Source organism: Caldisphaera sp. (genome assembly GCF_023256325.1).
Classification (GTDB): Archaea; Thermoproteota; Thermoprotei_A; order Sulfolobales; family Acidilobaceae; genus Caldisphaera.
Window position 1 is genome coordinate 1 of the sequence record NZ_JAGDXI010000023.1, and the last position, 43659, is coordinate 43659.

Sequence of the window (43659 nt, forward strand, 5' to 3'; positions counted from 1 at the left end):
CGCCTTGTAAAGGCGAGGCTTGTCATTCTTTTTGTCAAACATATATTAGAATTTTTGATATAATAGCAACATTGTAATCAAGCATAATTTTATAACTTTAGGGGCAGAATATATATTCTGGGGCAGAATTTGCTATTTGATGAAAGACCAAAGACAGAAAAGAAAGATTTATTTGATAGAGAAAAAGAACTGAATGAAACCATTTCAAATTTACATAGACCGCTAGTCCTTCTTACTGGAGTTAGAAGAATTGGAAAAACTTCCCTTCTCCTTGTTACTTTAAATGAAACTAGAGTTCCTTTCATATTAATTGATGCTAGAAAACTAAAGCAAAATTATGGATTGAAAGATCTGTATATGCTTATTTCAGAATCTCTTTCATCTTCCATTGATAAATTAGGAGATATATTAAAAAAAATTAGAGGTGTTGAGATTTTTGGAATTTCTGTTGAGCTTTCATGGAAAGGAAGAAAATACGTCTCTTTATCGGATCTTTTCGATCATCTAAATGAAAAAAGGGTTATAATAGCAATAGATGAAGCCCAAAAACTAAGGGGGCCTCTATCAAAAGAAATTAAAGAATCAATAGCACACGCCTATGATTATGATAGACGCTTGACTTTTGTTTTAACTGGATCTGAAATTGGCTTACTTTATGATTTCATTGGAAGAGAAAATGAAAAATCTCCTTTATATGGCAGATATTATCACGAAATAAAAGTAAATAGATTTTCAAAAAATGAGAGCATAGATTTCTTAAAAAAGGGTTTTAATGAATATAATAGGAAAATTAATGATAATATAATTGAAGAAGTTGTTGATTTCTTTGATGGGATTCCTGGTTGGTTAACTTTAGCTGGAAACTATTTGGTATCAGGTAAAAGCTTTGAAGAAGTTAAAGAAATTAGCATTAAAATAGCTTTAAATGAAATCATTAATTTAATTGAAAACAAAAAGAAAGTTTCAGAAATAGCTGCTAAAAGATATAGACATGTTTTGAAATGCATATCGGAAGGAGCAAATAATTGGAGTAGTCTTTATGAATGTCTTATAAGAAAAGATGGATCAACAGTTTCATCAAGCGTTTTACATAATATTTTATACCAACTTGAAAACATGAGCATAATTTCAGAATATAAATTCTTGGATTCAATTTATGAAAAGGCGGCAGCAAAATTATAAACAATAAATGATAACAAACGTTGTTTTTATGTAAATGCTTAAAACAAAATAAATTCTTGTGTTATATTCATTAATAGGTTAAAAAAGACAAACTAAAAATTGAACCCTTGAGTTAAATAAATAATATTTCAATTTATATAACTTTTCTTGTTATGTAACAAAATACTTTTTTAATCTTTTATATTAGCTTACAATTTTTTTATATATTCATAGTCATCATCTGTTAGACTAAAACCAATTGATCCCATTATTTCCTCAATATGATTTTTATTTGCAGATTTGGGTATAGGAATAGAATTTCTAATTAAATAGTTTAATGCGATCTGTACACTAGTTTTTCCATATTTCTTCCCTATTTCTTTTAGTTTCTCATCATAATACACTCTTCCTTTACCTAAAGGAGAGTATGCAATTATTTTAACACCGTTTTTATTTGCAAAAGGTATTAAATCTTTTTCGGCCCATTTATTATAAACATTATACTCTATTTCATTGGCAACAATTTCATATTTTTTAGTTGAATTTATAGCATCGTTTAAAAGATCAACATCAAAATTACTGACACCCATGCACCTTATAATTCCTTTATCTATAAGATACTCCATAGCTTTTATCGACTCTTCTATTTTTACATTTTTATTTGGCCAATGAATTAAATAAAGATCTATGCTCCTTATCTTTAGCCTTTCCCTGCTCTTTATTGCAGACTTAATTAAGCTATCATAATATAAATGGTTTGGCCATACTTTAGAAATGATAAACACTTTTTCTTGGTAGTCTTTTAATGCTCTTCCAATTAGTTCTTCTGCGTGTCCATTTCCATACATTTCAGCGGTATCAAATAAATTAATACCTTTCTCATATGCAAATAACAATATATCTATATATTTATTATCCTCAGAATAATCTTCACTCCAATATCCTCCACCGAAACCCCAAGTACCTAAACCTACTAAGCTAACTTCCTTATCACAAATCTTCATTTTATTCCCCATATTAATATTATGATCAAAAAATTTATGGTTTGTTATAATTTGAGCTATTGCAAACCTTAGATTTTAAACGAAAAAGAAAGATTTATAAATCGAGTAAATTTACAAGATTTTGGTGAGATTATTGACAAGCGAGGGTATATGAGATGCCTTTCTTGTGGGGCATCCTTTAATATAGACCAAAAATTAATTGTCTGTCCCATTTGTGGTGGATTGCTTGAAATAATTAATGAATTTCAAGATATTAATAAAAATAGTTTAAAAGGGAGAGGAGTATGGAGATATAAAGAATTAATACCAGGAAATTACAAAAAAATAGTTTCATTAAATGAAGGAAACACCCCTCTAATAAATTCAAAGAATTATGAAAACTTATACTTAAAGTTTGAAGGGCTTAATCCTACTGGCAGTTTTAAAGATAGAGGAATGACTGTAGCAATTAGTTCTGCGTATTCATTAGGATATAAAATTGTTGTAGCAGCATCAACTGGAAATACTGCTGCATCTGCATCAGCATACTCAGCAAGGGCAGGCATAAAGACTCTATTATTTTTACCGAAAGGTAAGGTAGCTAAAGGAAAGATGTTTCAATCAATATTACATGGGGCAGTAATAGTTGAGGTCGACGGTAGTTTCGATAACGCTATGAGCAGGGTAAGAAAAGTATTTAACGAAGACAAGGATATCTATCCTGTTAACTCATTTAACCCATGGAGATTAGAGGGACAGAAAACAATAGCATATGAAATATATGAAGACATAGGAAGCCCAGATTTTGTTATAGTTCCAACAGGTAATGCTGGTAATATTTATGCTATATGGAAAGGGTTTAAAGAGTTAGAAAATTTGGGTATTATAGATAAAATGCCTAAAATGATAGCTGTCCAAGCAGAAGGTGCTTCCCCAATAGCAGATTTTATAAATAAAAATCAGAATGAAATGAAATTTGTTGAAAATCCAGAAACCGTAGCAACAGCTATTAGAATAGGAAAGCCCGTTAACTACATGAGAGCCATAAAAGCTATCAAGGATTCAAAAGGAACAGCATTAAAAGTAAGCGATGATGAAATATTGTACGCTCAGATTTATCTTGCAAGAGAAGAAGGAATCGGAGTTGAACCAGCTTCTGCATCAACCATGGCAGCTTATAAAAAACTCTTAGATAATGGTTACATAGATAAAAAGGATAGAGTAGTTTTAATTTTAACAGGTCACGCTCTAAAAGATCCCAATATAATGGTTAATACTGAAATCCATAGCGTATCTCAAGATAATATAGAAATACTAATAAATAAATTAAAGATCTAAAAGCATATTTATCTTAGGGTTAAAATTGGAAAGTTTAAAAGATATACAAGAGGAAATAATAGCTTGTAGAAAGTGCCCAAGATTAATCAAATACATTAACGATGTAGGTAAAAATCCACCAAAAAGATTTAAAAATTGGACCTATTGGGCTAAGCCTGTACCGAGCTTTGGAGATGAAAATGCAGAAATTGCAATAGTTGGATTAGCGCCAGCAGCCAATGGGGGCAATAGAACAGGCAGGGTTTTTACGGGAGATCATTCTGGAGATTGGCTATTTAAAGCCTTATATGAAGTAGGATTAGCCAATAAGGCTACAAGCGTTAATAGAGATGATGGATTAAGAGTAACAAACGTATACATAACAGCTGTTATACATTGCGCTCCACCTCAAAATAAGCCAAGCAGAGACGAAATCAATAATTGTTTACCTTATCTCATTAAAGAGCTAAAATTATTGAAAAACCTAAAAGTTATAATAGCTTTAGGGAAGATAGCCTTTGATACTATTTTGAACATTTATAAAGTTAAATACGAATTCAAGCACTTAGCTATTTATAAGCTCCCCGATAACAAAAAATTAGTAGCAAGCTACCACCCTAGTGCTAGGAACACAAACACAGGTTTAATGAAGTGGGAAGAATGGGTAGAAGTGTTTAAAAAAGCAAAAGAAATAATTGGTGAATAAAATGGTAGGAGTTCCAGCAGAAATAATTAATAATTTGTATGCTGGACCTGGTTGCATAGATTTAAGAAAACATAACATAAGCCCTGATATAGTAATTACATTAGACCCTGGTTGCACAATCAAAGGAGATAGTAATAGAATAGTTTTGCCAATAGAAGATTTTAGTGTAGAGCCTATAAAAAATATAGGAAGAGCTGTTGAAGTGATAGAAAATAATTTAAAATCAAATAAAAAAATTTATATTCATTGCCATGCAGGCTGTGGAAGAACAGGTACCGTTGTAGTTTCATACTTAATCTTATATAAAGATTTTCATTTAAACCAAGCATTAGATTTATTTTACAGCAAAAGACGTTGTGGGCCTGATTCAATGCCGCAGGAATTATTTCTAGAAAGTCTTTACAAGCTTAAGAAAGAAATTAAATCGCCAAATCAAATCATTAAAAACTTAATAAGATCTGAAACCCTAGATGATTTTCTAAACTATTTAAGGTAATAAATTTGAACTGCAAGTTAATACCAATTTTATCCATGGGTTTATATGTTGAGCCAAGTCTCTATCCAAAGCCAGGTGGTATTACTCCATTTAACCGCGACGATAAAAACTATTTTGATTTCTTAATTCACGCTTCATTAACTGCAAAAATAATGCAGGAAACTTGCAAAAGATTTGAAAAAAAGGAAAGAGGAATTATAGCTAAGGCTTTAAATGAATATAGGAATTATTTATTAAATTATGATAGGAAAAACATAGCTTTTGGAGAATTTTTACTCCACATACCTTTGTCTATAGGTCTTGCAATATCATCAAATATTAAAGAAGTTGCAATAAATTCTTCTAAATATGTTATTGAAGAAACTGGAGAATATGAAGGGAAACTATATTACGAAATTCTGAAAATACTATCTCCTTCGTATTTAGGAAAATATGAAGGTTTAATGCCTGACATTTTTTCTTCATATCCCAAAAGTTTATATGAAGTTTTAAGTGCTTATAGTTGGGATTTAGTTAATAGAGAAATGATTAATGGATATCAGATATCTTTAGAGACTATCGAATATATAAAAAGATTTGACAACTTAAATGAGGCTTTTCTCAAAGGGTTATTATATATAATTTCAAGATATGGCGATACTTTAACTGCAAAAAGGAACGGTTTTCATTTTTATAAGAAGATGATTAATGATGCCAAAATAGGTCTATATATATCTGAAAAATATGGCATTAATTATGCAATTAATTATTTAAAAGGTATTTGGGGGGAAAATATAAGTCCTGGATCAGCATTAGATGTATTATCTTCATCTATTAGCCTTTATTTTTTAGATCTTTATCTTTAGCTATTAAAACATATTCTATAACTTTTCCTCCTTCCAATTTAATCACCAATACGTTAAACTTCCTAAGAGAGTCTGCTGAAATATATATTGAATATAAAGAAGCAATTAGTATAGCAAAAAGAGATAAAGATAACGCAAATTGTAATCCTGCATTTAACCCATAAAACTTCCATGGTGGTAAATAGTATATAATTGATATAGATAAAAATGAAAATAATATAATAGATATTATTGGTTTTAACACGTTTATCCTTTTACGTTTAATTTCAATTTGGGCATTAGTATATTTAATTGATTTTCCATTAGCTAGGTTTACAATAACATTATTATCTTCCTTATTAAATGATAAGGCAACTCCATTTACCAAAAGAACTACCTCTCATTACATATATTATTTATTTGTTCCTCCAATTGTTTGAACTTGGAATGACTAACTCTATTAAAATTCCATTCTTCTTTACTGTATTTTTCATCATATAGCAAATTTGCTAATTCTATTTCTTTTCTATTTGGTATAGAATAATAAACATCATCATAACTTAGCAATTCCTTATACGAATTAACAAATGCCTTTATTATATCTTCCACACTTATGTTATTATTAATTTCAAATAAGTTGGTTACTCTATATTTTACGCTGCTAACACCCTTATCTATAAGCTTTTTCTGGGATATCTTCAAAACAGATGAAAGTCTTTCCATATCTGTATTTAAAAGCATAGCACCATGGAAAAATAAAGCATTCCAAGAAGTACTTGCAGCAGTCCCGCTTACCTTTCTATTATTCACAACAATATCATTAATGTTCTCTAGTTTTGTATCAAATCCTAAAGAATTTAACGCATTAATAGGGCCTTTAATCAATTCACTAAATATATAATCAACAGGACTTATATATTTTGATCTATTATTTGAGACAGCTATAGAATAATTTAAGTTTCCTAAATCATGATAAACTGCTCCCCCTCCTGTGGGTCTTCTAATTAGCTGTGCGTCTATTTTCTTTAAATAATCTAAATTAACTTCTTCCTCAGCCTTTTGGAAATACCCAATTATCACTGCGTTTTTATTTCTGAAAAATCTCAAAGTATCATCAATTAAATTACATCCTTTAGCTCTTGCTAGCGCTTCTTCAAATGCTATATTAAAATAGCCATCGTGAGGAGTCTCAAACATTATAACCCTTAACTTACTCATTTTATTCACCCTTCAATGAACATATTATTACATCTACAAAATCATTAATTGTTGAACCCAAAAGTTTTGCTTTGGATAAGTGCTTTGTAACTATTTCATTAATAAACTTTTCATTTATCTCAACTCCCAATAAATCTTTCTCAAGTTCCCAAATAACATCTTCAGGAAAAACCATGAAATCTCCTGTTATAGATATGTTCTTTATTTTACCATTATATTGTTCTGATGATACTCTTATTAATCCTTTTTTCGCCTTTAGCTCACAATATCCCATTTTATTCCCCATTTTATTTATTTATTTTATAGTTTAAAACTTTAAAACCATAAAGTTTATATTTGTAAACCGAGATACTGAATTATTGCCTGGCCCGGCCATAGCTGCCGGGCAACACCCGGACTCGTATCGAACCCGGAAGTTAAGCCGGCCGCGTTGAAGTTGCCAGTGAGTTCCGAAAGGGCTCGCAGGCGCTTCAAGCCGGGGCCAGGCGTTTTGCATTTAAGCTTTAATTGCTAAAAAAATCTTGTGAAAGAAATGGATAAAGAAGTCATATATGATATTGTACAGCTAATACCCATGGGATATGTAACAACATATAAAGCGTTAGGAAAATTCTTAGGTCTTCATCAGAGGAAAGTAGCTCAATTATTAAAAAATAACAAGAACCCTATCATAGTTCCATGCCATAGAGTTGTTATGAGTAATGGAAAAATAGGAGGATACACACCTTACGGAAGTAATGTTAAAAAGGCTTTATTGATATCAGAAGGCGTAGAAATTATAGATAATAAAGTCAATAAAAAACACATAATAAGAGACTTTAACGTTTTATTAAATGATTTTTACTGAACTTTTTTCTTGAAAACGAATTTTATGTCTTTTTGATTGAGTTTATCAACTTTCATCTCTATAGATGCAACCTTAGCAAATTCGTAAGCAATCATTGTAGCACATCTCCAAGAATCCATTATAACTTCAATAGTTTCTCCTGGATTTAATTTACTTAACAGCCTAGTTACTAAAACATATCCTTCAGGACATTCTTTCCCTCTGTAGTCATATTGTTGTGTGCTCATTCCAATCACACTTCTTTCTCTATAGAGAATGTTTTTAAACGATAATATATAGACTACGACGGAAACATTATATTATCTATTATATATTCCACAAGTCTTAGATTTTCATCACTTCTAATTAGCTTAGGTACATTAGTCAGTAAATCTCCTTTAATAATTTCTCTACAATCAGAAAAGTTAAAAGAAACATTATCCATCTCAACAAAAAATCCTGAACCTCTATTTGTGTAGAACAAGTAATAAACCTTGCTCATGTCATTAGAAAGACCGGTCAATAACACATTAGGCATTAAAACTCTAAAGTTTTTTAGATAACTTTCTAGTTCATTAGGTAATCCTTCTTTGCATATAAGCCATTTTGATTTACAATCCTCGTTTGTTTTTTCTTGACAAGACATTTTTCCACCTATTAAATAATTCATTTAAGGAATTTATTAATCCCTGCCTATATTTGTTATAGCGGTGAAAAAACATGAAATTTTTAAGGTGCAAACCGGATCAAGTTCCCACAGGAGTAGGTAAAAAGGTTGCAATTATCGGCGCTGGAACAGCCGGTTTAGGTGCTGCAGGTATTCTAAGATGTAAAGGTTACCAAGTTACAGTTTATGATATGCTACCTGAGCCTGGAGGTATGTTAATATTTGGAATACATGTTTTTAGAATACCAAAGCCTCCAGTTAGAGAAGGAGTTAAGGAATTAATGGATGCAGGTGTAGAGTTTGTTTTAAATACTAAAATAAACGCAAATATAAGCTATGGTATAATGGATAAAATAATAAGTCCAAAGCAATCAATAGATCTCGAAGATATAATAAAAGAACATGATGCAACATTAATTGCAACAGGTACATGGGAAAGTAATAAAATGAACGTTAAAGGGGAAGATCTACCATGGGTTTTCCCCTCTATGGAATTTATTGTTGCAACTCATTTAGCAAAGTTTGGTTACAGACCATGGGATATAGTTCCTAACCTATCAGGAAAGATTTTGGTTATTGGAGGAGGATATACTGCTGAAGATGCAGCATATATACCCATAACTTATGATGAATTTAAGAACAAGATTTCAAAAGTAGTTCTATCATATAGAAGAAGTAAAAAAGAAGCACCAATGGGAGTAATGGAAATGAACAATATAGAAGCTGCAGGCGTAGAAATATGGGAACTAACAGTACCTACAGAGTTTAAAGAGGTTAATGGAAAAAGGATTGTAAGATTGATTAGAAATCAACTAGTCCATGCACCTGGCGAGAAGAGACCTAAACCAGTTCCCATACCAGGCAGTGATTTTGAAGCTGAATTTAACTATGCATCAAAAGCTGTTGGAGAAAGACCCACTGCACCATTAACAAATAATTGCTGTGGAATTACATTGACAGATTGGGGAACAATTGTAACTGATAAGAATTTGATGACTACGAGAAAAGGTGTTTTTGCTGCAGGAGACGTTGTTCATGGCCCATCACAGCTTGGACCTGCACTAAAAAGTGGAATGGATGCAGCAAATGCTATAATGAAATATTTATCTAATATCTAAAAAACACTATTTAATAAACCGCCATCAAAGGGGATTGATGCCCCACTTATATATGTGTTTTTACTTATTAAATAATTAACCAATTCACCTATTTCTTCCGGTTTTGCCATTCTTTTCAAAGGTATGCCCCTTTCTATTTCATTTATTATATCTTCTTTGTTCCTTCCTTCATTTTTTGCCCTAGAATTTACAATCTCTTCAACTCTTTCCGTTTCAATCCATCCAGGCATTATCATATTTACCTTCACTCCATATTTTCCTAGCTCTTTAGCTAAACTTTTCGTTAGCCCAGCTAATGATATTCTTACAACATTGCTCAATATTAGGTTTTCTTGTGGTTCTTTTATTGCGAAGCTACTTAAATACACAAATGAACCTCTGCTTTCTTTTATGTATGGTAATGAAAATTTAGTTATCCATATAGCACTTAAAAGTAATGATCTAACAGCTTCGTCCCATGCATCTAGTTGAGTGCTTTCAAAATTACCGGGTTTTGGTGGTGGGGCCACATAAACTAACGCATCTAACCCTTTTAATATGTTTACTGATCTATCGACTAAATTTTTAACATCATTTAGATTCCTAAGATCTGCAATTATTCCATAAACCTTACCATAATTTTTCAAGTTATTTAGGGCTTTCGTTAAATTTTCTCCATTATGGCCTGAAATTACCACTTCATTATTATATTGCAATAAAACTTTAGAAATACCATACCCAATTCCTTTTGTTGAAGCTGTAACAATAACTTTCATTGAGAGCACCAATAAATATAACTATAAAAGAAAAATAAAAGGATTTATAATATTAGTTTAGGTAATGTTAATGCTTTTTGATACCTTTTCTCTACATCATCCCAATTAACTACATCCCACCATTTATCTACATAGCTTCCTCTATCGTTTTTATACTGTAGGTAATATGCATGTTCAAATACATCACAGGCAAGCAATGGAACTAAATTCATTGTTATTACGCTATTATGTTTCTCTACCTGTGTTATTTTAAGATCTCCCGTAACAGGATCTAAAGCTAATATAGCCCATCCAACTCCTTCAACTAACTTAGCAGCATCGCCAAAAACCTTCTTGAATTTTTCGAATGACCCAAAGTTCTTATTAATTGCATCAGCTATTTGACCTCCTGGAGTTCCACCACCTTTACCTGTAGGAGCCATATTTAACCAATATAGCGTGTGAAGCACATGGCCTCCATAGTTAAATTCAAAATCTCTTGATACTGCTCTTACATCTAAAGTAGTTTCTTGACCATTTAGGTATTTCTCTAGTTTTTCTATAGCAGCATTTGCTCCATTAACATAAGCCAAATGATGCTTATCATGATGGAATGTTAATATGTCCTTACTTAATACTGGCTCTAACGCATCATACGAATAAGGTAATGGAGGAAGTTCATATCTCTTATATGATACCATACTATATCGCCTCATTTATATATATTATTCATACTAGATTTTAAGTTTTAATATAAACTTTTTCTGATTAGAATCAGTTTTAGAAAATGTTTGGGAAGAACATCTTCTTATCATCTAAAGAGACTTCCTTTAACTTAATTTTATATACATCCTCTATTATTTCCTTCTTTAATACGCTCGTTGGATCACCATACGATTTAACTTGACCATTTTTTAATAACAAAATCTTATTGGAAACGTTAGCATAATATATTTCGTGCATTGTAAATACAACTGTTATTTTCATTTTTACTGATATATCTTTTATAAATGTAAGTATTTTTGCCTGATTAGTTATATCAAGAAAAGCCACAGGCTCGTCTAACAAAATTATCTTAGGATTCCTTGCAAAACAGCCTGAAAGCAAAACCAACCTCTGCTCTCCACTACTTAAATTACTAAAAGGAGTTTTCAAATAGTTTTTATCGAAAAAGTTAAAATACCATTTCCTAACTTTATTTATATCATCTTTGCTAATGAAGAACTTTTTATCATTACCATAAAGCTGTGCCAAAAGTATATCTTCCACGTTAGCATATGGATCTATATTTGGATTAGCTGGTAAATATGAAATGATATTTCTCGATTCTTCAGGCGGTTTACCATATAACAACACACTTCCATAAGTTGGTTTTATTAAGCCGGCCATTATTTTAAGCAAAGTAGTTTTACCAACTCCATTAGGGCCTAATATTGCTAGTATTTCTCCTTCATTTAAGCTAAAATTTATATCTTTAATAACTTCCTTATCTTTTATGAAGTATGAGACATTGTTTACATAAATACTTTCCATTATAGTCTACCTCTATATTTTAATGCAAGATAAATTAAAACAGGTGCCCCAAAAATGCTAGTTATAGCCGTTAAAGGTGCTTCACTTGGATAAATAACAAGCCTTGCCAATATATCGCTAAAAATAGCTAAAAGAGAGCCAGTTAAAAGGCTCATAACTAACGCTTTCCCAAAGTTACTACCAACGATAAGTCTTGCCATCCAAGGTGCTGCTAATCCAATAAAGCCCACAGGACCTGCCATTGCAACTAGTGCTGCTGTTGATAAAGAAGCAGCTATTACTGATATTATTCTAATGTAAGATACTTTAACACCTAAACTTCTTGATAAATCTTCACCTAGCATTAAAGTGTTTATAGCTTTCCAGTTATAAAACATAATTATCAATGAAATCATAACTAATACAGAACTTCTTTCTAACGTATTAAGTGTAGTAAAAGATACGCTACCGAAAAGCCAAAATAAAACGCTTGGTATTCTTGGACCTAATTTTATCATATAGATCGTTGTTAAACCGCTCAACAAATAAGATAAAGAAATCCCAGCTATAATTATAGTTGTTGAAGAAGATCTAAAAATCGCAGATATTAGTAGAACGAAACCAAGACTTCCTAGTGAACCTACTAGTGCAACAAAATAGAGTTGATAATATGAATAATATCCAAAGTATTCTGCTATAGTTACTCCAAAAATTGCTCCAGAGCTAATTCCTAATAAATATGGATCCGCTAACGGATTTTTCAAAGTGTATTGTAGAGTTAATCCTGACGAAGATAATCCTATACCTAAAAGCAATGCAGCTAATGTTCTCATTAGCCTATAATTCAATATATCTCTATAAGTTGATTGAAGTTTAATTCCAAAAATTGCTTGAATGACCTGATCAAAACCTACTTTTGAATAAGGACCAGTTGATAAAGATATCAAAAAAGAAATAGGCAATAAAAAAACTAAAATTATTGAAATAATGTTATTAACAGATATTTTCATTAAGTTCGCCTATTTGTTTATTGGAAAACTCGTTGGAGAAACATTAGTGGGAACACTTGTAATGTTAAATAAGCTTGGATGTGTTATCATCATAAATAATTTGACTCCATATACAACTAATGGTCCGGGCTCATTTAAATAATCAGAATAATATCCATTTATTAAATAAACCCTATTGTATTTAATTGCAGAAATATTCATATAAGCATTACCTATTGAGCTCTGAAGCCAATTAATCAGATCCGTTTCATTTATTAAACCTCCATTACTATCAATTATAATTACACTTGGATTAGCATTTAATAATTCTTCAGGGCTTATAACTGGCCAACCAGATAGATTTGAAAATACATTATTATTTCCAGATAGCATAATCATATCATTTTGAAAGGTATTTCCTCCTGCAACATAAGTAGGATTTATCCATAACAAATATGCAACATTTTGAGGCGTAACATTGTTTGCCAAATATCTAAAATAAGATATATTTGACGACATAGATTCTACTAAACTAACAGCTTGTTTAACATTACCTGTAGCTCTTCCCGCCATGATAATTGCATTATAAAGATCACCTAAGGAATTATAAGATGGCAATAATATTACAGGTATTCCATAATTTTTTAATATATTAGAAACTGAAGAAAATTCCCATTCATATGTTCCTATAACTAAATCGGGCCTAGCAGACAATATTTGTTCTATATTTGGTTCTGAATAAGTACTTCCTATATTAATTATTTTGCCGCTGTTATACAAATTAGTTAATTCATTTTCATATTGGGGAGGTAGATAATAAAGACTATCATTATCTACGCCAACTATTTGATTAGTAGCATTTATTGCTAATAATATTTCTGTAGTAGCAGGATCCAACGAAACTATCCTAGTTGGATATGTTGGTATTGTAACGGTTGTATTTGTTGCATCCAATATAGTAACAGGAAAGTTATTTTGAACTGCAAGAGAATTAATTTTCTGTTCTAAGTATAAAACTTCGCTATTTATGCTCGAATTAATATTATTCACATTACTTTTTAAAGATCCGACTTCAACTGACAAACTAGCTATTTTTTCATTAAATGTTTCTTGCGTTTTGTTGTTATAAATTGCAAGTGTTGAATTTAAATTATTTATCTCTTTTTGCATTTCATTATACAATAAAGCCATAGATAGTCCAAGCGCTCCAAACCCAATAATTACTATTATCAAAATTGCTATGATCAAATTACTCGTTTTCACACTTTCACCTCTGGATACCCTATCCAGTTATTACTCATTAATAAATCTTTCTTATTACTAAATATATGCAGGTGTGAGTACGTGGAGAAAATTATCGAAATAGCGAATGAAGTCTCAAGAGAAAAAGTTAGAGGAGCTTCTTGGAGCGCTGAAGCTATGGCTAAAGCAGTCTACGAATTAGGTAAAGCAAAAGCAGTTTCATGTAATGATATAAACGAAATATCAAAAGTTATTGTTAATGCTAATCCAGCTATGGGAAGCCTATATAATTTATCATTAATACTTAAAAATTCATGCGATTTAAAAAAAGAATTATATCTTGCTGCACAAAAATTCTTGGAATATATGAATTTATCAAGAAATTCTATAGTTAGATATAGTAATGAATTGTTTAGAGAAAGCGCTAATGTCTTTACTCTTAGCAATAGCAGCAATGTTTATAATGTTATTAAGGAGAACAAAGATAAAATAAACAAAGTTTTGGTTGCTGAATCTTATCCAGGAGGAGAAGGAGCTATTTTTGCAACACAAATAAAAAGCTTGGGTATAGATGTTGAATTATATCCAGATGCATCTATAAGCAATGCTATTGAAAAGTCAAGTTTTGTATTAATTGGAGCAGATACAATAACTATTGATGGATGCTTATTTAATAAGGTTGGGACTAAAAATGCAAGTATAATAGCAGGTTATTATGGAAAACCAGTTATAGCTGTTTTTGAACCCTTCAAAATTAATCCTATTATGAAATGCGATCAGGATATTGCCATAGCAAGGTCATATCTAATACAAGGATACGGAGAGCTTTCATATAGGCTTTTTGATCATTTACCTAATAACTTACTCGATGGAATATTAAGCGTTAATGGCCTTATAGATCCTTCAGGTTCCAATTTAAGTAGGTTGCACGAATCTTTTTTAAATTGGTTTACTAACATTTAAACTTTTAAACTGATAAAATAGTTATTAATAAAGTGGGTTCATTTGACTTTAGTTGTTGCAATAGACAGATCAAATACTGAAGATGGAAAAGATATAATAAGTATTTTAAATAATATTTGCAATATGGTTGCAGGAGTAAAGCTAGGAATGCCATTATTATTAAAACACGATCTAAACCTTTTGTCTAACATAAGGAAAATATGCAAGAATAACTTAATTATAGATTTAAAGTTAGCAGATATTGGAGAAGTTATGGTAGAGACAGTAGAACTTTTTAAAAACTATGCAGACGCTGTAATTGCTCACTCATTTATTGGCAAAAATGGCGCATTAGATAAATTAAAAAATTATCTTGATGAAAATAATATGAAATTAATACTAGTCGGTTCTATGAGTCATAAAGGATCTGAAGAAATTTATGATAAGGAAATAGATAATATAATAAAACTAATAAAAGACATAAATCCATGGGGAATTGTTCTGCCAGCAACTAGACCTGAAATTATAAAAGTATTTAGAAGAGAACTTGGAAATGAAATAAAGATTCTTTCTCCCGGTGTAGGGGTTCAAGGAGCTAGACCAGGATCAGCACTTTGCTATGGTGCAGATTATGAAATAATAGGCAGATCAATAATGAATTCTCCAGATCCAAAAGAAGCTACAAAAGTTCTAATATATGAACAGAAAAGGGGGATGTATGAGTGCAAGAAATAAAAAATATTGATATATTTTCTAAGGTTTTATATGATACCGGATCTATAAAAGTTGGAAAATTTTTGTTAGCAAGTGGAAAAAGTAGCTCAATATATGTTGATATGAGAAAATTGCTTGGAAATGCTGATGGGTTTAAAATGATAGGTAATCTATTAAGTCAAAAAGTCAATGAATTAAGTAAACATGAAAAACTAGATGTTATTGCTGGAGTTGCAACCGGTGGAATTCCTTGGGCTTCAATAATTGCATATCTAAACTCGATACCAATGGCATACATAAGGCAACCTAAAGGCCATGGAACTGATAGTAAAGTAGAAGGAGCCGATGTGAGCAATAAATACGTTTTAATAGTTGATGACGTTTCAACTACGGGAGGCAGCATAATAAATTCCATAAACACAATTAAAATGCAAAAAGGTATTGTTAAATCTTCCTTAGTTATAGTTGATAGGGGCGAAGGAGCAATTGAAAATTTAAAAAAGGAAGGAGTCGATTTACATTATCTATTTTCTTTAAAAGATATTTTAAATAGTTTGCTTAACCAGAAATTAATTGATGTAAGTATTTATAATAGCATAATTTTTGAGCTTTATGGTGATTAATATGGGTTGGTATAATAAAGACGTGGTGAATATTTTAGATTTTAGTAGGGAAGATATTGAACTGCTTTTTTCAAAAGCTGATGAAATGAGAGCGCAATTAAAAGATAAAAGTGTTAAGAAAACATTAAGCAATAAAATAATTGGTATTGCATTCTTTGAACCATCTACAAGAACTCGTATGAGCTTTGAAACTGCCGCAAAAAGACTTGGAGCAGATACGGTAGGTTTTACTGGAGAAGAAGGGACTAGTGTTGCTAAAGGAGAAACATTTGCAGATACAATTAAAATGATTGATTCTTATGTAGATGCTATAGTTTTAAGGCATAAATTTGAAGGGGCAGCATTGTTCGCATCAGGTATAGCTCAAAATCCAGTTATTAATGGTGGAGATGGCAAATCCCATCATCCTACTCAGGCCATGCTTGATCTATATACTACAAAAACACTATTCGGCGAAATAGATGGACTCACATTTGCTTTAATAGGTGATTTAAAGTATTCAAGAACTGTTTCTAGTCTAATCTATGGATTATCTATGTTTAAACCGAAAGAAATCATATTAATATCACCTCAACAACTTAAGCTGAGGGAAGAAATTAAACTGTTTGCTGTAGATCATGGATTAAAGATTAGAGAAGAAGAAAACATTGAAGCTATTTCTGAAGCAGATATAATTTATGTAACTAGAATTCAAAAAGAAAGGTTCCCAGATCTCCAAGAGTATGAGAAAGTTAAAGGTAGTTATAAAATAAATAAAAAAATACTTGAAACACATGCTAAGAAAACTGCTAAAGTTTTGCATCCATTGCCAAGAGTTGATGAGCTAAGCCCAGATGTTGATAATACAAACTATCAAGCATATTTCTTGCAAGCAAGTCTAGGAGTTCCACTAAGAATGGCTTTATTATCTTTGGTTTTGGGAGGTGATTAAATATGGATACGCGCAAAGATGAAAAACTCCTTGTAAGTAAAATAGAAAATGGGACAGTTATTGATCATATTAATTCTGGTCGGGCCTTAGTTGTATTAAAAATTTTAAACATAAAAGGCAACGAAGGATATAGGATAGCTATTGTTATGAATGTGCCCAGTACTACTATGGGGAAAAAGGATATAGTAAAGCTTGAAGATTACTATCCGAACTCAGAAGATCTAGAAAAAATTAGTCTAATTTCTCCAAATGCAACTATAAACATAATAAAAGATTATGAAGTTATTAAGAAATACAAAGTAGAGATACCTAATAAAATAAAAGGTACACTAAAATGTAACAACCCGACATGCATAACAAGAAAGTCTAATGAGCCAATAACAAGTAGCTTCACTTTGCTAAGTAAAGATAAGATCAAACTTCAATGTGATTATTGTGGATCAATATTAACTGAGGATGATGTAATTAAGGAGCTTATTGGCGAATCTCAATGAGCCTAATAAGCTCAATTTGTGGAATGCTATATGACAGCAGAGGCTTTTTAGGAGATGGATGTGTTAATGTTAATGAAAAAGGTTTTATAGAATCTGTATCAAAGATACCAAAATCTGAAAAATCATTTAATTTTAATAAATACATTATTGGCCCAGGTTTAATAGATCTCCACGTTCACTTAAGAGGCTTAGATCTTTCTTATAAAGAAGACGAAGAAAGTGGAACAAAATCTGCCCTTCAATCCGGAATTACTCTAGTAGTTGACATGCCAAATACAAGGCCAAGACTTGATAATCCAAAATCTATAAAATTAAAACTTAATTCTTTAAAAGAAAAAAGCTATACTGATTATAGTGTTTATTCATCTATTCCAAAAAACACAAGTGATATAGAAGAAATATTAAAGTTACCTATTGCAGGCTTTAAGATATACCCAGAAGATTTAGGAAGTAAAATAGAAATAATCAAAGAGGTTTTAAAGTTGAATAAACTTATTATACTACATCCTGAAATGCCCGAGGCTGAAAGAATTAACGATGAAGAAAACATTTCAAGAGGTACATTAAGAGGTTGTAATTTAGAAAGCGCTTCAGTGTATTATTTACATAAAGTAAATAATCGTGCAAAAATACATGTTACTCACGCTAGTTGCCCTTCGACTGTATTTGAGGCAAAAAAATTTGGCTATACTGTAGATGTAACACCTCATCATCTTTTTTATAATAGCCATAATCAAGGATGTTATTATAGAGTAAATCCGCCCCTTAGAGATGAGACTACTAGACAGAATTTGTTAAAATTGTTCTTAGATGGATATGTTGATGCATTATGTAGCGATCACGCTCCACATTCTTTAAAAGAAAAAGAAAACTTTAAAACATGCCCTTCAGGTATTCCTTGGCTAGGTACTTGGCCGTGGATTATATTTAGACTTGTAAAATATAATTTAATTAGCATACAAGGTTTCTTTTACTATATGTCTTATTCACCTTCAATAATTTTGAACCTAAAGAATTATGGGCTGATAGAAAAAGGATATAGAGGGAATATAATAGCTATTGATAAAGATAAAGTGTGGAGATTTACCAATACATTTAGCAAAGCTCCTTACTATGGCCATTTCTTAGAAGAAAATTATGGATTTGTTAAAAGCGCTTTTATTGGAGGTAAATTAGTTTTTGATGAAAACGGTTTAATAGAAAAAACTGATACAATTAATCCATTTAATAATTTTAGTTAGATAAACTTGTACCTTAAATAAAAAATTAGAAAGCTATGAAATTCCTAATTATTCCATTAAAAATCTGTATTTTACTGCATGATTCTAATCTCTAAAAACAATGATTTCTTTTAGATGTTCAATTTTACATTAAACTATCAAATCAATGATTTTCTAATCCTTTTTTGACCTTTGATGACCTTTGATAAATAGTTATTGCCCCAAGTATTGCTATTACCAATACTATTATATTAGCTATTAACTTTAAATTAAAAACAGCAAATATTGATGCTATAAACAAAAGAATTAACCTTTCACTTCTTTCCAATAATCCAACTCCTTCCATCTTAATCCCCAATAATTCACCTTTTGATCTTGCATAGCTTACAACTTCGGAAAATCCTAAAGCAATTATGGATAAGTAAGGATTGATGCCGGCAAAAATTAATGCCAAAAAGAAGAGCATGTCAGAGATCCTATCAGTCAAAGAATCTAAATATGCCCCAAATTTTGTTGTTTTATTAGTAGCCCTTGCAATAGCTCCGTCCACTACATCCATAAGCCCTGAAAGTATTATCATTATAGGAATTGTAATATAAAGCCTATAGTACGCCAATATTGGGGCAATTATTGCAAATATAAAACCAATCAATGTAGCTCCATTAGGCGTTAAACCTATTTTTGATAAATATCTTCCAATAGTCTTTGGTAATATCTCGTTAACGTACTTTCTTAATTTTCCGAGCAAAATAATTACCTCATGTATATCTTCCTGCATTAATGCTTAATATATGTCCAGTTATTCCTCTAGAAAGCTTTGGGTCTGAAAGGAAAAAGACTGATTCTGCAACATCTTCTGGCTTCAAAATAATTTTTAAAGGATGTAAATCTATGATACTTTTTTTCCTGTTTTCATCTTTTAATACATCAGCGACCATATCGGTATCAACAAAGCTTGGAGCAACAGCATTAACTCTTATTCCGTATTTTGCTAATTCGTTAGAGAGCCTTTTAGTAAACCCTATAACACCTGCTTTAGCAGCCGAATAAGATACCCCTCCATAAACGCTTCCAGTCTGACCTGCGATACTTGATATATTAACTATTGAAGCCCATTCAGATTTTTTTAATAAATTTAACAAATATTTTGTAACTAAAAATACCCCAGTCAAATCAATGGATATAATTTTATTCCATTCATCAAGCGTCATCTGTTCAAAAGGCGTATAACTAATTACACCAGCATTGTTTACCAAAACATTTACGTGATCTACTATAGAATTCACACTTTCTGCAAAATTTCTAACACTTTCTTCATTGGAAACATCAACTCTAAAACTATGTGCATTGGCAGCTCCTATTGATTTTAGTTCTTTTATTGTCTCTTCAGCTCTTTCTTGGTTGCTATTAAAAGTAATTATAACTTCATAACCTTCTTTAGAAAATCTCTTTGCTATAGCTTTTCCTATACCTCTATTTCCGCCTGTTATTATTATGACATTATTCAATTTAACCCCCTATAATATTTTAAGAGTTAGATTTAAATTTTTAATACAGCCCTCCCAATCAATTTTCCAGTTATCATATCATTATATGCATTATTTATTTCATTTAAACTATATGTTTTATAAAATGGCCTTATTTTTCCTCTACCTATAACATCTATAGCTTCTTGATATTCCTTCTTTGTATAAGCAGCTGAGCCAATAATACTAATTTCATTCATTACAATAAATGCTGGTCTCATTAAGTTTATAGTTTCACCAGATATGTTACCTATTAAAATAAGTTTACCTTGTTTTTTCAGAGAAAGCATGCTTTCATTTATAGTTAAACTACCAACAATTTCAAACACTGCATCTACTTTTCCACTTCTCTTATAAAAATCAAAGGATGTAACAGGTATAACATTTAGATCCTTTAATATTTTTGCCTTTTCTTCGTTTCTAACATAAGCATAAACCTCATAAAAATCAGATAGATATTGAATAGCATGTATACCTACACCGCCGTTAGCCCCTGTGACTAATACCTTAGATCCCTTATCTAAGTGAGCTAAATTATTTGCATGAATTATTGTCGCAACTCCACAAGAAGCCGCGGCATATTTTTCGTAATCATTATTAGGTAATTCTATTAAATTCCAATATGGTACAGCTATTAATTCGCTATACCCACCAAAATCTTTTTCACCTATTATAGAATAATCGTTGCAAAGATTCTCTTTCCCTTCCATTAATTCTAAACAACTCTTTCCTACTTTTGCTGGAAAAACTGCAACACTTTTACCCTTATATTCTCCAAATATCTCATGACCTAATATCAACGGTGGCTTTAAATTCTTAAAGCCTCCTTTCCATATAACTAGGTCTCTCCCACATATCCCAACAGCTTTTATATTTACAATAACCTCATTTTCTTTTGGTTCAATATTGATCTCTTCTATAGAAAAGGGTTTTTGAAACTCTTTTAATATTGCAGCTCTGCTTTTCATATCTATCACATAAATAATAATTAATAAATAAAGATTATAAAAATTAAAGCTAAGAAAAATCATTATAATTTTTCACAATAATTTATAAACCTAAATGCAAAACCTTGAAAATCATATATATTCCTACAACAACTATAATTACACCATAGGCTTTTTGCAAAGTATTTTTGGGAGCTTTTACAGCTAAAGAAGTTCCAATGTAACCTCCTAGTAAGCCTCCTATCAAATATAACAAAGATATTGAAACTATTGTATCACCATAATGTAAATATAATAAACCACTTGCTAATCCAAAGGTTCCAACACTTATTAATGAAGTTCCTATTGCCCTTGATATGCATAAAGAAGCTGAAAACATAAGCGCTGGGACTATTAAAAATCCTCCTCCTATACCAAAATATCCGCTAACAAGACCTACAACAAAACCAAATAAACCAACTAATATTAATGATCTTGATGTTAGTTTTTTACATTTGCTAACAGATTCATTAATTCTTGGTATTTCTTCATGAGTCCCTGCTTTTACTGCATTTCTTCCAAATCCCACATAAAATCCTAATATTATCATAGCTATTGCAAAATAAAGCAAAAGGCTGCTACCTGGGGTTATATGACCTAAATAAGTTCCTATTAAGGATCCGATAACTCCCACTCCCGCAAAAACTCCACCTATTTTTACAGCTACATTCCTTTTTCTCAAATGCATATAAGAATTTGCAAAAGCATTTAAACCAACAGCTAAAGCAGTTGTTCCCAACGCTATATGCGCTGCATTAGGCATATCGCTTAATCCCACAAAGTAAAGCAAAAGAGGAACAGCAAGTATCGAACCTCCACCGCCAATTAAGCCAAGAGAAAAACCAACAATAACACCAGAAACTATAGATAACATATATTGATCTAATGTTATCATTTTTCATCACTTTTACAAATTAAAATTAATAGATTTTAGAGGAATATAAAGTTTTATGTATTTAAAATTTATATTAAGTTTTCCGCTTAATATTAAATTATGTCCCAAGATTTTAATTCTTTTATTAATTCATTATATGCAATTATTCTTGATACATTCCTTGTCCCAAGAGGACCCGGCTTTTTCATAAAGAATCTGTTTACTGATGGGTTTGTTCCTTTATAACCTCTATCTATCAAAGCTTTAGTTATTGGAATAACTGATGCCATAACTCCTCCGAGATTTGCTTTATCATTTATTCTTCCAGTAACAACTATTTCGTCTGTATATCCTCCAAAGCTTTTATATTCTATGTGCATCGCTATAAACTTCTTATCCCCTAAGGGCTCTAAGAAACCCGTTGGCTTAATGTAATGAGGAGCATCGTAACCAAGTATATCATTTACTATGCTCCCTTTCGTATTTTCTTTAGATTTGTTCCTTTCAGGTTCTGTTAAGCTTAAGAAATCCATATTACCCCCTATATTAAATTGAACAACAGACGAAACCTTTCTATTCCTTTCAGCCATATGCTCCAATAAATCTGCAGTAAGAGGTGTTGCGCCTGTTGCGGCATCGTCTCCAAATATTAGGCCTCCAACTTTTTCATAATAAGATACTATACCAGGCGAATTAGCTAATAAAGGAGGTGTTAAATTAATAAATGAAACCTTGTTATATAACCTGCTATATTCAGCTGCTGCATATGCATAAGTCAATGAAGCTCCTCCATTACAACTACTTGCTAGTTTTATAAATTCAGATTCATTATTTACTTGAACTTGTTTTTCTGTCGTAATTATATTAACGATTACATCTGGTTTAAGCTTATCAAGCAAAGAAATAAACTCTTTTATAGCAATATTAGGATCCCCTATTATGTCATCAAGTCCAGTAGCATCTATAGGCAAACCTGCTAGGCTCTTGCAATGTAACCCCCTTAGAATCTCAATGTCTTTTAATGAATTAGGAACATTGTTTTCGTTTAGTAATTTGCTTGTTACAGAATGCATATCAAGTCCAATTTTTTTATTATCTACCTCAAAAACGCCAACTATTTGTATATCTTCAGGCCTATAAGACTTAAATAAGTTTCCAAAGGGGATACCATAATTATCTATTTCACCCATCTTTAACCTTTCAATTCCAGCAGCAAAGTATGCTGCACCTGGTCCAGCACCTAATAGCACAGTTCTAATTGGCAACTCTCACACCTTATCTTTTTATTAATATATGGTAACAGATATAAAACCTTTCCGTTTTTGAAAGATAGTTTTTAATTATTTAATTCATAGCAATTGGTAATTCTTTTATTTGCTTAATGCTTCTCCTGCAGCAACTTCTGGAGTGAAGCTTATGTATTGAACCATACTTCCCCTTATGAGTATTTTTCCTATTTTGGCAATTACTTGTTTTCCATCTTTAACTTCTATAGAATCATCTAATATCAGATTCATAGTAGAATCTGTCATCTTTAGCGTGCCTACAAACTCGCTTCCATCTTTTAGCCTAACATAAACCTGAGTATCTATGGCATCTCTTAAATACTTCATGGGACTAACTGCTTTATTTTCTCCTGGCATCTTATACACCTTTTACCATTCTCATGCTTTATTTGTAGGGGAGAATATATTAAAGCTTATATATTCCATTAATTCGTTTGTTCCATTTTGCCATACTTCTTTATTATTTCATATAATCTCTTTGGATTCTTAGAATAGAACCTTAACTTAGTTATTGTTCTTTTGCCTTCTTTTACTATTTCTACAAACCTTCTTTCTTCATTAAGATTCACATTAGTTTCATTTGGTAATGGAAAAGCTATCCCTTTTGTTGTTACCATACCTTTTATTACAATGCCTTTATCTGTAACAGTATATTGTGATGGAACATTAACCATAGGTAGTTTCTTTATCCTGCTTACAGCCCACATGGTATTAAGCATGGTAATAGCGAAATAACCTTCGAAGTATATTAAGAAACCTAGGAATAAATCTATCCTATAATCAGCTATATAGTTTCCTAAAAACCTTGATAAATCGGGCACGTATTTAAATAACACAAAGAAGTATATTAATCCTATGAACATGCCTATTGTTGTATACATAGTGAAACGTGATTGTTCTTGAAAGTCAAGCATAATCTGCTTATCTTTAACTTGTATACTTCTTGTTTCAGGCTCATGATAAAGTCTTTTACCTTGTAGTACCTCATTGGCTTTAGTATTTTTCCCTATCGGGCTTCCACTTAAATAACTTTGTAAAAACATGCTTATTATAACAAACACTATCACTAATATAAACAACATATAATTAACTCCTATTATTGCAGCTAAAATTGAATATACTATTATATATGCTTGATTTAACAGTGTTGATTTCCACCTTTGTTCAACGTAAAATGACATTCTTTTCCCCCTAACTTGCTTCTACACTTATTTTATCTTTTTCACTTTTTAAATTCAAATCAACAGATTTAAATTATTATAATTCAGCATAAAATTAGGGATCAATATGCAAATTAAAACAGGATTGGCCATTGTTGGTGAAAACCTAGATGTAATAAACAATGTGTGTATCAATATAAACGAAGATGGAATTATTGAATCCATAGGAAAATCCAATAATTGCAATAATTATGTTGGTAACGGAAACCTAATAGCGATTCCTCAACCGGCTAATGCGCATGTACACAGCGGAGATAACAACTTTCCAGAATATGGAGTTAAAGAAGGGCTTCATGAATTGGTAGCATTTCCTAATGGCTTAAAACATAAGCTTTTGAATTCTTTAAGTTACGAAAAACTAATAGAAGGTATATCTTCATTTTATAATACAGCCTATAACATGGGAATAGGATTACTAGTGGATTTTAGAGAAGGAGGAGGTATAGGGTGCAAAGCATCAAAGGAGGCATTAAAATATGTAAAAGATATGGATGTAATTGTATTAGGAAGACCTGGCCCTGAATTTCCAAATAATTGTGATGGTCTTGGAATATCAAGTCCTGTTGATTATAAAGAAGATTATGTTATAGATCTATCAAAGAAATTCAAGCCTTCTATGACTCATGTAGCGGAAGATGAAGAAACGAGAAAAAGCAATGACTTTGAGATTGCAATTAAATCAGATTTCAATGCATTAATACATGGCCTTTATTTAAATGAGGATGATTTCGAAAAATTATCATATAAAAACATTTACTTAATATTTTGTCCTTCTAGCAACATGTGGCATGGGATGAAATTCCCCCCTATAGAACTATCTTTAAAATATAATGTGAAGTTTGCAGTAGGGAGCGATAATGCTTCTTGGTTCCTGCCAGATGTTTTTAGAGAAACATACCAGCTTCTTTTAATTTTAAGGCTAAAAAGAATCAGAGGAGAGGAAGTAGCTAAGGAATTAATGAAATCACTATATATTAATGGCTATAAATCTGTTGGCCTTGAACCAAGGTTGATAGAAGAAGGTAAACCAGCACATTTCCTACTAATAGATGGCTACAATTCTGGTATAATGAATTCAATTAATATTTATAATTCAATAATAAAAAGAGTTCAACCTAATTTTATAAAATTTAGAGTAGATAGAAACAATATAAAAAATTTAGGTTTACTCTTTTCCTAGACCTGTATCAATTAATTTTTTCAAATTTACTGTATCCAAAACGTTTCCTGTAATTTTCAACTGCCTGGTCATAAAAGCCTTCATAGAGTCAAGTTCTCCACTTATTATTTTTTTCATGACTTCTGGCTTTGCTGAAAGGGTTGCTATTGGATTTTGATGTTTACCGCTTGAAATTTTTATTTTCCCTCCTGAGATTTCTACATAAAATTCTCCATCACCTTCTATAATGAACTGATAAACCTTATTCCAAGATTTAATTTCTGGTACCTTCTCAGAGGCCTTCTCATAAATTCTTTCTAATGCATCCTTCATTTCATCTAGAGACATTTTTTCACCCATTTTTTATTTTATTTATAAGATTAATTAATGTTATCTTAATGTATTAATTCATAACAAATCATTTAGCATATTTATATATCCCTATTAATTGAGCTTACTTTTGTTTAGCAAAATTAGTTTCATTTTATATAACTATATCGACATCATTTATTGCCATACAGTTAATAAAATATTTAAAATAAAAATTAATATAAAAGATTATAAACACCTCATATAGATTAATATTAAACATAGCAACATGAAGAATATAAACGCCCATTTAATTATTTTATACAGAGGTGTATAAAGTGGGAAGAAAGGTAGCAGTTGTAGGTATAGGCCATTCAAAATTTGGTGTTAGAAATGATGTAAATATAGCGGAGCTTGCTTGGGAGTCAATAAAACAAGCTTTTGAAAGCGCTAATTTAGAAGCCAAAGATATTGAGTACGTTTCTGTTTCAAATGTTGGAGGTTGGAGCGGGGAGCCATTACCAGCTGTAGTTGTTTCAGAATATGCAGGTCTTACTGGTAAGCCTTTGTATAGAGTTGAGGCTGCTTGTGCAAGCGGAAGTTCTGCCGTATACAACGCTTACAATGCCGTATCATCAGGTCAAGTAGATATAGCTATGGCAGTGGGAGTAGAGAAAATGAATGAAAGTCCTACTCCTACAGTAGTTGAGTTTATTGGTAGAGCTGGGAATTATTTCTGGGAATTTGAAAACTTCGGCCTTACATTCCCTGGATATTATGCGTTATATGCAACAGCTTATATGTCAAAATATGGTGCTACAGAAGAAGATTTATGCCAGGTTGCCATAAAGAATCATTATTATGCAAGCTTTAATCCAAAGGCTCAATTCCAAAGAAAGATAGACTTACCGACTTGTATGAACAGCAGATACATTGCATGGCCCCTTAAACTCTTTGATGCCTCGCCAATAACAGATGGAAGTGCTGCTGTTATATTAGCAAGTGAGGAGGTTGCTAAGAAATTAACTGACTCCCCTGTTTGGATACATTCTGTTGGAGCAGCATCAGGGAGTGCAAACTTATCGAAGAGAAATGACTTCACAGGATTAGAGGCTGCAAATATAGCTGCAAAAATGGCTTATAAAAAGGCTGGTTTAGAAAGCGAAAATACTGCAAAATTCTTTGATGTAGCAGAAGTTCATGACTGTTTTACAATTGCAGAAATAATGGCATATGAAGATCTAGGATTTGTAAAAAGAGGTGAAGGATATAAACTAGTTAAGGAAGGGCAAACTTACATAGGAGGTCTAATACCTGTTAACCTTAGCGGCGGCTTAAAGGCAAAAGGGCATCCAATAGGAGCTACTGGCGTTAGTATGGTAGCAGAGCTATCTAAGCAATTGCTAAATAAAGCCGATAAAGGCAGACAGGCAACAATAAAGAATGGAAGAGCAATCGCTCATAATGTTGGTGGAACAGGCCATTATGCGTATGTAACCATATTGGGCTTAGATAAGCCTAAAGATTGAGGTGAAAGATTATGCCTAAATCACAAAGAGAAGAAGCTATTGAAGCCTTAAAGCAAATGGAATCTTTTGCAAATACAATGAAATCAAGTATAGGATTGCCTATGATAGTTGATCCAAAGACTAATGTAGCGATTTGGTATGATCAAAGAGAATTAACACTTAAGTTCATGATAAGTGTTGAAAAAACAAGAAAGTTCTTTGAATCTCTATCCGAAGGAAAACTACTTGCTACAAAATGTGTTAAAACAGGAGAAATACTATTTCCTCCACAAGTTGATTGCCCATCTTCATTAGATAGTAATGTTGAGTGGATTGAACTACCAAAAGACGGAGAATTAACAACCTATACTATAATTACTACAAAACCATTTAGCTTTTCACACTATAATGATTATACTGTAGGAATAGCTAAACTTTCAAATGGAGTTCAAGTATTAGCATGGGTTAGGGAAACGGATCCCAAAAAACTGAGGATAGGAATGAAAGTAAAGCTTGAAATAGTTAAAAGAGAGCCTGAAGGTTATTTAACTTATGAATTTGTACCTGTTTGATCCTTTTCATTTAACTCTTTTTGCTTTTTAATAAAATCCATAACTTCCTCTTGAGTAGGTATTGCATTTGCACCTAACTTAGTAACCTTTAAAGCAGCCACAGCCTGAGCAAATTCTAATGATTCGACTGTTTTCATACCTTTAGTTAAACTTAACAAATATGCTGCTGCAAAGGCATCACCGCTACCAGTTGAATCTCTTATCTCTTTTACTTTAAATGCAGGCATATAACCTACAAAGTCATTTGTATTTGCATATATTCCTTTAGGACCCATTTTAACTATAACATTCTCAGGCCCGATAGTCTTAAGAGTTTGGCTGCATTTTTCAGGATTATCAATTCCTGTTAAGTTCTTGCATTCCTGCTCATTCAACATTATTATATCAACCAGCTTTATCAAACCTCTTAAATCCTTAAGTCCCCTCATACTAAGTCTTCTTCCTGGATCCCATGAAACTAATGATTCATTTTCCTTAGCGGCAATTGCTGCCTTAATAGAGGTATCAGGTCTTAAGCTTGCTATGTGTATAATTTTTGACTTTGATATGACCTCATTGTCAATTTCTTTTGGTTCTAGTTTTTCAGCACACCCTTTAAATCCATATATTGAAATGTTCCCTGATTGATCTATCATGACTATAGAAAAACCTGTTTCTCCAAAGCATATCTTAAGTCCTGAGATATCTACCTTAGATTTCATCAAATCTTCAACTATTGATCTACCAAAAGTATCTAAACCTACTTTAGTTAATATTGCAGAATTTCCACCTAATTTTCTCACATTTAAAGCTACATTAACAGCAGAACCGCCCGGTCCTGTTGACTGCTCTAATATATCTGCCTCTTCATCAGGACTAGCAAATTTTTCTACTATAAATCTTAAATCCATTAATGCATGGCCTACTGATGTTACATCTATCGTTTTTGAATTTGACATATTTTCTCCCTTTTAAATAGCTATTATTAAACATTTAAAAACACGTTATTCAAATAATTAATAAATTATTTTTCTAATTCTTTAACTGCTTCTTCTGGGGTTTTATTATCATGAACAACTTTCATTACTGCTTTTACCATGCCCTCTATGTTATTGCTTCTAAATACATTTCTTCCTACAGCTACTCCGCTGCCTCCTGCTAATATAACATTATAGACATCCTCTAGAAATTCTATAGGCTTTTCTCTCACAGCCCCTCCACTCATTACTACTGGAATTCCTTGAGCCATTTCAACGACTTTTGAGAAAGTCTCTTTATTTCCAGTATAATAAGTTTTTATAAGATCCGCACCAGTTTCTGCTGCAGCTCTCGCACCATACATAACAATTTGGGGATCATACCTATTCTTTATTGTAGAACCTCTTGGATATGCAAGCTGCAATAATGGCATTCCATAATAGTTAGCGCTCTCTTTTATTTCATACCAGCTAGATATCATTTCATTCTCATAATCGCTGCCCCAATAAACTGTTGCTGCAACAGCATCAGCACCTAAAGATATCGCTCCTTCAACTGTACCTAAAACTGATTGCAAATAATGCTTATCTGGTGGCCTTATATCACTTTTACCTGTTAACTTCACAATTAATGATACCCTATTAGCCCATATATCATGTGTTAGCCTTGCCATACCAGGTAAGAGCATAATAGCATCTACTCCAGCCCTTGCAACCTTTTCCAAAATTGTTTTTGCTAAATATCTGTCCTCTTGAAAATCGCTGGGTCCATGTTCCAACCCATGATCAAAAGCAAATATAACCACTCTATTATTTTTTAAAATTCTGCTTAATCTAACCTTTACACCTACATTAGAATAACTTATACCCTCATACTTATCCATTTTTTAATCCCCCTAAATATATATTTAAAAGGAACAATAAAAACACAAATGGAGTTGTACTTAATGAGCTGTGAGAATATTAGCGTTGCGTTAACAGGCGCGAGCGGGATTATATATGGGATAAAGTTACTTGATGCTATTAATAAACTGAATATTAATATAAAAGGGATAATTTATTCTAAAGGCTCAATAGAAGTTGCGAAAGCAGAAGAAGGTATTAGCGAAGAGGATTTCATAAAAATTTTGAGAAAATTTGGTGAAATTTATGATGAAGACAACTTTAATTCACCTCTTGCTAGTTCAAGCAATATATCAAAATGCATGATAATATGTCCAGCTAGTATGAAAACGGTTGGATTAATTGCTAACGGTATCCCTATGAATTTGGTATCAAGGGCAGCATTAGCTCATCTTAGGTTAAAGAGACCTCTAATAATTGCTTTCAGAGAAACCCCTTTGGGAACCGCAGAGCTAACAAATTTATTAAAAATATCTAGATACGGCGGTATAATAATGCCTTTGTCTCCGGGTTTTTATTCTAATAAAAGTAGTATCAATGACATGATAAACTTTATGATAGGAAAAATTTTAGATGTATTGAATATACAAAACAATTTTTATAGAAGATGGGACCCTAAATCTTCTTCTTTGGAAGACTCTTAAACCCTTGAGGCAAATCTATATCATTTTCTTCGCTCAACTCTTCTTCGAATGACTTCATTTTCTTTGGCTGATTTTCAACAGCAAATCCACACCTACCGTCGGGTAACATCGCCTTCTTTTCACAATATGCATATCTGCAAGATGCACCTATGCATTTATCCCCAATCCAAGCACACATTGCTACCTTTATAGGCCTACCTCTATAATGATCTGTTGAAAACCTTAATGCTTTTTGACCGCATTTGAAAAATGGGCAAAGAGGATTGCATTTATCCCCAATTGGTCTAGGCTTAATTTCCCTGTTTTGCTGTGAATTAATATCGTTTCTATTTTGATCTCTTTGGTCATGCCCTTGCCTTGATGGGCCTGATATATTTGATACCAATACATACACCTCATATATTTATGACTAGACTTTCCAGTTTACCCTATTATATATTACGGTTTAAACCATTTAAATATTATGTATAATGTTTTATTGCTATCTTTAAGAGAAGATATTATAAAGTCCTTTTTCACGCTGTGACTTAGTCTTCCAGCTCTTACTAACTCTATTGGGTCAAATTTTTCATCTATATCATGATAATGTATTATAAATGGTGCATGCTCCAATCCTGGTCCTAATCTATATGCAACAAAATCTGAACCATATTTAAGCCCCGATCTTACTTTTAAGTTTTTATTTCTTAAATCTCTATAAATTATATATTGCCTTTCCCTTCTATCAATTATGTTTAGAAATTTCTTAGCTTCCTCTATGCTTTCCACTTTTTTATCATCGTAATATAAATCTATTATTCCCTTCTCCATCAAATAAAGAGCTTCAAACGCATTTAAAATTAAAGGAGAACTAATATCAGTTTCTTCCTTGACTTTTTCAGCATTTATAGGCTTCCCAAAATATCCTGAAAAATAAATCTTCCTCGACTCTTCAATATCGTTTATAAGCACAACATTATTAATAAAATAAGCCTTAATTGGCATTATGCTAGCCCACTAAACCCTATAAGTTTTATATAAACTGATGCATTATATAGGCAATCTATACAATCTTCTAGGTATTCAATTGTTTCTTTAAATGATATGAGCCTAGAAGGCTTGTCTGAATATTTTACTAAAACCCTCGCTAAGCCCTCCCTATAGATAATATCGCCTCTTCCTTCTGATTCACTTATTTTATTAAACCTTTCTTCTATGATCTTTCTTTTCTCTGAGTTACCTTTAGTTCCAGTTGATATTGATCTTAAAAGATCAACTAGTGATTGTGAGGAGCTATATATTTCTCCAATTAATCCTTCTATTGTTTTATATACTTCACTATCATCGCTTTTATCAATACTGTATGAAAGCAATAATCTATAAATACCTGCCTCTAATTTACTAATTGCGCATTCCATTTGAAGGGAAGAATTTATATAAAATTCTTTATAAGAGACTAACTCTAATCTACCGCTCGCTAGGTAATCAAATATTCTATCTTTATTTCTAGAAATCCTATCTTTTGCAGACATTAGGTCTTGTCTATAAAATTTTTCTATATATTCACTTTTTGTATTTTCATGCATTCTCGTTAACAATGTTGCTGATATATTTTGAATGTCTTGCGCCATGTTTTGTAATACTTCAATTAAAGTAATTTTAGATATACTATCAATCGCCATGATTAGCACCCTTTTCTCTCCTTCTCTATACGTAATTTGAATTAAATAAAAATCTATCCCTAATTTCAATTAGGCTATTATTTTGTTTTAACCAATATAGAATATTTTTCTAATAGACAATATATTAATAAAGAAATTGCTATGATGCATTAAGATAAAATTAATTAAGTTATAGCAGAAATTAATAATAATATAAGACAGTTGATGAAAACTTATCACAGGGGACCAATTGCCTGCGTGAATTAGCCCCGCGTCACGGGGTCATGTGTGCGCAGGAGGTCCCCCTTTGGGTGAAACAATGTTTATAATATTGTTGGGCACTGCCGGTGCGGGAAAAAGCACGCTAGCAGGGGAGCTAAAATCTACTATGGAAGACACAGGAGCAAATGTTGCCATAGTAAATTTTGATCCAGCTGCAGAAAAGTTGCCATATGATGCTGATGTAGATGTAAGAGACTACGTAAAAATTGAAGATTTTTTTGATAAGGGTTTAGGACCTAATGGTTCTCTTATAAGTGCCGTAGATTCTCTAATAAATTATTCCGATAAAATAAGGGAGGAAATAGACAAAATAAATCCAGATTTTACAATAATAGATACTCCAGGACAATTAGAACTATTTGCGTATAGAATTGGCGGTCCACTAGTTTTAAACTCTATTATTTATAATGAGAAATCAGTTGTTATTTTTTTAATGGATTCCATATTTTTTGATAACCCAGCTAACATAGTCTCCATATTAACCCTTGCAAGTTCAGTAAATACAAGGTTCAGAAAACCTCAGATAAATGTTGTTAGTAAATCAGATCTGCTTGATAAAGAATTAATTGATGAAATAATACCAAGATTACATGAAGATGGTTATTTAGAATCCCTTTTAAGGGAATCAAAGGATATAGACGGTTATACTTTAGATTTGTCATTAAGTCTAGCAAAAGCTTTGTATGCGTCTGGATATTTCGGGCATATATTACCAATATCTATTTTTAATGAACTAAGTTTAAGGCTGCTTTATGGAAAAATTCAAGAAGTGTTAACAGAAAGTGAAGATTATAAAATTTATGATAACGAAAATAATTTGTGAAAAATTTAAAAGCTTTGAATTTTAAAAAATTGTGGGAATCAAATTTGGTTGATAGATCACTAGCTATTTTAGGCGCAGGGGTTATAGGGTCATCTATTATAAGGTCTTTAATAGGATCCGGAAAGGATTGGAAAATAATAGCAACTGCGAGAAGCGATGAATCATTAAACAAGATTAAAAAAATGGGAATTGATGCAACAAGAGACAACATATATGCTGTAAAAAACTCTGATGTAATTATTTTAGCTATAAAACCTTCTCAGCTAATAAATTTAGCAGATGAGATTTCCCCATTTGTAAAGGAGAAGTTAATAATATCAGTTGTTGCCGCAGCTCCAATAAAATGGCTATCTAAAAAGTTGACTGGAGCAAAAATAGTTAGAGCTATGCCTAACATAAATTCTGAGACTTCATCGAGTTTTACGGTATTATCGACAAATTCTAATATAGATGCTGCATCAAAAAAACTAGTAGAAGAAATATTTTCTTCAATAGGTTATTATGAATGGGTAGACGAAAAATACATGAATGCCTTGACTGCGTTAAGCGGAAGCGCTCCAGCATTTTTGGCAGAGATTATAGATGCATTAGCTTTAGGAGGTATTGCTTCTGGCCTACCTAGGGATTTGGCTTATAAAGCCGTGTTATATACGATGCAAGGAACAGCAAAAACTTTGCTTGAAAAAGGTTGGTCTCCACATTATATAAGAGATCTAGTAATAACTCCAGCTGGGACCACAATAAGAGGTATTATGGTATTGCAAGGAAATGGGCTCAAAAGATCAATAATGGAAGCTGTATTGGAAGCGCAAAAAAAGGCAGATGAAATAGAAAACTACCTATTCAATTCTTAGAACTAATAATTATTTGGGTTTAACATAGATATTCTTTAATTTATGTATTAAACTTGATAGCGGTATCTCTACAGGACAAGCTGCATCGCATCTCATACAGCCTAAACAAAGCTCCGAGAGCTCCGCACCTTTCTCTATACCTTCAGTTATTGCCGTCCATCCTACCCCCATCGGGCCTCCATAAACTTTACCTCCCCATTTATTAGCTGTGATGTCCCAAACCGGACAAAATATTTGGCAGTTACCGCATCTAATACACCTAAGTTGGTCCCTTAATATATCATTTTTTATAGCTTCTTTTCTTCCATTATTTAAAAGAATTAAATGCATCTCGGGAGGGCCATGAGCACCATAAACTCTTCTATGGCCTATATCACCTGTCGAACTAGGACCAGATACCATGCTGACATATGTTGGCGGGTAAAGTCCTGCATATGAAGACTGAACTAACACAACCTTAAATGCATCTATTAATGTTGGAACAATTTTTTCAATCCCAGCAATAGCTATATGCAATGGAGGCAAAGTGGTCACAAGCCTTATATTGCCCTCGTTTTCTATCAAAAAAATAGACCCAGAATCAGCTGATATAGCATTTGCACCGCTTATTCCTACATCTGCATTTACAAATTTTTCTCTTAGAAATGGTCTAATTTTGGCAACTATTTGTTGAGGAGTTTCATTACCCTTTAATTCAATATTAAGTTTATTTTTAACTAAATTGATTACATCATTAACTGTCATATGAATTGCAGGCGCTATTGCGTGCATTGGCTTACCTTTCTCTAATTGAATTAGTAATTGCCCTAAATCAGTTTCCCACACTTCTTTTCCAACTTCTTCCAAATGCTCTCTAATTCCTACCTCTTCAGCGACCATACTCTTAGATAGGATAATCTTATTTCTTTCCCCTATAATTTTATCTAATATGTCTAAGGCGTCATCCTTAGTTTCTGCATAATGAGGATTACCATTTATAGACTTTAATGATTCCATAGCCATTTCTATATAATAATCTATATTTGATAACACCTTATTTTTAATTTCTTCAACTTCTTTTGCAAGCTTTGGAATATCTTTATGTAGATTTAAAAAATCTAAAACCCTTTTTTCTGACATAGGTACACTGCTTTCTAATGCTTCTCTAAAATCCTTATTTTTTAAAGTTTCAGAAATGTCAACTATTATATTTTCAAGATAATCCAAAGATAACACCTCATAGCATTTCTGAAATATCATGAACTTCTGTATTATAATTGTTAGATACTTTGCTTAAATTTATATAACATATAGGGCACATAGTAATAACTTTATTTGAAACCGTGCTTAATTCTTCCATTCTATTTTTTGCAATTGCTTTGCTTAAAGAAGGAAATATAGCTTCTATAGGACCCCCACAGCAATATGTTATACTCTTATTTCTTCTTGGCTCTTTAATTTCATATCCCTTCTTAGATAAAAGCTTTCTAGGAACATCAATCAAAGAAAGTCCCCTTGCATATATGCAAGAATCATGTATCACAACAGGATCTTTGTTCAATTTACTTTCATCGTTAATTTCTATTAATTCTAAATAACTATTTACCTCTAAATCAAATCCATCAATATATTTAGGATAAACATTTTTTAATATATATGTAGTATGCGGATCTACTGTTATTATTTTTTCAGCATTGGATTGTTTCAACAATTTAAAAACTTTATTTATATGAATTTTAAATTTCTCTTCATCTCCCATATCATAAAGCAATACACCACTATATATATCATTTTCATAAAGATATGAAAAAGTTATTTTGCTTTTTAACAAAAGGTTAGCAATAGAAGTTAGGACATTATATGACCAAGAAATTAACTTTTTATCAGGTTGAGCCAGTTTATTTATTATATCTCTTGGGATACTTCTTGCAAATTTCAATGCTATATATCCACCTTCATCGCTTTTTTCCATGGCCATTAAATATAATGATAGAGATTCTATATAAGGTATAAGCTGATATAAAGCACCTGTATAAAGAACTACCTTACCTTCTCTATTAAAATTATATTTTAATGCCCATTTATATGAAAATCCATCAGGAACTGGAACAGGATATCCTGTTTTTATGGTCAAATCTCCCATAAAATCTATGAGTTCTCTTATTCTCAATTTTAATGCCCATTTATGTTTAAAACTATGAAATTTTTAAGTTTAACTTAATAGATTTCTATGTGATGTATTTATGAACTACTGCTTAAGCTCCAAGACTTCATATCTTCATCGTAAAAAACCATTCCTTTTTTGACTAACTTGTTGAATAGTTTACCTCCGTTTTCACCAAAATCCGATGCAAGAAGATCTTCAACTTCTTTAGCATCTCTTATAGCAATAGTCATTAATTTAGACTTAAACCTATCCCAATAATCTTTATCTAAAGCGATTCTTTCATCATCAAAATAAAGAACTATAGCTCCACTGCTTTCTAATTTTTTAAAATATGCGTCAGGATTCCTTAACCATTGTACTTCATCTGAGAAAATAACTCCTTGCTCTTTTAATATGTCTATAGCTGTTTTCTTTTTAGACTTAGCTTCCTCTTTTTGTTGTAACTGCTGTGGCTTTTCTACTTTAGTCTCTTCTATGCTTTCCACTAGGTCTGCTATCCTTGATGATAGATCATCTATTTTTTGAGTAAAAGGGTTTAACAAATCCTGCATAAGCCTTTCTATCCTTTTTGATATGGTTTCTATTAATTCCTTATTAATTTGGGCTTGTTCTGCATTACCTTTTTCGACTGATGAAATAATTAGCTCCCTTATGTAATCATTTGGTAAAGAATAACCCTTTGCCTTAGCTATTTTTGATAGTATTTTGTAATCTTCTTCAGGAATTTCTATTTTTATAACGACGTTTTTCTTTGAATTTATTTCCAAGCGTTTCACCATTTAATAATTGAAAAACAAAGTTAATAATCTAACATACTCTTTGTTCAAAAATTAGGATAGAATGTAATATTTTATTGCTACTTTTATTTATGAATAGTATACCATCGAAATATATTTTGTAATCAATCTCAATATTTAATGACATAAATCAATAAATTAACTATCCTAGTAAAATATATGCCGCAGTTATTATTAAAATAGAAACGATTAAGTAATCAATAAGATAAGGCTTCAATCTAGACAAAGCTTTAAGAAATCCCTTATTAACTAATGATGTTACAAGAGATAGAGAGATTGTACTCGTTATTATAAACAAAATTATTATTAATAGAAGAAACTGCAATCCCATAGACGACGAACTGATAATAAGAGGCAATATAGCGGGATCTGGAAGAACGCTAACAATTAAAGATGTTGCCTCAACATTTCTATTTTCCTTTACCTCTCTTAAAGAGCTTAATAAAATATAGATGCAAACAACAAATATTATTGATACAGAGAAGTATTTTATATCAATAAAATTGAAAAAATTCAAACCAATGTAAACTAATACGAGACTCAATAAAACAGAAACAAAGCTATGAAGAAAACCCAATAAACCTGAGATTAACATAATAGTACTATAATTAAATCTTCTTCTAATCGATAAAACATTCAAGGGAACCCAATGATCAGGAGCAATCATATGAAGAGAGGAAATTAAAATTGTAAATATTATTATTGCTAACGGATTCAATTTCATCATCACTGTTTTATTATAATTGAAGCTTTTAAAATCACGTATAAAAATTTACATCTTAAATCTTTTAGTTAAAGGTTTATTTTGATATTATTAGCCAATCAATGCTCTTATTCCAAATACTTTTCCAATTAAATCTCCAAAGAAAAATCCTGCAATAGCAGTTAAGAACAACATCAACAAACTTTCTATTATTTCCCTCGAAAACCTTTGGGTATGAATTATTGAACTATAATAAGTAAATCCGCTTATCATGGCAGTTGCAAAAAATAGAGAAATAACAAATGCTTCTATTATATTTCTCAATAGCAAGTACGGTAAAGCTAATATTACTACTGTTAACAAATAGCTAAATCCAGTTACGATTGCACCTGCAGAGGCTCTTATAGCTTTTTCCTGTTTAGCCTGCAAGTATGCAGCCCCAGCCATTGATAAAGCAGCAGAAAAGCCTACAACCAAGCCTGCAACACCAGCTATTATGGTTTTATCTGTAGCGCCCAAGAACCCTGCATGAACTCCAGAAACTTCAACTATAGCATCAGCAAGCCCTAAAGCAACATAGCTCAGATACTTTACTCTTACATCTTTTATATCTCCAATAATTTGCCTTTCATGAGTTTCTTCATCTTGAATGATTTTTTTCAATATAGATTTTTGATAATCATTTTCAAGCTTTCCTAAAAATTGTTTATACTCATCTATTGTAGCTGATTCGTTATTTTCTAGAACTTGCAAAGTAAAAACAGGGCCAAATAATCTATATAAAACTCTAAATAATAATCCAGGTTTTATATCAGGCTCACATTCATGACCTATTATACTTTTCCAAAAATTATAATGCTCTAATTCCTGTTCAGATAGTTTTTTCAAATCATCTTTAATTTTATTATCTTTACTATAATTTGATAGCGTTTTATACAATAAATATGTATTTATTTCATCTTTACAATATTTTTCTACTTTTTTTAAATCTTCTTTCGTTAACATTTATAGCACCTGTAAATTTTACCAGTAAAAAGTTATTAACTTAAGTGTTTTTTAAGCCATTCAGCCATAATCTCCATATATTTTATTCTCGTTTTTGGTTTACCGCTTCTTGTAAGATCATGATTTTCTCCTGGGAATAAAGCTATTTTTGTTTCCACTCCTAGCTGTTTCAAAGCAACAAAGAATTGCATTGCTTGTTCATATGGACATCTATAATCTTCTAACGCGTGCATTATAAGCAATGGAGTTTCTATCTTATCCGAATAAAATAATGGACTTTTTTCTTTTATTTTATCGAAGTCTGCCCACGGATTTTTAATTTCTAATTGGTCTGATGCAAAGTGCCATCCTATATCACTAGACCCATAAAAGCTAAACCAATTACTACAGCTCCTTTCCGTTATAGCTACCTTAAACCTATTTGTTTTCGTTATAATCCAGTTAGTCATAAAACCTCCATAACTGCCTCCAGCTACAGCTCCTTTATTTGGGTCTAAAGTTTTATTTCCTTTCAATGCGTCATCGACTATACGCATCAAATCAGAAAAATCTATTGTACCATATTTTCCTCTAATATCAGCAAACTCTTCTGTATAAGAATCACTACCATGAGGGTTACCATAAACAACTGTATAACCTTGGGCTGCTAAATAATGAAATATAAAATTGAAAGAATAGCCATAAAATGTTTTGGGTCCACCATGAATATATAGTATCCAAGGAGCATTTTCTTTATTTTCGTTGGATGGCAAAACCCAATAATCTAAATTTTCTCCATCTTCAGATTTAGTTTTATAATGTTTTGCTTTATTTAATTTCTTAGAACTTAGAAATCCTTCATTAAAGCTTGTAATTTTCTTATAATTAACACCATCATATAGATAAATTTCTTTTAATTCATTATCAGACATTTGAGTATATGCAATAATAGATCCACTTTCTGATATCGAGAATTCATCTATAGAAGATTCCTCAGGAGTTATAATGCCTTTTAGTCCTCCTTTCTCATTGGCTGCATATAAATTCACTTTTCCTTGATCGCTCAACAAGAAATATATATAATTATTATGAGACCAGTAAGCAGTTTCATTACAAGAAGGACCTCTAACATCGCTATTTATTGAATTTTCTATATTTCTGTTTAAGCCAGGCCATACTTGCTTAACTTCACCTGTTTTTAGATCATAAAAATATAGTTTATTATGCGTTGCATATCCTTTCTCCATCTTGTTTCCAATGAACGCAATTTTATCATCTTTTGGACTCCATAATACTTGAGAAATTGAATAGTTCTTTAATATGCTTATATCCTCATCAGTTTTTAAATTTCTTATTCTAATTTCGTTCAAAAATGGTTTAAGCTCCTCATAAGAATCGACATAAGCTATTTTCTGACCATCATGAGAAAAATCAAATGAAGATACTCCAAACTTACTATTTGTTATCTGAGAAACTATTCCATCAGGGTATGAAATTAGGAATAAATTAGATGGTCTATCATAAATAAATCCTTCTCCATTAAAATATGGAGGTATATTTTCTATAACTAATGCCTCTCTTTTACTATAATCTTTCCAATCCTTACTAGTTGCTCTTGATAAAAATCCTATATTTTTACCATCACTAGACCACATAATTTTTGATATACCCTGTTTTTGGCTAAATAATTCATATTCTTCTCCACCAATTTTTAGGATATTTAATGAAATCCTTTTCTTTCTAATCCTCAAAAATGAAATTAAATTATCAATATTAGACCAAGAAGGGCAAATGTCTTTTTCGCCTTTTGTTAGAGGATAATATTCATTATTATCATAAATCCATATGTTACTCTTTGATTTGTTTTTATCCAAGTCGTATCTTGATACTACGAAAAGAACTTTTTGCCCATTTTTTGAAATTATAGGACTAGAAACTAAAGATAAATTAGATAAATCTTCAGGCTTTAACTTTTCACTCAAAATTCTCTCCCCAAAGTTATTTTATAATAAAAGAATAATAAGTTTTCACAGAAAATATTACAATTTTTAAAAATTTTATTTTAATTTAGAATATACTTGTAATAATTCTAAACCTGATCTCACGCCAGCATCGTTTGCTAAAGGACCATTTGCAAAGAACTCTTCAACTTCTTTTTCTTTATTTAAACCTAATATAGGTATAATCCACATCAGGTTTCTCCCGAATATAGCGGTTCCTTCGAATGCTTTGTTTAATAAATAAAATCCTTTTTGCTTAAACCAATCCCAAAACACTTCTTTAGCCTTATCGTTTAAAGCAGCTTGCAATAAATATAAAAGATCTTGTAACTTAACGTTAATTTCACCCCATTCTAAAGTTTTCTTTATTACTGATGGGTCAGATATATACATCATAGACCTCAAGAATTTTAGCCTTTCAGAATCTAGCTCTGCTGTCATATATTTTTTGCTAAGCGTTTCAAAATCGTTTGTAACAATAGCATAAGCTGTATATACTGCTTCTCTCATATCGGGTTCTACTTCTTTTTCAAACATTCCTGATAACTCTTTAGCAAATGATCTATCCAAGATTGCAAGCCTTCTAGCTATTAATCCTTTCAAATATTTTAAATTGGGATCATTCTTTTTGCTTAGTTCAGAGTATTGATAGCTATGATATCTTAATGATAAATCGTTAAAAGCATCTTTATTTATTAAGCTTAATGTAAACAACTGTGATGATATTTCATTAACAGGCAAATATGACGTTTCTTTAAAGTATTTATTTATAATCTCTAAATATCTTTCTCTATTTATTAATCCTGAAAGTAAGAAATTATAATAATCATTTACAAAACCCCATATTTCTTTTGAGTTCATATTATCAATAAGTTCATTATCAAAATTATAATATACTCTGTAAAATCCTGACCTATCTAGGTTTAGCTTAATTGATTTTATATTATCTACTTTTATATTAGTTCTTTTTTCATCCATTAATAAATCTAGTCTTTTGCCATTTAAACTCATAGATATTGGAATAACATACGTTAAATCATCAAGCTTCTTAGCTAAGGTAAACCTTTGTTGCTCTAATACCAACTGATTTCCATCTAAACTTACTTTAACATATGGATAACCTGGTTGCATTATCCAACTATCCATAATTAACTTTACAGGATATGATGTAGTTGTTTGCAATGAATCCCATAAATCATTTGCCTTAGCATTTGAAAACCTAAAATGACTTAAATAATTATTTAATCCTTTCCTAAAGGACTCTCCAAGGAAATATTCTATCATCCTTAATATGCTCGCTCCTTTTCCATAGCTTATATCATCAAATATAGCTTCTATCTCGTCAGGACTATTGACCTCTACATGTATTGGATGTGTTGTAGATAATGAATCTCTTACCATTGCACCACTTGTTTCACCACTTAGAAAATCATCCCATAAATTCCATGATGGCTCAAACGAATCTACAGCTTTAAAGCTCATGAATGTAGCAAAGCTTTCATTTAACCATAAGTCATCCCACCATTTCATAGTAACAAGATCTCCGAACCATTGATGAGCTATTTCATGAGCTACTACTTCAGCTACTCTTTTCATTTGACCTAAATCAGAATCCTTTGGAACTAATAAGGCAGATTCTCTAAATGTTATAGCTCCCCAGTTTTCCATAGCGCCAAAAGCAAACTCCGGAACGGCTATAAGGTGCATCTTTGGTAGCATATATGGTATTTCGAAGTATCTTTCGTAAAAATCTATAGATTTTATTGCAGACCATGCGGCAAATTCTCCATTTTGAGATTTATTCGGTATTGTTGCAACAATTATTTTTCCTCTACTTAGTTCTTCCCATTTTCCAATTCCTAAATAAATTAAATATGTAGACATTTTTGGAGTCTCATAAAAGCTAACAGTCTTCTTGTTTCCTTCTATATCAATTCTTTCAATAGGCATATTAGATATAACGTGAAGATCTTTAGAAACTCTAACTTTTATCTTAAATGAAGCTTTATAGCTTGGTTTATCAACGCATGGAAACATTTTTCTTGCATGAACAGATTCGAATTGTGTGGAAATTACGTAATCACCATTATATTTTGCTTTATATATGCCAACTAATCTTTCTAAGGCTTCACCTTCAAAACCTAATTCTAAAATTCCATTAAAGCTACCTGTCTTTATTATTACCTCATTTTCGGTTTGCTTAAAATCAACATCCTTTCCATTAGCTTTAACATATTTTATTTTTAATCCAACTGAATCTAAAACGACTTGATTATCAGCGCTTAGCTCAATTTTTTCTATACCATCATATTTAGTACCGTTAAAATCCATAAATATATCATACTTATAGACTTCAAATCCTTGATAATATGCCAAGTTTTGCACCCTATATTAATTATAGCATACAAGAATTTAAACCTAAGGTCATAAATTTAAACCTAAGGTCATAAGATCTTTTATCAATGTTTACTATTTTAATAGTATTTTTATTAAATACCAGAAATTTAATAAACTATTAGTCGTTTCATTCCAATAAACTACTTTGTCCGTAAGGGCGGGTCTCTGGTGAAGAAGATGAAAGTGTATGGATTCCTATTCCTATGATTAACTGGAAAAGAGATGATTTCATTTTTGCATCATTCTTGAAGTAATTTGGCAACAGAAAATTCCTAATCCTTAAAAACCTAAAAAAGATAAAATTTCTAGGTTTTAATATCATGTTTATATTCAGTTTGACAAAAAGAATGACAAGCCTCGCCTTTACAAAGCA

General features: G+C 31.3%; 51 protein-coding genes and 1 rRNA gene. 20 read left to right on the top strand and 32 right to left on the bottom strand.

Annotated features, from left to right (window positions below):
* The first annotated feature begins 129 nt into the window (after positions 1–129).
* Complete coding sequence (locus tag Q0C16_RS03340) at positions 130–1182, top strand: ATP-binding protein (protein WP_292319623.1); 1053 nt, start codon at positions 130–132, stop codon at positions 1180–1182.
* Positions 1183–1370: 188 nt separating this feature from the next.
* Here the strand turns inward: Q0C16_RS03340 and Q0C16_RS03345 are convergent, their stop codons facing one another.
* Entirely contained in the window at positions 1371–2165 is a 795-nt protein-coding gene (locus Q0C16_RS03345; RefSeq protein WP_292319624.1) for an aldo/keto reductase, read from the bottom strand.
* Positions 2166–2315: 150 nt separating this feature from the next.
* Between Q0C16_RS03345 and thrC the strand changes: the two genes are divergently transcribed.
* The 4 genes from thrC to Q0C16_RS03365 are packed head-to-tail and all read left to right on the top strand — an operon-like array spanning position 2316 to position 5508.
* Positions 2316–3482, top strand: coding sequence for a threonine synthase (gene thrC / locus Q0C16_RS03350; RefSeq protein ID WP_292319625.1), 1167 nt, complete (start codon positions 2316–2318; stop codon positions 3480–3482).
* Positions 3483–3507: 25 nt separating this feature from the next.
* Entirely contained in the window at positions 3508–4167 is a 660-nt protein-coding gene (locus Q0C16_RS03355) for a uracil-DNA glycosylase (RefSeq protein ID WP_292319626.1), read from the top strand.
* Between the two features lies 1 nt (position 4168).
* Positions 4169–4663 carry a dual specificity protein phosphatase family protein gene (locus tag Q0C16_RS03360; protein ID WP_292319627.1) on the top strand — a complete coding sequence of 165 codons (495 nt, stop codon included), beginning with the start codon at positions 4169–4171 and terminating at the stop codon, positions 4661–4663.
* 5 nt (positions 4664–4668) lie between these two features.
* Entirely contained in the window at positions 4669–5508 is an 840-nt protein-coding gene (locus Q0C16_RS03365) for a triphosphoribosyl-dephospho-CoA synthase (protein ID WP_292319628.1), read from the top strand.
* Here Q0C16_RS03365 and Q0C16_RS03370 read toward each other — a convergent pair.
* From Q0C16_RS03370 to Q0C16_RS03380, 3 genes are read right to left on the bottom strand one after another with little or no spacing between them, the layout of a single operon-like run.
* Positions 5477–5875: a hypothetical protein gene (locus Q0C16_RS03370; protein WP_292319629.1), complete on the bottom strand. Its 399-nt coding sequence runs from the start codon at positions 5873–5875 to the stop codon at positions 5477–5479. The two genes, Q0C16_RS03365 and Q0C16_RS03370, sit on opposite strands and share 32 nt — an antisense overlap.
* 5 nt (positions 5876–5880) lie before the next feature.
* Positions 5881–6705: a biotin/lipoate A/B protein ligase family protein gene (locus Q0C16_RS03375; RefSeq protein ID WP_292319630.1), complete on the bottom strand. Its 825-nt coding sequence runs from the start codon at positions 6703–6705 to the stop codon at positions 5881–5883.
* A 1-nt stretch (position 6706) separates the two neighbouring features.
* Positions 6707–6979, bottom strand: a complete 273-nt coding sequence (locus Q0C16_RS03380) for a lipoate protein ligase C-terminal domain-containing protein (RefSeq protein WP_292319631.1) — start codon at positions 6977–6979, stop codon at positions 6707–6709.
* Between the two features lie 90 nt (positions 6980–7069).
* On the opposite strand from Q0C16_RS03380, the gene rrf reads away from it, so the two are divergent.
* A 5S ribosomal RNA gene (gene rrf, locus Q0C16_RS03385) occupies positions 7070–7189 on the top strand.
* Positions 7190–7237: 48 nt separating this feature from the next.
* Positions 7238–7552 (top strand): MGMT family protein, encoded by a 315-nt coding sequence (locus Q0C16_RS03390; RefSeq protein ID WP_292319673.1) that lies wholly within the window; start codon positions 7238–7240, stop codon positions 7550–7552.
* Here Q0C16_RS03390 and Q0C16_RS03395 read toward each other — a convergent pair.
* Positions 7546–7779: a sulfurtransferase TusA family protein gene (locus tag Q0C16_RS03395; RefSeq protein WP_292319632.1), complete on the bottom strand. Its 234-nt coding sequence runs from the start codon at positions 7777–7779 to the stop codon at positions 7546–7548. The two genes, Q0C16_RS03390 and Q0C16_RS03395, sit on opposite strands and share 7 nt — an antisense overlap.
* 53 nt (positions 7780–7832) lie before the next feature.
* Positions 7833–8177: a hypothetical protein gene (locus Q0C16_RS03400; RefSeq protein WP_292319633.1), complete on the bottom strand. Its 345-nt coding sequence runs from the start codon at positions 8175–8177 to the stop codon at positions 7833–7835.
* Between the two features lie 74 nt (positions 8178–8251).
* Here Q0C16_RS03400 and Q0C16_RS03405 point away from each other — a divergent pair, with 74 nt between their 5' ends.
* Positions 8252–9316 carry an FAD-dependent oxidoreductase gene (locus tag Q0C16_RS03405; RefSeq protein WP_292319634.1) on the top strand — a complete coding sequence of 355 codons (1065 nt, stop codon included), beginning with the start codon at positions 8252–8254 and terminating at the stop codon, positions 9314–9316.
* Here the strand turns inward: Q0C16_RS03405 and Q0C16_RS03410 are convergent.
* From Q0C16_RS03410 to Q0C16_RS03430, 5 genes are all read right to left on the bottom strand, one after another.
* A complete protein-coding gene (locus tag Q0C16_RS03410; protein WP_292319635.1) occupies positions 9313–10071 on the bottom strand; it encodes an SDR family oxidoreductase in 759 nt (252 codons plus the stop codon). The genes Q0C16_RS03405 and Q0C16_RS03410 overlap by 4 nt on opposite strands.
* Before the next feature lie 44 nt (positions 10072–10115).
* Positions 10116–10751, bottom strand: a complete 636-nt coding sequence (locus tag Q0C16_RS03415; protein WP_292319636.1) for a superoxide dismutase — start codon at positions 10749–10751, stop codon at positions 10116–10118.
* 79 nt (positions 10752–10830) lie between these two features.
* Positions 10831–11583: an ABC transporter ATP-binding protein gene (locus Q0C16_RS03420; RefSeq protein WP_292319637.1), complete on the bottom strand. Its 753-nt coding sequence runs from the start codon at positions 11581–11583 to the stop codon at positions 10831–10833.
* Positions 11583–12572: an iron ABC transporter permease gene (locus tag Q0C16_RS03425; protein WP_292319638.1), complete on the bottom strand. Its 990-nt coding sequence runs from the start codon at positions 12570–12572 to the stop codon at positions 11583–11585. The genes Q0C16_RS03420 and Q0C16_RS03425 overlap by 1 nt, the downstream gene beginning before the upstream one ends.
* A 9-nt stretch (positions 12573–12581) precedes the next feature.
* The gene (locus tag Q0C16_RS03430; protein ID WP_292319639.1) at positions 12582–13814 is read right to left on the bottom strand and encodes an ABC transporter substrate-binding protein; all 1233 of its coding nucleotides are present in this window, start codon (positions 13812–13814) and stop codon (positions 12582–12584) included.
* Positions 13815–13895: 81 nt separating this feature from the next.
* Between Q0C16_RS03430 and Q0C16_RS03435 the strand changes: the two genes are divergently transcribed.
* Genes Q0C16_RS03435 through pyrC form a run of 6 tightly spaced genes read left to right on the top strand, consistent with a single transcriptional unit; the run spans position 13896 to position 18738 of the window.
* Positions 13896–14756 carry a hypothetical protein gene (locus Q0C16_RS03435; RefSeq protein WP_292319640.1) on the top strand — a complete coding sequence of 287 codons (861 nt, stop codon included), beginning with the start codon at positions 13896–13898 and terminating at the stop codon, positions 14754–14756.
* Between the two features lie 42 nt (positions 14757–14798).
* Positions 14799–15470 (top strand): orotidine-5'-phosphate decarboxylase, encoded by a 672-nt coding sequence (gene pyrF, locus Q0C16_RS03440; RefSeq protein WP_292319641.1) that lies wholly within the window; start codon positions 14799–14801, stop codon positions 15468–15470.
* Complete coding sequence (gene pyrE / locus Q0C16_RS03445) at positions 15458–16072, top strand: orotate phosphoribosyltransferase (protein WP_292319642.1); 615 nt, start codon at positions 15458–15460, stop codon at positions 16070–16072. The genes pyrF and pyrE overlap by 13 nt, the downstream gene beginning before the upstream one ends.
* A 1-nt stretch (position 16073) precedes the next feature.
* Positions 16074–17003, top strand: a complete 930-nt coding sequence (gene pyrB / locus Q0C16_RS03450; protein WP_292319643.1) for an aspartate carbamoyltransferase — start codon at positions 16074–16076, stop codon at positions 17001–17003.
* 2 nt (positions 17004–17005) lie between these two features.
* Positions 17006–17497: an aspartate carbamoyltransferase regulatory subunit gene (gene pyrI, locus Q0C16_RS03455; RefSeq protein WP_292319644.1), complete on the top strand. Its 492-nt coding sequence runs from the start codon at positions 17006–17008 to the stop codon at positions 17495–17497.
* Positions 17494–18738 carry a dihydroorotase gene (gene pyrC / locus Q0C16_RS03460; RefSeq protein WP_292319645.1) on the top strand — a complete coding sequence of 415 codons (1245 nt, stop codon included), beginning with the start codon at positions 17494–17496 and terminating at the stop codon, positions 18736–18738. The genes pyrI and pyrC overlap by 4 nt, the downstream gene beginning before the upstream one ends.
* A 142-nt stretch (positions 18739–18880) precedes the next feature.
* On the opposite strand, the gene pgsA is transcribed toward pyrC, so the two are convergent.
* The 7 genes from pgsA to Q0C16_RS03495 all read right to left on the bottom strand — a co-directional run bounded on the left by pgsA (position 18881) and on the right by Q0C16_RS03495 (position 24570).
* Positions 18881–19465, bottom strand: coding sequence for an archaetidylinositol phosphate synthase (pgsA, locus tag Q0C16_RS03465; protein WP_292319646.1), 585 nt, complete (start codon positions 19463–19465; stop codon positions 18881–18883).
* Between the two features lie 10 nt (positions 19466–19475).
* On the bottom strand, positions 19476–20225 hold the full coding sequence (locus tag Q0C16_RS03470; RefSeq protein WP_292319647.1) for an SDR family NAD(P)-dependent oxidoreductase: 750 nt from the start codon (positions 20223–20225) through the stop codon (positions 19476–19478).
* Positions 20226–20257: 32 nt separating this feature from the next.
* Complete coding sequence (locus tag Q0C16_RS03475) at positions 20258–21211, bottom strand: alcohol dehydrogenase catalytic domain-containing protein (RefSeq protein WP_292319648.1); 954 nt, start codon at positions 21209–21211, stop codon at positions 20258–20260.
* An 82-nt stretch (positions 21212–21293) separates the two neighbouring features.
* A complete protein-coding gene (locus Q0C16_RS03480; protein WP_292319649.1) occupies positions 21294–22124 on the bottom strand; it encodes a sulfite exporter TauE/SafE family protein in 831 nt (276 codons plus the stop codon).
* A gap of 92 nt (positions 22125–22216) precedes the next feature.
* Positions 22217–23368, bottom strand: a complete 1152-nt coding sequence (locus Q0C16_RS03485) for a myo-inositol-1-phosphate synthase (RefSeq protein WP_292319650.1) — start codon at positions 23366–23368, stop codon at positions 22217–22219.
* A 105-nt stretch (positions 23369–23473) separates the two neighbouring features.
* On the bottom strand, positions 23474–23746 hold the full coding sequence (locus Q0C16_RS03490) for a U6 snRNA-associated Sm-like protein LSm6 (RefSeq protein WP_292319651.1): 273 nt from the start codon (positions 23744–23746) through the stop codon (positions 23474–23476).
* A 68-nt stretch (positions 23747–23814) separates the two neighbouring features.
* Positions 23815–24570, bottom strand: a complete 756-nt coding sequence (locus tag Q0C16_RS03495; protein ID WP_292319652.1) for a DUF2208 domain-containing protein — start codon at positions 24568–24570, stop codon at positions 23815–23817.
* A gap of 106 nt (positions 24571–24676) precedes the next feature.
* On the opposite strand from Q0C16_RS03495, the gene Q0C16_RS03500 reads away from it, so the two are divergent.
* A complete protein-coding gene (locus Q0C16_RS03500) occupies positions 24677–25789 on the top strand; it encodes an amidohydrolase family protein (RefSeq protein WP_292319653.1) in 1113 nt (370 codons plus the stop codon).
* Here the strand turns inward: Q0C16_RS03500 and Q0C16_RS03505 are convergent.
* Positions 25775–26116 carry an SCP2 sterol-binding domain-containing protein gene (locus Q0C16_RS03505; protein WP_292319654.1) on the bottom strand — a complete coding sequence of 114 codons (342 nt, stop codon included), beginning with the start codon at positions 26114–26116 and terminating at the stop codon, positions 25775–25777. The genes Q0C16_RS03500 and Q0C16_RS03505 overlap by 15 nt on opposite strands.
* 299 nt (positions 26117–26415) lie before the next feature.
* Here Q0C16_RS03505 and Q0C16_RS03510 point away from each other — a divergent pair, with 299 nt between their 5' ends.
* Both Q0C16_RS03510 and Q0C16_RS03515 read left to right on the top strand, forming a co-directional pair.
* Positions 26416–27606, top strand: a complete 1191-nt coding sequence (locus Q0C16_RS03510; protein WP_292319655.1) for a thiolase domain-containing protein — start codon at positions 26416–26418, stop codon at positions 27604–27606.
* A gap of 11 nt (positions 27607–27617) precedes the next feature.
* The gene (locus tag Q0C16_RS03515) at positions 27618–28157 is read left to right on the top strand and encodes a Zn-ribbon domain-containing OB-fold protein (RefSeq protein ID WP_292319656.1); all 540 of its coding nucleotides are present in this window, start codon (positions 27618–27620) and stop codon (positions 28155–28157) included.
* Here Q0C16_RS03515 and Q0C16_RS03520 read toward each other — a convergent pair.
* Together Q0C16_RS03520 and Q0C16_RS03525 are read right to left on the bottom strand one after the other, a co-directional pair.
* Positions 28136–29095 (bottom strand): carbohydrate kinase family protein, encoded by a 960-nt coding sequence (locus Q0C16_RS03520; protein ID WP_292319657.1) that lies wholly within the window; start codon positions 29093–29095, stop codon positions 28136–28138. The two genes, Q0C16_RS03515 and Q0C16_RS03520, sit on opposite strands and share 22 nt — an antisense overlap.
* A gap of 65 nt (positions 29096–29160) precedes the next feature.
* Positions 29161–29997 (bottom strand): class I fructose-bisphosphate aldolase family protein, encoded by an 837-nt coding sequence (locus Q0C16_RS03525; protein WP_292319658.1) that lies wholly within the window; start codon positions 29995–29997, stop codon positions 29161–29163.
* 63 nt (positions 29998–30060) lie between these two features.
* Here Q0C16_RS03525 and Q0C16_RS03530 point away from each other — a divergent pair, with 63 nt between their 5' ends.
* On the top strand, positions 30061–30660 hold the full coding sequence (locus Q0C16_RS03530) for a UbiX family flavin prenyltransferase (protein WP_292319659.1): 600 nt from the start codon (positions 30061–30063) through the stop codon (positions 30658–30660).
* Here Q0C16_RS03530 and Q0C16_RS03535 read toward each other — a convergent pair.
* The 3 genes from Q0C16_RS03535 to Q0C16_RS03545 are packed head-to-tail and all read right to left on the bottom strand — an operon-like array spanning position 30632 to position 32321.
* The gene (locus Q0C16_RS03535; RefSeq protein ID WP_292319660.1) at positions 30632–31045 is read right to left on the bottom strand and encodes a hypothetical protein; all 414 of its coding nucleotides are present in this window, start codon (positions 31043–31045) and stop codon (positions 30632–30634) included. The genes Q0C16_RS03530 and Q0C16_RS03535 overlap by 29 nt on opposite strands.
* A 53-nt stretch (positions 31046–31098) precedes the next feature.
* A complete protein-coding gene (gene endA / locus Q0C16_RS03540; protein WP_292319661.1) occupies positions 31099–31644 on the bottom strand; it encodes a tRNA-intron lyase in 546 nt (181 codons plus the stop codon).
* Positions 31644–32321, bottom strand: a complete 678-nt coding sequence (locus tag Q0C16_RS03545) for a hypothetical protein (protein ID WP_292319662.1) — start codon at positions 32319–32321, stop codon at positions 31644–31646. The genes endA and Q0C16_RS03545 overlap by 1 nt, the downstream gene beginning before the upstream one ends.
* Before the next feature lie 298 nt (positions 32322–32619).
* On the opposite strand from Q0C16_RS03545, the gene Q0C16_RS03550 reads away from it, so the two are divergent.
* Positions 32620–33405, top strand: a complete 786-nt coding sequence (locus Q0C16_RS03550; RefSeq protein WP_292319663.1) for an ATP/GTP-binding protein — start codon at positions 32620–32622, stop codon at positions 33403–33405.
* 29 nt (positions 33406–33434) lie between these two features.
* Positions 33435–34259: a pyrroline-5-carboxylate reductase gene (gene proC, locus Q0C16_RS03555; RefSeq protein WP_292319664.1), complete on the top strand. Its 825-nt coding sequence runs from the start codon at positions 33435–33437 to the stop codon at positions 34257–34259.
* Positions 34260–34268: 9 nt separating this feature from the next.
* Here the strand turns inward: proC and Q0C16_RS03560 are convergent, their stop codons facing one another.
* The 8 genes from Q0C16_RS03560 to Q0C16_RS03595 all read right to left on the bottom strand — a co-directional run bounded on the left by Q0C16_RS03560 (position 34269) and on the right by Q0C16_RS03595 (position 43548).
* Positions 34269–35465 carry a lactate utilization protein B gene (locus Q0C16_RS03560; RefSeq protein ID WP_292319665.1) on the bottom strand — a complete coding sequence of 399 codons (1197 nt, stop codon included), beginning with the start codon at positions 35463–35465 and terminating at the stop codon, positions 34269–34271.
* Positions 35466–35475: 10 nt separating this feature from the next.
* Positions 35476–36408, bottom strand: a complete 933-nt coding sequence (locus tag Q0C16_RS03565; RefSeq protein ID WP_292319666.1) for a (Fe-S)-binding protein — start codon at positions 36406–36408, stop codon at positions 35476–35478.
* Between the two features lie 71 nt (positions 36409–36479).
* Positions 36480–37172, bottom strand: a complete 693-nt coding sequence (locus Q0C16_RS03570; RefSeq protein WP_292319667.1) for a hypothetical protein — start codon at positions 37170–37172, stop codon at positions 36480–36482.
* 172 nt (positions 37173–37344) lie between these two features.
* Positions 37345–37926 carry a hypothetical protein gene (locus Q0C16_RS03575; protein ID WP_292319668.1) on the bottom strand — a complete coding sequence of 194 codons (582 nt, stop codon included), beginning with the start codon at positions 37924–37926 and terminating at the stop codon, positions 37345–37347.
* Between the two features lie 90 nt (positions 37927–38016).
* Entirely contained in the window at positions 38017–38910 is an 894-nt protein-coding gene (locus tag Q0C16_RS03580) for a VIT1/CCC1 family protein (RefSeq protein WP_292319669.1), read from the bottom strand.
* 35 nt (positions 38911–38945) lie between these two features.
* Positions 38946–40871: a S9 family peptidase gene (locus tag Q0C16_RS03585; RefSeq protein ID WP_292319670.1), complete on the bottom strand. Its 1926-nt coding sequence runs from the start codon at positions 40869–40871 to the stop codon at positions 38946–38948.
* A gap of 75 nt (positions 40872–40946) precedes the next feature.
* On the bottom strand, positions 40947–43265 hold the full coding sequence (locus Q0C16_RS03590; RefSeq protein WP_292319671.1) for a M1 family metallopeptidase: 2319 nt from the start codon (positions 43263–43265) through the stop codon (positions 40947–40949).
* A 148-nt stretch (positions 43266–43413) separates the two neighbouring features.
* Positions 43414–43548 (bottom strand): hypothetical protein, encoded by a 135-nt coding sequence (locus Q0C16_RS03595; protein ID WP_292319672.1) that lies wholly within the window; start codon positions 43546–43548, stop codon positions 43414–43416.
* Between the last annotated feature and the right edge of the window lie 111 nt (positions 43549–43659).

What these genes read in the sequence shown, in the direction of transcription:
- Q0C16_RS03410 (WP_292319635.1), bottom strand. Translation starts at nt 10,071, where the DNA reads ATGAAAGTTATTGTTACAGCTTCAACAAAAGGAATTGGGTATGGTATT.
- Q0C16_RS03480 (WP_292319649.1), bottom strand. Translation starts at nt 22,124, where the DNA reads ATGATAACATTAGATCAATATATGTTATCTATAGTTTCTGGTGTTATT.
- Q0C16_RS03515 (WP_292319656.1), top strand. Translation starts at nt 27,618, where the DNA reads ATGCCTAAATCACAAAGAGAAGAAGCTATTGAAGCCTTAAAGCAAATG.
- Q0C16_RS03530 (WP_292319659.1), top strand. Translation starts at nt 30,061, where the DNA reads ATGAGCTGTGAGAATATTAGCGTTGCGTTAACAGGCGCGAGCGGGATT.
- Q0C16_RS03520 (WP_292319657.1), bottom strand. Translation starts at nt 29,095, where the DNA reads ATGTCAAATTCAAAAACGATAGATGTAACATCAGTAGGCCATGCATTA.
- Q0C16_RS03360 (WP_292319627.1), top strand. Translation starts at nt 4,169, where the DNA reads ATGGTAGGAGTTCCAGCAGAAATAATTAATAATTTGTATGCTGGACCT.
- Q0C16_RS03425 (WP_292319638.1), bottom strand. Translation starts at nt 12,572, where the DNA reads ATGAAAATATCTGTTAATAACATTATTTCAATAATTTTAGTTTTTTTA.
- Q0C16_RS03525 (WP_292319658.1), bottom strand. Translation starts at nt 29,997, where the DNA reads ATGGATAAGTATGAGGGTATAAGTTATTCTAATGTAGGTGTAAAGGTT.
- endA (WP_292319661.1), bottom strand. Translation starts at nt 31,644, where the DNA reads ATGCCAATTAAGGCTTATTTTATTAATAATGTTGTGCTTATAAACGAT.
- Q0C16_RS03405 (WP_292319634.1), top strand. Translation starts at nt 8,252, where the DNA reads ATGAAATTTTTAAGGTGCAAACCGGATCAAGTTCCCACAGGAGTAGGT.
- pyrC (WP_292319645.1), top strand. Translation starts at nt 17,494, where the DNA reads ATGAGCCTAATAAGCTCAATTTGTGGAATGCTATATGACAGCAGAGGC.
- Q0C16_RS03505 (WP_292319654.1), bottom strand. Translation starts at nt 26,116, where the DNA reads ATGTCTCTAGATGAAATGAAGGATGCATTAGAAAGAATTTATGAGAAG.
- Q0C16_RS03395 (WP_292319632.1), bottom strand. Translation starts at nt 7,779, where the DNA reads ATGAGCACACAACAATATGACTACAGAGGGAAAGAATGTCCTGAAGGA.
- Q0C16_RS03475 (WP_292319648.1), bottom strand. Translation starts at nt 21,211, where the DNA reads ATGAAAAGCAGAGCTGCAATATTAAAAGAGTTTCAAAAACCCTTTTCT.
- thrC (WP_292319625.1), top strand. Translation starts at nt 2,316, where the DNA reads ATGAGATGCCTTTCTTGTGGGGCATCCTTTAATATAGACCAAAAATTA.
- pyrI (WP_292319644.1), top strand. Translation starts at nt 17,006, where the DNA reads ATGGATACGCGCAAAGATGAAAAACTCCTTGTAAGTAAAATAGAAAAT.
- Q0C16_RS03550 (WP_292319663.1), top strand. Translation starts at nt 32,620, where the DNA reads ATGTTTATAATATTGTTGGGCACTGCCGGTGCGGGAAAAAGCACGCTA.
- Q0C16_RS03390 (WP_292319673.1), top strand. Translation starts at nt 7,238, where the DNA reads ATGGATAAAGAAGTCATATATGATATTGTACAGCTAATACCCATGGGA.
- Q0C16_RS03345 (WP_292319624.1), bottom strand. Translation starts at nt 2,165, where the DNA reads ATGAAGATTTGTGATAAGGAAGTTAGCTTAGTAGGTTTAGGTACTTGG.
- Q0C16_RS03575 (WP_292319668.1), bottom strand. Translation starts at nt 37,926, where the DNA reads ATGAAATTGAATCCGTTAGCAATAATAATATTTACAATTTTAATTTCC.
- Q0C16_RS03420 (WP_292319637.1), bottom strand. Translation starts at nt 11,583, where the DNA reads ATGGAAAGTATTTATGTAAACAATGTCTCATACTTCATAAAAGATAAG.
- Q0C16_RS03545 (WP_292319662.1), bottom strand. Translation starts at nt 32,321, where the DNA reads ATGGCGATTGATAGTATATCTAAAATTACTTTAATTGAAGTATTACAA.
- Q0C16_RS03375 (WP_292319630.1), bottom strand. Translation starts at nt 6,705, where the DNA reads ATGAGTAAGTTAAGGGTTATAATGTTTGAGACTCCTCACGATGGCTAT.
- Q0C16_RS03380 (WP_292319631.1), bottom strand. Translation starts at nt 6,979, where the DNA reads ATGGGATATTGTGAGCTAAAGGCGAAAAAAGGATTAATAAGAGTATCA.
- Q0C16_RS03580 (WP_292319669.1), bottom strand. Translation starts at nt 38,910, where the DNA reads ATGTTAACGAAAGAAGATTTAAAAAAAGTAGAAAAATATTGTAAAGAT.
- pyrB (WP_292319643.1), top strand. Translation starts at nt 16,074, where the DNA reads ATGGGTTGGTATAATAAAGACGTGGTGAATATTTTAGATTTTAGTAGG.
- Q0C16_RS03500 (WP_292319653.1), top strand. Translation starts at nt 24,677, where the DNA reads ATGCAAATTAAAACAGGATTGGCCATTGTTGGTGAAAACCTAGATGTA.
- Q0C16_RS03490 (WP_292319651.1), bottom strand. Translation starts at nt 23,746, where the DNA reads ATGCCAGGAGAAAATAAAGCAGTTAGTCCCATGAAGTATTTAAGAGAT.
- Q0C16_RS03495 (WP_292319652.1), bottom strand. Translation starts at nt 24,570, where the DNA reads ATGTCATTTTACGTTGAACAAAGGTGGAAATCAACACTGTTAAATCAA.
- Q0C16_RS03400 (WP_292319633.1), bottom strand. Translation starts at nt 8,177, where the DNA reads ATGTCTTGTCAAGAAAAAACAAACGAGGATTGTAAATCAAAATGGCTT.
- Q0C16_RS03415 (WP_292319636.1), bottom strand. Translation starts at nt 10,751, where the DNA reads ATGGTATCATATAAGAGATATGAACTTCCTCCATTACCTTATTCGTAT.